61 protein-coding genes and 1 tRNA gene (1 of these 62 only partly in view) are annotated in these 56,580 nt (G+C 51.1%); 24 read left to right on the top strand and 38 right to left on the bottom strand.

Annotated elements, in window-relative coordinates:
• The 6 genes from fabG to yceD all read right to left on the bottom strand — a co-directional run.
• Positions 1–7: the 5' portion of a 3-oxoacyl-ACP reductase FabG gene (gene fabG / locus FDW97_RS19845; protein WP_006685074.1), read on the bottom strand. It extends 728 nt beyond the left edge of the window; the window shows 7 of its 735 coding nt (coding positions 1–7); the start codon lies at positions 5–7; the stop codon falls past the left edge of the window.
• A 12-nt stretch (positions 8–19) separates the two neighbouring features.
• Complete coding sequence (gene fabD / locus FDW97_RS19840; protein ID WP_137351522.1) at positions 20–949, bottom strand: ACP S-malonyltransferase; 930 nt, start codon at positions 947–949, stop codon at positions 20–22.
• A 15-nt stretch (positions 950–964) separates the two neighbouring features.
• Positions 965–1,918 carry a beta-ketoacyl-ACP synthase III gene (gene fabH / locus FDW97_RS19835; protein ID WP_137351521.1) on the bottom strand — a complete coding sequence of 318 codons (954 nt, stop codon included), beginning with the start codon at positions 1,916–1,918 and terminating at the stop codon, positions 965–967.
• A 77-nt stretch (positions 1,919–1,995) separates the two neighbouring features.
• Positions 1,996–3,075, bottom strand: coding sequence for a phosphate acyltransferase PlsX (gene plsX, locus FDW97_RS19830; RefSeq protein ID WP_074458481.1), 1,080 nt, complete (start codon positions 3,073–3,075; stop codon positions 1,996–1,998).
• 122 nt (positions 3,076–3,197) lie between these two features.
• The gene (gene rpmF, locus FDW97_RS19825) at positions 3,198–3,371 is read right to left on the bottom strand and encodes a 50S ribosomal protein L32 (RefSeq protein ID WP_003036242.1); all 174 of its coding nucleotides are present in this window, start codon (positions 3,369–3,371) and stop codon (positions 3,198–3,200) included.
• A 16-nt stretch (positions 3,372–3,387) separates the two neighbouring features.
• Entirely contained in the window at positions 3,388–3,909 is a 522-nt protein-coding gene (gene yceD / locus FDW97_RS19820; RefSeq protein WP_003036239.1) for a 23S rRNA accumulation protein YceD, read from the bottom strand.
• Between the two features lie 197 nt (positions 3,910–4,106).
• On the opposite strand from yceD, the gene FDW97_RS19815 reads away from it, so the two are divergent.
• Positions 4,107–4,691, top strand: a complete 585-nt coding sequence (locus FDW97_RS19815; protein ID WP_038639734.1) for a nucleoside triphosphate pyrophosphatase — start codon at positions 4,107–4,109, stop codon at positions 4,689–4,691.
• An 82-nt stretch (positions 4,692–4,773) separates the two neighbouring features.
• Here FDW97_RS19815 and rluC read toward each other — a convergent pair whose 3' ends face one another.
• Entirely contained in the window at positions 4,774–5,727 is a 954-nt protein-coding gene (gene rluC / locus FDW97_RS19810; protein WP_167371252.1) for a 23S rRNA pseudouridine(955/2504/2580) synthase RluC, read from the bottom strand.
• A gap of 574 nt (positions 5,728–6,301) precedes the next feature.
• Here rluC and rne point away from each other — a divergent pair.
• A complete protein-coding gene (gene rne / locus FDW97_RS19805; protein ID WP_137351520.1) occupies positions 6,302–9,517 on the top strand; it encodes a ribonuclease E in 3,216 nt (1,071 codons plus the stop codon).
• A 40-nt stretch (positions 9,518–9,557) separates the two neighbouring features.
• On the opposite strand, the gene FDW97_RS19800 is transcribed toward rne, so the two are convergent.
• Positions 9,558–10,583: a LysR family transcriptional regulator gene (locus tag FDW97_RS19800; RefSeq protein WP_121528877.1), complete on the bottom strand. Its 1,026-nt coding sequence runs from the start codon at positions 10,581–10,583 to the stop codon at positions 9,558–9,560.
• A 21-nt stretch (positions 10,584–10,604) separates the two neighbouring features.
• Here FDW97_RS19800 and FDW97_RS19795 point away from each other — a divergent pair, with 21 nt between their 5' ends.
• Positions 10,605–11,804: an MFS transporter gene (locus FDW97_RS19795; protein ID WP_137351519.1), complete on the top strand. Its 1,200-nt coding sequence runs from the start codon at positions 10,605–10,607 to the stop codon at positions 11,802–11,804.
• 76 nt (positions 11,805–11,880) lie between these two features.
• On the opposite strand, the gene flgL is transcribed toward FDW97_RS19795, so the two are convergent.
• From flgL to flgB, 11 genes are all read right to left on the bottom strand, one after another.
• A complete protein-coding gene (flgL, locus tag FDW97_RS19790) occupies positions 11,881–12,834 on the bottom strand; it encodes a flagellar hook-associated protein FlgL (RefSeq protein ID WP_110498365.1) in 954 nt (317 codons plus the stop codon).
• Between the two features lie 14 nt (positions 12,835–12,848).
• Complete coding sequence (gene flgK, locus FDW97_RS19785) at positions 12,849–14,513, bottom strand: flagellar hook-associated protein FlgK (RefSeq protein ID WP_069323316.1); 1,665 nt, start codon at positions 14,511–14,513, stop codon at positions 12,849–12,851.
• A 64-nt stretch (positions 14,514–14,577) separates the two neighbouring features.
• Positions 14,578–15,528, bottom strand: a complete 951-nt coding sequence (gene flgJ / locus FDW97_RS19780) for a flagellar assembly peptidoglycan hydrolase FlgJ (protein WP_085048529.1) — start codon at positions 15,526–15,528, stop codon at positions 14,578–14,580.
• Positions 15,528–16,604, bottom strand: a complete 1,077-nt coding sequence (locus FDW97_RS19775; RefSeq protein WP_087857787.1) for a flagellar basal body P-ring protein FlgI — start codon at positions 16,602–16,604, stop codon at positions 15,528–15,530. Before FDW97_RS19775 ends, flgJ begins: the two co-directional genes overlap by 1 nt.
• Positions 16,605–16,637: 33 nt before the next feature.
• Complete coding sequence (gene flgH / locus FDW97_RS19770) at positions 16,638–17,336, bottom strand: flagellar basal body L-ring protein FlgH (protein WP_016152630.1); 699 nt, start codon at positions 17,334–17,336, stop codon at positions 16,638–16,640.
• 57 nt (positions 17,337–17,393) lie between these two features.
• Positions 17,394–18,176 (bottom strand): flagellar basal-body rod protein FlgG, encoded by a 783-nt coding sequence (gene flgG, locus FDW97_RS19765; protein ID WP_006685087.1) that lies wholly within the window; start codon positions 18,174–18,176, stop codon positions 17,394–17,396.
• 13 nt (positions 18,177–18,189) lie between these two features.
• On the bottom strand, positions 18,190–18,945 hold the full coding sequence (locus tag FDW97_RS19760; RefSeq protein WP_038639704.1) for a flagellar basal body rod protein FlgF: 756 nt from the start codon (positions 18,943–18,945) through the stop codon (positions 18,190–18,192).
• Between the two features lie 20 nt (positions 18,946–18,965).
• Positions 18,966–20,201, bottom strand: a complete 1,236-nt coding sequence (flgE, locus tag FDW97_RS19755) for a flagellar hook protein FlgE (protein WP_137351518.1) — start codon at positions 20,199–20,201, stop codon at positions 18,966–18,968.
• 26 nt (positions 20,202–20,227) lie between these two features.
• Positions 20,228–20,926, bottom strand: coding sequence for a flagellar hook assembly protein FlgD (flgD, locus tag FDW97_RS19750; RefSeq protein WP_038639698.1), 699 nt, complete (start codon positions 20,924–20,926; stop codon positions 20,228–20,230).
• 11 nt (positions 20,927–20,937) lie between these two features.
• Positions 20,938–21,342: a flagellar basal body rod protein FlgC gene (gene flgC / locus FDW97_RS19745; protein WP_006685091.1), complete on the bottom strand. Its 405-nt coding sequence runs from the start codon at positions 21,340–21,342 to the stop codon at positions 20,938–20,940.
• Positions 21,343–21,345: 3 nt separating this feature from the next.
• A complete protein-coding gene (gene flgB, locus FDW97_RS19740; RefSeq protein WP_038639692.1) occupies positions 21,346–21,762 on the bottom strand; it encodes a flagellar basal body rod protein FlgB in 417 nt (138 codons plus the stop codon).
• A 157-nt stretch (positions 21,763–21,919) separates the two neighbouring features.
• Here flgB and flgA point away from each other — a divergent pair, with 157 nt between their 5' ends.
• The 3 genes from flgA to flgN all read left to right on the top strand — a co-directional run bounded on the left by flgA (position 21,920) and on the right by flgN (position 23,392).
• Complete coding sequence (gene flgA, locus FDW97_RS19735; RefSeq protein ID WP_038643111.1) at positions 21,920–22,579, top strand: flagellar basal body P-ring formation chaperone FlgA; 660 nt, start codon at positions 21,920–21,922, stop codon at positions 22,577–22,579.
• A 93-nt stretch (positions 22,580–22,672) separates the two neighbouring features.
• The gene (gene flgM / locus FDW97_RS19730; protein ID WP_003832153.1) at positions 22,673–22,966 is read left to right on the top strand and encodes a flagellar biosynthesis anti-sigma factor FlgM; all 294 of its coding nucleotides are present in this window, start codon (positions 22,673–22,675) and stop codon (positions 22,964–22,966) included.
• 3 nt (positions 22,967–22,969) lie between these two features.
• Entirely contained in the window at positions 22,970–23,392 is a 423-nt protein-coding gene (gene flgN / locus FDW97_RS19725) for a flagella biosynthesis chaperone FlgN (protein WP_069323314.1), read from the top strand.
• Positions 23,393–23,476: 84 nt separating this feature from the next.
• On the opposite strand, the gene murJ is transcribed toward flgN, so the two are convergent.
• The 4 genes from murJ to rimJ all read right to left on the bottom strand — a co-directional run bounded on the left by murJ (position 23,477) and on the right by rimJ (position 27,400).
• A complete protein-coding gene (murJ, locus tag FDW97_RS19720) occupies positions 23,477–25,012 on the bottom strand; it encodes a murein biosynthesis integral membrane protein MurJ (protein WP_038639684.1) in 1,536 nt (511 codons plus the stop codon).
• 198 nt (positions 25,013–25,210) lie between these two features.
• A complete protein-coding gene (locus tag FDW97_RS19715) occupies positions 25,211–26,134 on the bottom strand; it encodes a Gfo/Idh/MocA family protein (RefSeq protein WP_137351517.1) in 924 nt (307 codons plus the stop codon).
• 1 nt (position 26,135) lies between these two features.
• A complete protein-coding gene (locus FDW97_RS19710; RefSeq protein ID WP_137351516.1) occupies positions 26,136–26,783 on the bottom strand; it encodes a YceH family protein in 648 nt (215 codons plus the stop codon).
• Between the two features lie 32 nt (positions 26,784–26,815).
• Positions 26,816–27,400: a ribosomal protein S5-alanine N-acetyltransferase gene (gene rimJ / locus FDW97_RS19705; protein ID WP_137351515.1), complete on the bottom strand. Its 585-nt coding sequence runs from the start codon at positions 27,398–27,400 to the stop codon at positions 26,816–26,818.
• A 259-nt stretch (positions 27,401–27,659) separates the two neighbouring features.
• On the opposite strand from rimJ, the gene mdtH reads away from it, so the two are divergent.
• From mdtH to FDW97_RS19660, 9 genes are all read left to right on the top strand, one after another.
• Positions 27,660–28,868, top strand: a complete 1,209-nt coding sequence (gene mdtH / locus FDW97_RS19700) for a multidrug efflux MFS transporter MdtH (protein ID WP_038639676.1) — start codon at positions 27,660–27,662, stop codon at positions 28,866–28,868.
• Positions 28,869–28,982: 114 nt separating this feature from the next.
• Positions 28,983–29,543, top strand: a complete 561-nt coding sequence (locus FDW97_RS19695) for a lipoprotein (RefSeq protein WP_038639673.1) — start codon at positions 28,983–28,985, stop codon at positions 29,541–29,543.
• A gap of 104 nt (positions 29,544–29,647) precedes the next feature.
• Positions 29,648–30,694: a dihydroorotase gene (pyrC, locus tag FDW97_RS19690; RefSeq protein ID WP_110498376.1), complete on the top strand. Its 1,047-nt coding sequence runs from the start codon at positions 29,648–29,650 to the stop codon at positions 30,692–30,694.
• 65 nt (positions 30,695–30,759) lie between these two features.
• Positions 30,760–31,005 carry a DNA damage-inducible protein I gene (gene dinI / locus FDW97_RS19685; RefSeq protein WP_006685106.1) on the top strand — a complete coding sequence of 82 codons (246 nt, stop codon included), beginning with the start codon at positions 30,760–30,762 and terminating at the stop codon, positions 31,003–31,005.
• A gap of 339 nt (positions 31,006–31,344) precedes the next feature.
• Positions 31,345–31,599, top strand: coding sequence for a biofilm formation regulator BssS (gene bssS / locus FDW97_RS19680; RefSeq protein ID WP_137351544.1), 255 nt, complete (start codon positions 31,345–31,347; stop codon positions 31,597–31,599).
• Between the two features lie 114 nt (positions 31,600–31,713).
• Positions 31,714–32,832: an N-methyl-L-tryptophan oxidase gene (gene solA, locus FDW97_RS19675; RefSeq protein ID WP_137351514.1), complete on the top strand. Its 1,119-nt coding sequence runs from the start codon at positions 31,714–31,716 to the stop codon at positions 32,830–32,832.
• A 50-nt stretch (positions 32,833–32,882) separates the two neighbouring features.
• Positions 32,883–32,996 (top strand): YceO family protein, encoded by a 114-nt coding sequence (locus FDW97_RS19670; protein ID WP_003036148.1) that lies wholly within the window; start codon positions 32,883–32,885, stop codon positions 32,994–32,996.
• A 262-nt stretch (positions 32,997–33,258) separates the two neighbouring features.
• Positions 33,259–33,825 (top strand): cytochrome b, encoded by a 567-nt coding sequence (locus FDW97_RS19665; protein WP_069323308.1) that lies wholly within the window; start codon positions 33,259–33,261, stop codon positions 33,823–33,825.
• A gap of 1 nt (position 33,826) precedes the next feature.
• On the top strand, positions 33,827–34,402 hold the full coding sequence (locus FDW97_RS19660; protein ID WP_038639660.1) for a YceI family protein: 576 nt from the start codon (positions 33,827–33,829) through the stop codon (positions 34,400–34,402).
• Positions 34,403–34,450: 48 nt separating this feature from the next.
• Here FDW97_RS19660 and FDW97_RS19655 read toward each other — a convergent pair whose 3' ends face one another.
• On the bottom strand, positions 34,451–35,503 hold the full coding sequence (locus FDW97_RS19655) for a rhodanese-related sulfurtransferase (RefSeq protein WP_137351513.1): 1,053 nt from the start codon (positions 35,501–35,503) through the stop codon (positions 34,451–34,453).
• A gap of 220 nt (positions 35,504–35,723) precedes the next feature.
• Here FDW97_RS19655 and FDW97_RS19650 point away from each other — a divergent pair, with 220 nt between their 5' ends.
• A complete protein-coding gene (locus tag FDW97_RS19650) occupies positions 35,724–36,644 on the top strand; it encodes a Kdo(2)-lipid IV(A) acyltransferase (RefSeq protein ID WP_038639653.1) in 921 nt (306 codons plus the stop codon).
• A gap of 155 nt (positions 36,645–36,799) precedes the next feature.
• Positions 36,800–38,020: a multidrug efflux MFS transporter MdtG gene (gene mdtG / locus FDW97_RS19645; RefSeq protein WP_038639648.1), complete on the top strand. Its 1,221-nt coding sequence runs from the start codon at positions 36,800–36,802 to the stop codon at positions 38,018–38,020.
• 64 nt (positions 38,021–38,084) lie between these two features.
• Here mdtG and FDW97_RS19640 read toward each other — a convergent pair whose 3' ends face one another.
• On the bottom strand, positions 38,085–39,416 hold the full coding sequence (locus FDW97_RS19640; protein ID WP_137347904.1) for a sensor domain-containing diguanylate cyclase: 1,332 nt from the start codon (positions 39,414–39,416) through the stop codon (positions 38,085–38,087).
• 689 nt (positions 39,417–40,105) lie between these two features.
• Between FDW97_RS19640 and FDW97_RS19635 the strand changes: the two genes are divergently transcribed.
• Positions 40,106–40,483 carry a MysB family protein gene (locus FDW97_RS19635; RefSeq protein ID WP_038643106.1) on the top strand — a complete coding sequence of 126 codons (378 nt, stop codon included), beginning with the start codon at positions 40,106–40,108 and terminating at the stop codon, positions 40,481–40,483.
• Here the strand turns inward: FDW97_RS19635 and FDW97_RS19630 are convergent, their stop codons facing one another.
• The 3 genes from FDW97_RS19630 to mdoG all read right to left on the bottom strand — a co-directional run bounded on the left by FDW97_RS19630 (position 40,484) and on the right by mdoG (position 44,844).
• Positions 40,484–40,711, bottom strand: coding sequence for a YceK/YidQ family lipoprotein (locus FDW97_RS19630; RefSeq protein WP_137351512.1), 228 nt, complete (start codon positions 40,709–40,711; stop codon positions 40,484–40,486). It abuts the gene before it with no gap.
• Between the two features lie 76 nt (positions 40,712–40,787).
• Positions 40,788–43,316, bottom strand: coding sequence for a glucans biosynthesis glucosyltransferase MdoH (mdoH, locus tag FDW97_RS19625; protein ID WP_038639642.1), 2,529 nt, complete (start codon positions 43,314–43,316; stop codon positions 40,788–40,790).
• Complete coding sequence (gene mdoG / locus FDW97_RS19620; protein ID WP_087857802.1) at positions 43,309–44,844, bottom strand: glucans biosynthesis protein MdoG; 1,536 nt, start codon at positions 44,842–44,844, stop codon at positions 43,309–43,311. Before mdoG ends, mdoH begins: the two co-directional genes overlap by 8 nt.
• A gap of 270 nt (positions 44,845–45,114) precedes the next feature.
• Between mdoG and mdoC the strand changes: the two genes are divergently transcribed.
• Entirely contained in the window at positions 45,115–46,275 is a 1,161-nt protein-coding gene (mdoC, locus tag FDW97_RS19615) for a glucans biosynthesis protein MdoC (RefSeq protein ID WP_137351511.1), read from the top strand.
• A gap of 20 nt (positions 46,276–46,295) precedes the next feature.
• Here mdoC and FDW97_RS19610 read toward each other — a convergent pair whose 3' ends face one another.
• The 6 genes from FDW97_RS19610 to csgB all read right to left on the bottom strand — a co-directional run bounded on the left by FDW97_RS19610 (position 46,296) and on the right by csgB (position 50,171).
• On the bottom strand, positions 46,296–47,786 hold the full coding sequence (locus FDW97_RS19610; protein ID WP_371414785.1) for a phospholipase D family protein: 1,491 nt from the start codon (positions 47,784–47,786) through the stop codon (positions 46,296–46,298).
• Positions 47,719–48,261 (bottom strand): O-acetyl-ADP-ribose deacetylase, encoded by a 543-nt coding sequence (gene ymdB / locus FDW97_RS19605; RefSeq protein ID WP_137351509.1) that lies wholly within the window; start codon positions 48,259–48,261, stop codon positions 47,719–47,721. The genes FDW97_RS19610 and ymdB overlap by 68 nt, the downstream gene beginning before the upstream one ends.
• A 100-nt stretch (positions 48,262–48,361) precedes the next feature.
• Complete coding sequence (locus FDW97_RS19600; RefSeq protein WP_137351508.1) at positions 48,362–48,682, bottom strand: type 1 fimbrial protein; 321 nt, start codon at positions 48,680–48,682, stop codon at positions 48,362–48,364.
• A gap of 149 nt (positions 48,683–48,831) precedes the next feature.
• Positions 48,832–49,164, bottom strand: a complete 333-nt coding sequence (csgC, locus tag FDW97_RS19595) for a curli assembly chaperone CsgC (protein ID WP_038639625.1) — start codon at positions 49,162–49,164, stop codon at positions 48,832–48,834.
• Between the two features lie 61 nt (positions 49,165–49,225).
• Entirely contained in the window at positions 49,226–49,675 is a 450-nt protein-coding gene (gene csgA / locus FDW97_RS19590; RefSeq protein ID WP_006685125.1) for a curli major subunit CsgA, read from the bottom strand.
• Between the two features lie 40 nt (positions 49,676–49,715).
• Positions 49,716–50,171, bottom strand: a complete 456-nt coding sequence (csgB, locus tag FDW97_RS19585; RefSeq protein ID WP_032939898.1) for a curli minor subunit CsgB — start codon at positions 50,169–50,171, stop codon at positions 49,716–49,718.
• 759 nt (positions 50,172–50,930) lie between these two features.
• Between csgB and csgD the strand changes: the two genes are divergently transcribed.
• From csgD to csgG, 4 genes are read left to right on the top strand one after another with little or no spacing between them, the layout of a single operon-like run.
• Complete coding sequence (csgD, locus tag FDW97_RS19580; RefSeq protein WP_069323303.1) at positions 50,931–51,581, top strand: biofilm master transcriptional regulator CsgD; 651 nt, start codon at positions 50,931–50,933, stop codon at positions 51,579–51,581.
• Between the two features lie 4 nt (positions 51,582–51,585).
• Entirely contained in the window at positions 51,586–51,978 is a 393-nt protein-coding gene (gene csgE / locus FDW97_RS19575) for a curli production assembly/transport protein CsgE (protein ID WP_038639617.1), read from the top strand.
• Between the two features lie 25 nt (positions 51,979–52,003).
• Positions 52,004–52,417 carry a curli production assembly/transport protein CsgF gene (csgF, locus tag FDW97_RS19570; protein WP_016152599.1) on the top strand — a complete coding sequence of 138 codons (414 nt, stop codon included), beginning with the start codon at positions 52,004–52,006 and terminating at the stop codon, positions 52,415–52,417.
• 25 nt (positions 52,418–52,442) lie between these two features.
• Positions 52,443–53,276, top strand: coding sequence for a curli production assembly/transport protein CsgG (gene csgG / locus FDW97_RS19565; protein WP_003036082.1), 834 nt, complete (start codon positions 52,443–52,445; stop codon positions 53,274–53,276).
• Positions 53,277–53,322: 46 nt separating this feature from the next.
• Here the strand turns inward: csgG and FDW97_RS19560 are convergent, their stop codons facing one another.
• The 4 genes from FDW97_RS19560 to ghrA form a co-directional block, all read right to left on the bottom strand.
• Positions 53,323–53,805: a DUF1097 domain-containing protein gene (locus FDW97_RS19560; protein WP_038639615.1), complete on the bottom strand. Its 483-nt coding sequence runs from the start codon at positions 53,803–53,805 to the stop codon at positions 53,323–53,325.
• A 101-nt stretch (positions 53,806–53,906) separates the two neighbouring features.
• The gene (locus FDW97_RS19555) at positions 53,907–54,461 is read right to left on the bottom strand and encodes a molecular chaperone (RefSeq protein ID WP_038639611.1); all 555 of its coding nucleotides are present in this window, start codon (positions 54,459–54,461) and stop codon (positions 53,907–53,909) included.
• A gap of 23 nt (positions 54,462–54,484) precedes the next feature.
• Entirely contained in the window at positions 54,485–55,222 is a 738-nt protein-coding gene (locus FDW97_RS19550; RefSeq protein WP_038639608.1) for a phosphatase, read from the bottom strand.
• A gap of 86 nt (positions 55,223–55,308) precedes the next feature.
• The gene (ghrA, locus tag FDW97_RS19545) at positions 55,309–56,247 is read right to left on the bottom strand and encodes a glyoxylate/hydroxypyruvate reductase GhrA (protein WP_137351507.1); all 939 of its coding nucleotides are present in this window, start codon (positions 56,245–56,247) and stop codon (positions 55,309–55,311) included.
• 235 nt (positions 56,248–56,482) lie between these two features.
• Between ghrA and FDW97_RS19540 the strand changes: the two genes are divergently transcribed.
• Positions 56,483–56,570 (top strand) — tRNA-Ser (locus FDW97_RS19540).
• Positions 56,571–56,580: the final 10 nt, after the last annotated feature.

The following is a 56,580-nucleotide window of genomic DNA, read 5'->3' as shown; positions in this document are numbered from 1 at the left end:
AATTCATGGGCTTCCTCTTTTATTGCTCTAGCGCCGCAGACAGCGCTGCCGGCTCATTCAGTGCCGAAGCGGTCAGGGTGTCAACAATACGTTTCGTCAAACCGGTGAGAACTTTGCCTGGTCCCACTTCATACAGGTGCTCTACGCCCTGAGATGCCATAAACTCAACGGTTTTAGTCCACTGAACCGGGCTGTACAGTTGACGAACCAGCGCATCGCGAATCGCGCCTGCGGTAGTTTCACACTTCACGTCGACGTTGTTCACAACTGGAACAGTCGGCGCGTTGAAAGTGATTTTTTGCAATTCAACGGCCAGTTTCTCAGCGGCAGGCTTCATCAGCGCGCAGTGAGAAGGCACGCTGACCGGCAACGGCAGCGCACGCTTGGCGCCAGCGGCTTTACAGGCAGCACCTGCACGTTCTACGGCTTCTTTATGCCCGGCGATAACCACCTGACCCGGCGAGTTGAAGTTAACCGGAGAAACGACCTGCCCTTCAGCAGACTCTTCACACGCTTTAGCGATAGAGGCATCGTCCAGACCAATAATCGCAGACATGCCGCCAGTACCTTCCGGTACGGCTTCCTGCATGAATTTGCCGCGCAGTTCAACCAGACGGACGGCATCGGCAAAATCAATTACACCCGCACATACCAGCGCAGAATATTCGCCCAGGCTATGACCTGCCATCAGCGCAGGTGTTTTACCCCCCTGCTGCTGCCATACGCGATACAGCGCGACAGATGCAGCCAATAGCGCTGGCTGCGTCTGCCAGGTTTTATTCAGTTCTTCTGCCGGACCTTGCTGAGTCAGCGCCCACAGATCATAGCCCAGCGCAGCTGATGCTTCAGCAAAAGTTTCTTCAACAATTGGGTAGCTTGCTGCCATTTCAGACAACATCCCAACGGTCTGGGAACCCTGCCCCGGAAACACAAATGCAAATTGCGTCATGTTAAAATCCTTATACTAGAAACGAACCAGCGCGGAGCCCCAGGTGAATCCACCCCCGAAGGCTTCAAGCAATACCAACTGCCCGGCTTTGATACGCCCGTCGCGGACGGCTTCGTCCAGTGCGCACGGTACGGAAGCCGCGGACGTATTGCCATGTCTGTCCAGTGTAACGACGACATTATCCATCGACATGCCCAGCTTTTTCGCTGTCGCGATGATAATACGCAGGTTTGCCTGATGCGGCACCAGCCAGTCCAGCGCAGAACGGTCGAGATTATTGGCTTCCAGCGTTTCATCAACGATGTGGGCAAGCTCGGTCACCGCGACTTTAAATACTTCGTTACCCGCCATCGTCAGGTGGATCGGGTTATCCGGATTTACGCGATCGGCGTTAGGCAGCGTCAACAACTCACCATAACGACCATCAGCATGCAGATGCGTGGAGAGAATACCCGGCTCTTCAGATGCGCTCAGTACCACCGCGCCCGCGCCGTCACCAAAGATAATGATCGTCCCACGATCGGTTGGATCACAAGTACGAGCAAGAACATCAGATCCAACGACCAGCGCATGCTTCACTGCGCCAGACTTAACGTACTGATCGGCAACGCTCAGGGCATAGGTAAAACCGGCACAAGCGGCCGCAACGTCAAACGCCGGACAGCCTTTGATCCCCAGCATACTTTGGATCTGGCATGCCGCGCTTGGAAATGCGTGTGTGGATGATGTGGTGGCAACCACAATCAGACCAATTTCGTCTTTTTCGATGCCCGCCATTTCCAGCGCACGGTTTGCGGCGGCAAAGCCCATCGTCGCAACTGTTTCATTTGGCGCTGCAATGTGGCGTTCACGGATACCTGTACGAGTGACGATCCACTCATCAGATGTCTCGACCATTTTTTCCAAATCGGCGTTAGTACGCACTTGTTCAGGCAGATAGCTGCCGGTACCAATAATCTTCGTATACATGTACGCTCAGTCACTTTTTGGTTATATACCGCCACGAGCAAAACGCTGGTACGCTGACAGCTTTCACAAACGCGCTATTATCTGTGCGGTCGTGAGTTTGCGCTTTCGCCACCGTCCAGCAGTTCGAATCCAGCTGGGTATACAGATTCCAGGCGAGCGGCAATTCGCTGAGGAACTTGTCGCTGCACCGCCTGCACTGCCTGTTCAATCGCGACCTCAAATGCTCGCTGATTAGCCGCACCATGACTCTTAATCACCGTGCCGCGCAATCCTAACAGACAGGCGCCATTATACTGGTCGGGGTTGAGGTGACTAAATCGCCTTGTCAGGCTTTTTTGTAACCAACGTTTTAATAAAAGCAGCCACCACGACCGTTTTTTGCCCTCACCCTGAGATTTCAGCAGTGAAAGGAACATTCTGACAACACCTTCCATCGTCTTTAATGTGACATTACCTGTAAAGCCGTCACAGACCAGTACATCAGTTTTGCCAGTCAGTAACTCATTGGCTTCAAGATAGCCTATATAGTTAATGGAAGGGATTGTTTTTAGCACCGCAGAAGCATCCCGAATACTGTCGAGACCTTTAGTTTCTTCTTCGCCGATGTTGAGCAACGCAACGCGAGGATTAGCAATCCCAACGACTTCTTCTGCCAGCACGGAACCCATAACGGCAAATTGCACCAACATCGTGCTATCACAATCCACGTTGGCGCCTAAATCCAGCACCACCGTTTTGCCCTTTTGCTGATGCGGTAAAACCGTCACCAACGCAGGACGCTCAATACCCTCAAGGGGTTTGAGCAATAACTTCGCAAGTCCCATTAGCGCGCCGGTATTACCAGCACTCACACAGGCTTGCGCTCGACCTTCTTTCACGAGCTCCAGGGCAACACGCATTGAGCTTCCACGACTGGCGCGAATAGCCTGCGAGGGCCGGGCATCACTGGCAATAACTGACTGAGCAGGGACAATCTGCAGACGTGAACGTTGTTCGAAGTCAGCTTTGGCAAGTAATGGCGTGATTGTATCGGGATCCCCGACTAAAAGAAGTGTGAGTTGCGAATTAGAATTCAGTGCCTGCAATGCTGCAGGCACTGTCACGGTAGGGCCAAAATCTCCCCCCATGACATCTAACGCCAGGGTTAGATGTGTCAAGGTATCGTCGCTGCCCGGTTAGGTGTTTCCCCAGTTACCCGGGGAAAGCCTCACTAAGCTTCATCACGCGTGCGCTCTCTGTCTTTCTCACCGAAGCGGGAAATCCATTGAGTCATGCGTGATTACTTAGCGATTACCTTACGGCCACGGTAGAAACCGTCGGCAGTGATGTGGTGACGCAGGTGTTGTTCACCAGAAGTTTTGTCTACAGACAGGCTGGTGACTGCGGTCAGAGCGTCATGAGAACGACGCATGCCACGTTTGGAACGGGTTGGTTTATTCTGTTGTACGGCCATGGACCTTACTCCTCAATTACTTACGCTTTAAGCTGGCTAATACGGCAAATGGGTTTGGTTTTTGCGCTTCATCAGGCAATTCGCCAAAGACCATGTCCGCCTCGGACACTTCACAGTGTTCAGAATCATGCACCGGAACTACCGGCAAGGAGAGGATAATCTCATCTTCAACCATTGCAAGCAGATCGATTTCACCGAATTCGTTAACCTCAATCGGCTCATACGCTTCCGGGAGTGCTTCAGCCTGTTCGTCAGAACGGACAGGACTAAAACAATATGTTGTGTGAACATGAAGTGGGAACGGTTTCCCGCAACGCTGACATTCGAGCGTAACCGACACTTTCGCATCACCGGTTATCACGGCAAGGCGCTGGTTATCGATAGCGAACGACATGGAGCATTCCACATCACTGTCCACACTGACCACAGAATCGGCGACGCGCTCAACCAGATCAGAAGTATAGATACCTTCATAATCGAGGCGTTTTTGAGCCGTACGAACCGGATCAAGAGTCAGGGGTAATTTTACCTTTTGCATAGGGCGCGCATATTAACTTTGTAACGTCATATAGTCAAAGAAAAAGGCAGCCTGAGGTTGCCTTTTGCCAATAATTCGCACACATTGCGGGTCATCGACTTAAAATCGCTCAAGACAAGCCAATACAGCCAGCTTGTAGGACGAAGTCAATAGTTTAAAATGGCTCTCATCAATACGCTATATGCGAGGGGAAAAATATGCCTCAACTTATACTTGCCTCGACCTCTCCCTGGCGTCGCGCTTTACTTGAAAAACTGGCAATTCCGTTTGAATGCGCGGCTCCTGAGGTGGATGAAACGCCGTTACCCGGCGAAGCGCCACGCCATTTAGTCTCGCGACTGGCGCAACAAAAAGCGCAATCTCTCGCCCAACGTTATCCAGCGCATCTGATTATTGGCTCCGATCAAATTTGTGTTCTTGATGGTGAAATAACCGGCAAACCATTAACAGAAGAAAATGCGCGCCAACAATTACTCAAAGCCCGTGGCAATATTGTGACGTTTTACACCGGACTGGCGCTTTATAATTCAGCTACCGGACATTTACAAACTGAGGTCGAGCCGTTCGACGTTCATTTTCGGCATTTAAGCGAAACGGAAATTGATGATTACCTGCGCAAAGAACGCCCGCTACATTGTGCCGGCAGTTTTAAAAGTGAGGGGTTAGGTATTGCTCTCTTTGAGCGTCTCGAGGGTCGCGACCCCAATACGCTGATCGGCCTGCCGCTGATCGCATTGTGTCAAATGCTGCGCCGGGAAGAGATGAACCCGCTGAACGCCTAGTTAATCCACCTGATGGCGACGCGATGCGTCTTATCAGGCCTACGGCGCATAACGCGATTGCAGGCCTGATAAGCAACGCGCATCAGGCTTTGCTACGTAAAACCTCAAGGCAGCGCTTCAACTGTTTATCCATTGGCGCTTCAACACGCATCACTTCGCCCGTCCCCGGATGGGTGAATTTCAACGCCGCGGCATGAAGGAACAGCCTGTTCAGTCCGGTATCCGCGAGTTGTTTATCGAACTCACGGTCGCCATAGCGATCGTCAAAGGCTATCGGATGCCCGGCATATTGGGTATGCACACGGATCTGGTGCGTGCGCCCTGTGACCGGGCTACAGCGCACAAGCGTGGCAAACGCATAGCGCTCTTCCACCTTAAAGCGTGTTTCCGACGGTTTACCTTCCTGATTCACCCGCACGATACGCTCGCCGCTTTGCAAAATGTTCTTCAACAGCGGCGCCTGCACGGTTTTGACATGCGACTGCCACTGGCCTCTCACCAGCGCCAGGTAGTCTTTTTGCATCCCTTTTTCACGCAGCTGTTCATGCAACGAACGTAAGGCTGAGCGTTTTTTAGCAACCAGCAGCACACCGGAGGTATCGCGGTCCAGGCGATGCACCAGTTCGAGGAAACGCGCTTCCGGACGTAATGCGCGTAAACCTTCAATAACACCGAAGCTTAATCCGCTTCCGCCATGTACGGCCGTTCCTGAAGGTTTGTTAAGCACCAGAATATGATCATCTTCATATAAAATGACATCAGTCAGCGCCGCAACCTTCTGCAGATTTGGGGAAATAGTCTCTTCTTCACGTTCGGCGACACGCACAGGTGGAATACGCACGATGTCCCCATCTTCGAGTTTGTACTCGGGTTTAATGCGCTTTTTATTCACCCGCACTTCGCCTTTACGCAAAATGCGATAAATCATACTTTTCGGCACCCCCTTAAGTTGAGTGCGTAAAAAGTTGTCGATGCGTTGCCCTGCTTCGTCAGCAGTGATAGCAACTGTTTTTACGGCTGGAGTCTCTGTTTTCATGGGGGCCGATTTTAAATAGCCATCAAGATTCGCGCCACACATTTTTCTATGCTTATATTAACTGCTATACCCTATTACTTAAGTTTGACATAACCGATTTGGTGGTTATTAAACCAATCACTACGCGGAAGTGAAAAAACTGTGAGTAACCGGGTGATAAATGGCAAAAGTCATCTTGCTATAACAAGGTTAGCAGTGGAATAATGAGGTCGTCTCCGTGTTGAATCTTGTTAAAACAAGACCTTTTCCGGAATGACCCAATTTTGCCCGACCGATCATCAACGCAGCAATGGCGTAAGACGTATTGATCTTTCAGGCAGTTAGCGGGCTGCGGGTTGCAGTCCTTACCGGTAATAAGGAAGCTTTTCTGGAGAGTAACACCCAGACTGTTCCCCTGATAATTGCGCTGTGTTTCCGTATGAAATACAGGCAACCGACACTCTGCGCCTCTTTGAGCTGACGATAACCGTGAGGTTGGCGACGCGAATAGACACGAGGCCATCGGTTCACACCCGGAAAGGCATTACTCTGCCCGCAGCTTAGTCGTCAATGTAAGAATAATGAGTAAGTTACGATGAAAAGAATGTTAATTAACGCGACTCAGCAGGAAGAGTTGCGTGTCGCCCTTGTAGATGGGCAACGTCTGTACGATCTGGATATCGAAAGTCCCGGACACGAACAGAAAAAAGCCAACATCTATAAAGGGAAAATTACCCGTATTGAACCGAGTCTGGAAGCTGCTTTTGTTGATTACGGCGCTGAACGTCACGGTTTCCTTCCGTTAAAAGAAATTGCCCGCGAATACTTCCCCGCTAACTACAACTCCCATGGTCGTCCCAACATTAAAGATGTGTTGCGCGAAGGTCAGGAAGTCATTGTTCAGATCGATAAAGAAGAACGCGGCAATAAAGGCGCTGCGCTGACCACCTTTATCAGCCTGGCGGGTAGTTATCTGGTTCTGATGCCGAACAACCCGCGCGCGGGCGGCATCTCCCGTCGTATTGAAGGCGATGACCGCACCGAATTAAAAGAAGCGCTGGCAAGCCTGGAACTGCCTGATGGTATGGGGCTTATTGTGCGTACCGCAGGTGTCGGCAAATCCGCCGAAGCGCTGCAATGGGACCTGAGCTTCCGCCTGAAACACTGGGAAGCCATTCAAAAAGCCGCCGACAGCCGCCCTGCTCCGTTCCTGATTCACCAGGAAAGCAACGTCATCGTCCGCGCATTCCGTGACTATTTACGTCAGGATATTGGCGAAATCCTCATTGATAACCCGAAAGTCATGGAGATGGCGCGTCAGCACATCGCCGCGCTGGGTCGTCCGGATTTCAGCAGCAAAATCAAACTGTACACCGGTGAAATCCCGCTGTTCAGCCACTATCAAATTGAATCTCAGATTGAGTCCGCGTTCCAGCGCGAAGTGCGTCTGCCGTCCGGCGGCTCCATCGTCATCGACAGCACTGAAGCCCTTACCGCTATCGATATCAACTCCGCACGCGCGACCCGCGGCGGCGACATCGAAGAAACCGCATTCAACACCAACCTGGAAGCAGCCGATGAAATTGCGCGTCAGCTGCGTCTGCGCGACCTCGGCGGCCTGATTGTCATCGACTTTATCGATATGACGCCGGTTCGCCACCAGCGTGCGGTTGAAAACCGCCTGCGTGAAGCCGTGCGTCAGGACCGAGCGCGTATTCAGATCAGCCATATTTCTCGCTTCGGCCTGCTGGAGATGTCCCGCCAGCGTCTGAGCCCGTCGCTGGGTGAGTCCAGCCATCACGTCTGCCCGCGCTGCTCCGGCACCGGTACCGTACGTGATAATGAATCTCTGTCGCTGTCTATTCTGCGTCTGATTGAAGAAGAAGCGCTGAAAGAGAATACCCAGGAAGTTCACGCTATCGTTCCTGTGCCGATTGCCTCTTATCTGCTCAACGAAAAGCGTACTGCGGTCAACGCCATCGAGACGCGTCAGAATGGCGTGCGCTGTGTAATCGTGCCAAACGATCAGATGGAAACCCCGCACTATTCCGTGCTGCGCGTCCGCAAAGGCGAAGAAACGCCAACCCTGAGCTACTTGCTGCCGAAGCTGCACGAAGAAGCAATGGAACTGCCGTCAGAACAAGAGTATGTCGAGCGTAAACAGCCAGAGCAACCGGCACTCGCGACCTTTGCTATGCCAGACGTGCCGCCAGCACCAACCGTGCAAGAACCCGCTGTTAAAGCCGTAGCGCCTAAAGCTGCTGCTGCCACCGCAGCAACAGCCTCTCAGCCTGGTTTGATTAGCCGTTTCTTCAGCGCACTGAAGTCTATCTTCGGCGGTAACGAAGAAGCGAAGCCGGTTGAACAACCTGCACCGAAAGCTGAAGAGAAGACGGAACGTCAGCAGGACCGCCGTAAACCACGTCAAAATAATCGTCGCGATCGTAACGATCGTCGTGATAACCGCGATAACCGTGGCGATCGTGACAACCGTAACGAACGTGCGGAAAACGGCGAAAATCGCGATGACAATCGTCGTAACCGTCGTCAGGCCCAGCAGCAAAATGCGGAAGCGCGCGATAATCGCCAGCAATCCAGTGATGTCGCTGACAAAGCGAAATCAGGTGATGAGCAGCAGACCCCGCGTCGCGAGCGCAACCGCCGCCGCAACGATGACAAGCGTCAGGCGCAGCAGGAAGTTAAAGAGCTGAACCTGGCTGAACAACAAGCGCAGGATACCGAGCAGGAAGAGCGCGTACGTCAGCCTCAGACCCGTCGTAAACAGCGTCAGTTGAACCAGAAAGTGCGTTATACAGACAGCACGGCGGTTGAAGCCGAAGTGGCAACTACCGCTGCGGCAGCTGAGGTCGTTGTCGCTCAAGCCGTTGAGCAGTCCGTACCGACTCCGCGTACCGAACTGGCGAAAGTTGATCTGCCAGCCGTTGTCGCACCTGAGCAGGAAGACAACAGCGAAGCGCGTGACTCCAACGGTATGCCACGTCGTTCCCGCCGTTCCCCTCGCCATCTGCGCGTAAGTGGACAGCGTCGTCGTCGTTATCGTGACGAGCGTTATCCGGCTCAGTCGCCAATGCCGCTGACCGTCGCCTGTGCTTCTCCTGAATTGGCGTCCGGTAAAGTATGGATCAGCTACCCTGTCGTTCGTCCGCAGGATCAGCAGGTTGAAGACCAACGCGAGCAGGAAATTCACCAGGAGCAAACTGCCTCTGTCGCAGTAGAGCCTCAGGTTGCTGCGGCTGCCGTTGAGCACATTGCGGACACTCCTGCGCCGGTTGAAGCCGTGCAGCCAGAGGAAGTTGTAGCGGAACCTCAGATTGCCGTTGTTGAAACCACGCATCCGGAAGTCATTGCGACCCCGGTTGAAGAACAACCGCAAATTATCGCTGAATCTGACGCACCTGTAGCTGAAGAGATCGCCGCTGAAGCTCAACCGGTCGCTGAAACCCCGGCTGAAGAGCCTGCGGAAATCATCGTCTCCAAGCCGGAGGTGGTTGAAGAAGTTGCACAAGTCGCGCAAGCAGCACCTGTTGTGGAAGAAGTCGCTGCGCCGGTTGTAGAAGCTGAAGTCGTTAAGTCTGACGTTGTCGCAACAAGCGTTGACGCCGAGCACCTTCACAGCCATGCGACTGCGCCGATGACCCGCGCTCCGGCGCCGGAATATGTGCCAGAAGCGCCGCGTCATAGCGACTGGCAGCGCCCGGCGTTCACCTTTGAAGGTAAAGGCGCTGCGGGTGGACACAGCGCCACGCATCAAGCCACTGCGCCGGCAACACGCCCGCAGCCGGTTGAATAAGTCATAATCAACCTCAAAGCCGACCTTAGGGTCGGCTTTTTTATATCGGCTCTACGCGTTTCATCCCGGTTAATTGCGGCATCACATCCTTCATTAACGCTAAAAATTTGCGCAACCGTGTCGGATAGTAACGCGCCCAGGGATAAACCAGATGCACCGGCAACGAGGCCGCCCGCCACTCGGGCAGCAGCATAACTAAACGTCCGTTGGCGATATCTTCTTCAACCATCCAGCTAGAAACAATCGTCACTCCCAGCCCGGCCAGCGCGGCATTTCTTGCCACATAAATACTGTCAGTACTTAATCTGGGTGAAATAGTCAGCGTGACAGGTTCATTACGCGCCTGGTGTAGCAACGAAACGCTATGCTGAAAAAACGTGTTCACTGCAATCCACGGCAGCGCGGATAACTGCTCAGGGTGCGAAATTTCGCCATATTGCTCCAGCAATACAGGACTCGCCACCATGCTACGGGGAACTTCAGCCAGTAAAACCGAAACCGTGGCCGGATCGACTTCCGCGCCAACCCGAATCGCGCAATCAATATTATCGCTCAAGAAATCAACGGTTTTGTCGTTAAGCATCCACTCCACCGATAACTGTGGATAGCGCGAAAGAAACTGCAACAGCGGCTCAAGAAGCTGTTGCTGTCCAAACGCATGCGGCGCCCGTACGCGCAACGTCCCCACCGGTTCATCTTCCGTGACATTAAGTCCATCTTCCAGCGCCAGCCAGGCATCGATGATATTTTTGGCGTGCTGGTAACCGCGCTCTCCATCGTCGGTTAATTTCATCGCATGCGTGGTACGCATGATCAGTTTCACACCCAGCAGAGTTTCCAGGGATTGCAACCGTCGGCTTACCGTCGCTTGCGTTGTCCCCATCTGTTTTGCCGCTGCCGAAAGCGATCCTGCTTCAACGATGCGCACAAACGTGCGCATCAATTCCACCCTATCTATACGTTCAGTTTTTATCATTACCAGTTTCTTCATACGCCTGACGTATAACTGTTTTACCACTGCGCTCGCTACCGCACCACCCGCAGAAGGATAAAAATAGCCGCACATCCTGTGATTGAGGAATCATTTGTGAACACACACACCGCACTTTCCCGTTGGGTCATTTTCGTTCTGGCATTAGGAGCCGGATTCAGCGTTGCCGCTATCTACTATGCCCAGCCCCTTCTGCCTTTAATGGGGCAGGATCTGAACTTAAGTATTACCGGCATGGGACTGGTTCCGACGCTGACCCAGGCGGGATACGCGCTGGGTATTTTGTTTTTATTACCATTGGGCGATCGTTATGACCGCCGGACATTAATCCTGCTGAAAAGTATCTCTCTTGCCGTACTGCTTCTGGCATGCAGCTTTACCGGGCAGTTACATTCACTGCTAATAGTGAGCCTGTTGATGGGCATGGCGGCAACAATGGCGCAGGATATCGTTCCCGCGGCGGCTATTCTGGCGCCGGAAGGCAAACAGGGAAAAACGGTGGGCACGGTGATGACAGGCCTGCTGTTGGGGATTTTACTCTCGCGTACCGTTAGCGGACTGGTGGGTGAAGCGTTTGGCTGGCGTGAGATGTACCAACTTGCCGCCGCCAGTATTGCCATGATTACCGTAATTATGTGGAAGGTACTGCCTCGTTTTACGGCCCATTCTACGCTGAGCTACCCGTCATTGATGCTCTCTATGGCGCAGCTCTGGCAACGGTATCCCGCATTGCGCCGCGCGGCGCTGGCACAGGGCTTTCTGTCCATAGCCTTCAGCGCTTTCTGGTCCACGCTGGCGGTGATGTTATCTGAACATTATCACATGGGTAGCGCGATGGCGGGCGCGTTTGGTATCGCGGGAGCCGCCGGTGCGCTTGCCGCGCCGTTGGCGGGTCATCTGGCCGATAAAGTGGGCGCAGCAAAAGTGACGCAGTTAGGTGCTTTGCTGGTAACCGTCTCTTTCGCACTGATGTTCTTGTTACCCGCCCTGCCAGTACAGGGGCAGTGGCTGCTGATTGCTGTTTCGGCGGTCGGTTTTGATCTCGGATTGCAATCCAGCCTGGTTGCCCACCAGAACCTGGTTTATGGCCTGGAGCCTCAGGCCCGGGGCCGTCTGAATGCGCTGCTGTTTACTATGGTGTTCATTGGTATGGCGCTGGGTTCCGTTCTCGGGAGTCAGGTCTATGCGCTGGCAAACTGGGAAGGTGTGGTGACGCTGGCAACCATCAGCGGTGCGCTTGCGCTGGTAATAAGGCTGACGGGAAATCTGTCGCTTAGCAAAACAACGGTAGCCTAAAAAAATGCCCGCTCCTGGGTGTTAAGGGAGCGGGCAGACAAACATACCCAGTTTCAAGATATGTTCAAAAAGAGTTTTACCGATTAAGCTGGAACAACGACATTCCCTGCATATCGGTAAATGCTTTATAAGAGGCCTGAAGTGCGGCCTGTTGCATGACGTAGGACGAAATCGCCGCATTCCAGTCGACATCCACCAGGTTGCTCATCTGTTGGGTTTGGCCTAACGCACGATCGGCTCCCAGTGAATCCAGTGAGCTCAGTTCACTCAGCTGGGTACCCAATTCTGCGCGAACGGAAAGCACGTTATTCAGTGAGTTTTTCAAGCCACGATTGGTTTTATCGATAGCTGCTGCGGCCTTATCCTTTGCCACATCATCACCCGCAATAGGAATTTTTAGCTCTTCAATCGCGCTGTCCAGCATTTTGAACAGGTTCTTTTCCTGGGTGCTACCCGGTGGTTCCGGTACGGCGTTGCTGGTCAGGCTGGCGAAGATTTTGTCGCCCGTGTGACCAATGACCATGGTACGGGAAGCATCAACCTGCTGGGTCACATTTGTTGTTCCACCGCTATAGGAACCATCAGCCTGCGCAAACGGGGCCGATTCGGTTTTATATCCGCCAAAAATGTAGCGCCCATTACCGTCGGTGCTGTTCGCCAGGTTCATCAGCTGATCGCGGATACCCTGCAAATCAGTGGCCAACGATGCACGGTCATCATCACTTAATGTACCGTTACCGGCATAAACAATTTTCTCCTGCGCAGCCTGAATAGCCGTTGTTACCTGGCTCAGTACGTTCTCTTCCAGCGAGACTTTCTGCGTCGCGAAGGTGCGCGCCAGCGTGTACTGGCTGTTCTGCGCCTGAGCCTGAGAAAGCACTACGGCCTGCGACGCGGCAATCGGATCGTCAGACGGACTGATCACGCGTTTGCCGGTCGACATCTGCTCGCCGAACTTCATCCATTCAGCCTGAGAGTTAGTGATGCCACGCATATTCTGCTGGTACATCATCTGGGTGCTGATACGCATTGTGTCCCTCTCCCTTAGCGAATATTAATCAATGCATCAAACAGCGCATTCGCAGTTTGCAATACCTGTGCGTTAGCCAAGTAATACTGCTGATAACGCTGCAAATTACCGTATTCTTCGTCGAGGTTTACCCCGGAAATCGACTGCTGCTGGTTATAAAGCTGCTTGACCACATTGTTTTGCGTGGTACTGCTGGTTTTCAGCGTCGCCGTTTTGTTGCCCACGTCGCTCACCAGAGTGGCGTAAGCGTCATTAAAGGTTTTATTACCAACAGTTGCCTTGGTTTGCAGATCCAGCAGTTTCTGACCGTTACGGTTATCGCTTGCACCTGTATCTGCAGCAGGATCAGTGCTTTTCTCTGACGCCATGGCGATTTTCGACTCGTCTGTCACCATGACTTTCATATCAACAATAGCGTTGCTCACGGGTTTCAGAATAAAGCTGTCGTTATCGTTAGCGCCGGTTGGATTAGCCTTAACCGTTACCTTCAGACCATCAATATCCAGTTTACCGTTCGCATCAGGTTTAGCTTCAAACGTGGTGTTATCGGCCAGACGCGTCACCTGCCATTTGCCGCCGCTAAACACAACTTTATAGTCGGTAGCCTGCACTTTCGAACTGTCATCAACCTCAGCACTTAATTCTGCTTTACCGGTATTCTTAGCGTTACTCAGTACGGACGGGCTGCCGATAGCAAAGAAATCTTTACCCGCATCGCCGTTAGCATCAAAACCTTCTTTATGCTGGGTGTTAAACGCATCGGCAAACGCCAGCGCCAGTTGGCCCAGCGTGTTACGCGTTTGATCCAGTTCCTGCGAACGGAAGGTGAGCAGTCCACCCAATGAACCGGTATTCAGCAGTTTCTCAGGGATCTCAACCGCTCCGGCAACGCCATCCACATACGCAACGGTTGTACGCGAAGGATCGTCACTGGAAGGCACTGCCGCCAGTTGGCGCGCATTGCTGCCCTGCACCAATGAATAACCGTTCGCCATGGTTACGTTGTAAGTGCCGCCGTCCTGAACGCTGACTTCCACGCCGACAAGCTGGTTCAGTTCACTGACCAGCTGGTCGCGCTGATCGAGCAGATCGTTAGGGGATGCCCCCGCCCCAACACCGGTCAGACGAGAAATCTGGTCGTTAAGGCTGGCAATTTGTTTCGAGTAGTTGTTGATCTGATCGACGCTGGCTTTGATAGCGGTATTAACCTGCTTATCCTGATCGCGCAGATACTGATCGGTCGTTTTAAACTGATTCACCAAACCGTCAGCTTTACCGATCAGCGCCTGGCGTGCCGCCGGATCTTCGGCGTTACTGACCAGCGTTTGCAGACTGGTAAAAAAGTCCTGCATTGAGGTCGAAATCGAACTGGTTTTGCTGGACAGCAGGTTGTCGATTTTCGACATTTGCTCATAACGGGTCGTCAGACCGCTGCTCTGGTTTTGCGCTGCCCGCAGCTGATTGGTGATAAACGAGTCATACTCGCGCTGCACGCCAGAAACATAGACGCCATTGCCTACCCAGCCCCCCGCACCCAGCGTGCTGTTCGCTTGCGCCATAATTGTCGTTTGTCGGGTATATCCGGCGACGTTATAGCTGGAGATGTTATTACTGGCAGTGTTCAACGCGGCCTGCGCTGCGCTGAGTCCACTCATCGCGTTATTAATCAAGCTGGACATGGAGGTTCCTTGTAATCCTTCAATACTCGTTATTATCGGCAGCAGGTCGGTAGACTTGAGCTATTTAAAAGAGATTATCGATGTTCGTGCTGTAGGTTTTGCTCACCTTTTCACTCATCGATTTCAACTGCTGGATCATGCTGGTTAATTTCCGCGCATAGTTAGGGTCGGTAGCGTAACCGGCATTTTGCAGGGCCTGCGCGCCCTGCTCAGCGGTTGCAGCTGCGGTCACCGCCGCATAGCGCGGGTTACGGGAAATCAGCCCGACATAATCCGACAGCGCCTCAAGGTAAGAGCTATAGACGCGGAATCTGGCTTTCACCTTTTTCGCCTCGCCGTTTTCATATTCGGTGGTGGTGATTTCGGTCGTTGGTCCCTTCCAGCCTCCCGAAGCCTTCACGCCAAAAATGTTGAAGCTCGGTTCACCGTTTTCCCGGCGAATTTGCCGCTGACCCCATCCGGACTCCAGCGCCGCCTGCGCCAGAATTAGATGATGCGGAACGCCGCTTTGCTGACTCGCCAGTTTTGCCGGCAGCGACAGCTGGGCGAGGAAGTCTTTACTGTCGCCCGACAGCGGCTCATCATTACTTTCCGTCGTCCTCGGGATGGCTTTGCGCACCAGTTGCGTCAGCGCCTGGTTTTGATAGCTGGTCACCGTTTCCAGCGGAAACTTCATCGGTACCTGTGGCGCATCATCAGCAGGTTGCGCTTGTCCTTGCGTCATCTGCTTAACCATCATTTCAGCCAGTCCCAGACCTTTGCCTGCGGTCATCTGCTGCGCAATTTGTTGGTCATACATGCTGGTATACAAACGCGTTGAATCGCTGCTAAACACACCATCTTTCGGCAACGCTTCACGCATGCTTTTCAGCATCATCTGCACGAACATCCCTTCAACCTGACGGGCCACGGGGCGAATATTCGCCGCCGGATCCTGACCCGCTTTCGCTTTCAATTCGTTCAGTGCTTGCGCATCCCAGGCGGCGCTGGTCAGCAGTTTGCTGTCGCCAATCATCAGATGATTTCCAGTTTGGCGCGTAAGCAACCCGCGCTCTGCATCGATTGCAGAATGGACATCAGATCCATCGGCGTCGCCCCCAGCGCATTCAGCGCGCGCACGACGTTGTTCAGATTGGCGCTGGAACGTACGCTTTGCAGCGAGCCGCCGCTCTGGCGCAGATCGATCTGCGTTTGTGGCGTCACTACGGTCTGTCCGCCGCCAAACGGCGTATCCGGCTGGCTGACGTTTGCCTGGCGGTTTACCGTAATCGACAAGTTACCCTGCGCCACGGCACAGCTATCCAGCGTGACTTCACGGTTCATGACTACAGATCCCGTACGCGAGTTGATAATGACCTTCGCGTCCTGCGGCGTGACGTTCACCTCCATATTCTGGATGTCGGCAAGGAAGCGTACCTGTGAACTGTTGCCGCTTGGCACACGCACTTGTATGGTCCGGGCATCCAGCGCCGTCGCGCTGCCAAAGCCACGCGAGCGGTTAATGGTGTCGGTAATCTGCTGCGCCATAGTGAAATCTTCATTATTGAGCTGCAGATTAATAGTGTTGCCGCCGCCGAACTGGCTGGGCAACTCACGTTCGATGGTCGCGCCGTTGGTGATGCGTCCGCCATTGAGCTGGTTAACTTGCACGCTACTGCCACCCGCAGCCGCGCCCGCACCGCCAACCAGAATATTCCCTTGCGCCAAGGCATATACCTGGCTATCGACCCCTTTCAGCGGAGTCATCAGCAGCGTTCCGCCGCGCAGGCTTTTGGCGTTCCCCATGGAAGAGACCACCACGTCAATGGTTTGCCCCTGGCGACCAAAAGCTGGAAACTGCGCGGTAACCATCACCGCCGCCACGTTTTTCAGCTGCATATTGGTGCCGGTTGGTACGGTGATCCCCAACTGCGACAGCATATTATTGAGCGTTTGCGTCGTAAACGGCGTCTGTGTGGTCTGGTCACCGGTACCATCCAGCCCGACCACCAGCCCGTAACCTATCAACGAGTTTTCCCGCACGCCCTGCACGCTGGTCAGGTCACGAATACGGTCGGCATGCGCAAAGGCGGTTGCCAGTACCAGTACCATTCCAACAAGAGATTTAAACACCGGGTACCTCGCTTACATCGGCGACAAGTTAAGGAAGAAACGCTGCAACCAGCCCATATTTTGCGCTTCATTGATGTAGCCGTTGCCGACGTACTCAATACGCGCATCCGCAACCTGAGTTGACGGTACGGAGTTGCTGCCACTGATGGTGCGTGGGTTAACGACCCCGGAGAAGCGAATGAACTCAGTGCCCTGATTAATGGCGATCTGTTTTTCACCCACGACATGTAAATTGCCATTCACCAGGACCTGATCGACCGTTACGGTCAACGTACCGCTGAAGGTGTTGCTGGCGTTCGCGCCGCCTTTACCGTTAAAGGTGTTCCCACCGGAGGCTTCTACGTCGGCACGTTCGTTACCAAACAGCCCTTGCAGGTAGCGCGGTACGGTATCAAAACCAAAGTTGGTCTTGCCGTCGCGACTGGCGTTTGCCGAGGAGCTTTTGCTCGCGCTGACGTTTTCCTGCAATACGATGGTCAGCGTATCGCCAATATTGCGCGGACGGCGGTCTTCGAAGAGCGGCTGATAACCGTAGTTAATCGGCTGCGCCGACTGGAAGATTGAGCCATTCGCCACCGGCGTCGGGCCTGGAACCGGTTGAGCAGACGTCGCGCCCTGCACGAGCGGCGTGGCTGGGATCCAGGCGCACCCTGTCAGTGAAACCACCAGCAGAGCTAAAATTGGGTATGGGTGAAGCGCGTATTTTCGCATTGCGGTCATCTTCAAAATCAGTGTGCCGGTGAGGTTCTCACCCCACCGGACTCCACTTTAGAGTTGCGTCAGTTTTTGCAGCATCTGATCGGTGGTCGATACCGCTTTACTGTTGATTTCGTAAGCGCGCTGAACCTGGATCATGTTTACCAGTTCTTCCGCCACATTGACGTTAGAGGTTTCAACATAACCCTGGTACAGCAGACCCGCGCCGTTCAGCCCCGGCGTGCTCTCATTCGGCGCGCCAGATGACTGCGTTTCGGTGTACAGATTCTCACCAATACTTTCCAGGCCGGTGTCGTTCATAAAGGTGGTCAGGTTAAGCTGCCCGACCTGAACAGGCGCAGCCTGACCCTGCTGGGTCACACTGACAATACCGTCACGTCCAATGGTGATGCTGAGCGCGTTAGCCGGGATGGTAATGGCAGGCTGAACCTGAAAACCACCCGCCGTCACTAACTGACCGTTCTGATCCACCTGGAAAGAACCGTCACGGGTATAAGCTGACGTACCATCAGGCAGCATGACCTGGAAAAAGCCCTGACCTTTAATTGCCACGTCTTTACTGTTGTTAGTCTGCGACAGGTTACCCTGGCTGTGTAAACGCTCGGTCGCAACCGGACGCACACCGGTACCAATCTGCAAACCGGACGGCAGTGTGGTTTGTTCAGAAGACTGGGCGCCAGGCTGGCGAATCGTCTGATACAACAGATCTTCAAACACCGCACGTTGACGCTTAAATCCGTTGGTGCTGACGTTTGCCAGGTTGTTGGCAATCACATCCATGTTGGTTTGCTGCGCATCCAGGCCGGTTTTGGCGATCCATAATGAACTGATCATAAAATGTCCTGTGTTAACTCATCGACAGCAGTTGGTTAGCGCGGCCCGCGTTATCATCCACGCTACTGATAATCTTCATCTGCATTTCAAAACGGCGGGCGTTGGCAATCATGTCGCTCATCGCGGCAACCGGCTTGACGTTACTGCCTTCCAGCACGCCCGACATAACGCGGATGCTCGGATCGGCCTGTAACGTCGCGCCACGGGTAGCCTGCGCGGCCTGGGTCAGACGAAACATACCGTCGTCGCCACGTTGCACTTCATTCCCCGTCGCCTTCACCAGTTTCAGACGCCCAACGGGCGCAACCGTATTAGCCGGATCGCCTGGGTTAAGCGCCGAGATCGTCCCGTCAGCCGCAATGGTGACTTCGGAACCTTCTGGTACGGCTATCGGCCCGGCTTCACCGATTACCGGATGCCCCTGAATAGTGAGTTCACCCGTAGGGCTTACCTGAATGGCGCCATTACGGGTATACCCTTCACTACCGTCTGCGGTCTGGACAGCCAACCAGCCGTCCTGTTGCAACGCCACGTCCAGCGGGCGTGAGGTATAGTCCATCTGGCCCGGCGTCATGTCGGCCCCCGGCGTGGAGGCCACCACCAGCGTACGCGTCGGCAAAGACAAACCTTCAACGGGAACCGCACGCAGCGCATTGAGCTGCGCACGAAAGCCCGGCGTGGAGGCGTTTGCCAGGTTGCTGGCCGTCACCGCCTGTTGATTCAGCGTCTGACTGGCCGCGCCCATAGCGGTATAAATTGCGTGATCCATTAAGCCATCCCGTCAGGCGCTTAGCGCAGGTTGACCAGCGTGTTGAGGATCTGATCCTGGGTTTTGATGGTCTGCGCGTTCGACTGATAGTTACGCTGAGCGACGATCATATTCACCAGTTCTTTACTCAAATCCACGTTTGAGGCCTCCAGCGCGCCGTTGGTCAGTTTGCCGAAGTTACCTTCGCCTGCGGTACCCAGCAGCGCCACGCCGGAAGCCTGTGTAGCCGCCCAGACGTTGTCGCCCTGAGACGCCAGACCTTCATTGTTGGCAAAGTTTGCCAGCACGATCTGGCCCAGTACCTGTTGCTGTTCGTTGGAGTAATTACCGACCACGGTACCGTCATTGTTAATCTGGTAGCTCACCAGATCGCCCGGCTTGTAGCCGTTCTGATTCGTGGCGACGATGTTGTTGGCACCGGTGTTCTGCTGCATGGAGTTCAGGAAGCTCAGAGAGAAGGTGGCTTCAGTTGCGCCATTAATCTGACCGGTTGTAATTGTGATATCCGTTCCTGCTGGCGTACCAGTTGCCGTGGCGCTCATCCCTAAAAACGCACCATTGTTGTTAAACTTCATAAACCCGGCTGATTTTGCAGCTTCGCCAGTTGAAGCATCCTGTGTGTGAATTTCCCAGGTGTTGCTCTCTGCGTTTTTGACATAAAAAATGTTCATGTCATGGGCGTTACCCTGACTATCGAAAACGGTAACAGTGCCTTTTTTGTTGTAGGAGTCCGCATCGTTTGGATTAAACGGCGTTTTGCTTGGTACCTTGTCAGTGGAGTTCAGGTTGATCTGCATTGACGCGGTAGTCGTGGTTTTCGCCGCCATCAGCGTATTCGGAATAGTGATCGGTGCCGGGTTAGCACCTTGCTGTATTGTCGGCGGTGTACCGGTAGCAGGATAACCTGTCAGTTGCAGCCCCTGCATGTTAACGATATTGCGGTTTTCATCGAGCTTGAACTGACCGTTACGGCTGTAGAATACAGAGCCGTTGCTGTCTACCATACGGAAAAATCCGTTCTGGCTGATAGCCACATCCAGTCCGCGTCCGGTATTGGTGGTAGTACCATCGGTAAAGTCCTGAGTAATACCCGCAACTTTAACCCCCAGGCCCACTTTAGAACCGGCGAACATATCGGCAAAAGAAGCCGTACCAGATTTAAAACCGTAGGTAGCGGAGTTGGCGATGTTATTACCAATGACATCGAGGTTGGTCGCTGCAGCGTTCAGACCGCTGACCGCTTGAGAAAAGGCCATGACTTACTCCTGATAAGTGTGAGGGCTTAGATTATTTGCCGTACTTCGTCGAGGGTGGTGGTTCCATAGGTGCCCAGGTCCAGCGTATTACCGCCGTTACTGCGAATAACACCCTGCACCAGCGCAAACTGAAGCGGCTGTGCCACCAGTTGCGTTCCGCCATTGCTGGCAGCAATTGAGACGTTATAAGAACCGCTTGGCGCATCCGTGCCATCGGTCATGGTGCCGTCCCAGGTAAAGGTATGAACTCCTGCTTTCAAGCCGCCGATATCAATAGTGCGTATCACTTTGCCGTCTTTATCGGTAATCGTTGCAGTGACCTTATCTGCCGGCTGCTGCAGCTCAACGCCAAACGGCGTGGTGGTGGTTTTCGCGCCCTCTTCCGTACCTTTACCGGTCAGGATGGTGGTGCCGGGGATCATAACGCCGTGACCAATCAACGTACTGGCCTGCAGCGACTGACTGTTGTCGATCTGCCCGGAAATAGACCCCAGCGTGGTGTTCAGTTTCTCAATCCCACTCACGGTGCTAATTTGCGCCAGTTGGGTGGTCAGTTCGTTGTTTTGCAGCGGGTTGGTTGGGTCCTGGTTTTTCAACTGTGCGACCAGCAGCGTCAGAAAACTGCTTTGCAGGTCAGCGGCATTACTGCCCGTCAGAGAGCTATTCCCGGTAGCGGCTTTAACGCCTGCATTGCTCGGGTCATTCATGGTTACAGCAACAGACATGTGCGTCTCCTTTACTGGCCTAACGTAAGCGTTTTGAGCATCAAGCTTTTCACGGTATTGAGGACTTCGACGTTTGCCTGGTAGCTACGCGAAGCGGACATGGTGTTGACCATCTCGCCGACGACGTCCACATTCGGCATTTTTACGTAGCCGTTCGCATCGGCCAGCGGATTACCCGGCTCATACACCAGCTTATCCGGCGCCTGGCTTTCAATAACGTCAGCCACTTTTACGCCGCCTGTAGCCGCCCCTGGCGCGGCATCAACCTGAAAAACAACCTGTTTGGCGCGATACGGCTGACCGTCGGGTCCGGTGACGCTATCCGCATTCGCCATGTTGCTGGCCGCCACGTTCAGACGCTTAGACTGCGCCGTCAGCGCAGAGCCTGCGATATCAAAAATATTTAACAGCGCCACGAATTAGTTCCCTCCTTGCAGCACGTTCATCATGCCTTTGATTTGTCCGCCCAACGCGGTCAGCCCCATTTGATATTTGAGGCTGTTGTCTGCAAATTGCGTACGTTCCCGGTCCATATCTACCGTATTACCATCCAGAGACGGCTGGTCAGGAATGCGATAGAGCAATTCCGTAGCGGGAGCAGAAGCGGTTTGGGCCGGAATATGTTGTGCAGAGGTCAGCGTCAACGAGACGCCGCCGGTTTGTTCCCGTCCACGCACCATGACTTTTTTCAATTCACTGGCGAAATCCAGATCGCGCGCCTGATACCCCGGCGTGTCGGCATTGGCAATGTTGGCGGCCAATATTTCCTGGCGCTGGGCGCGCAAATTCAGCGCTTCCTGTTGAAAACGTAAGGCGGCGTCGAGCTTATCGAGCATATCTCCTCCGCAAATGACAAAATTCAGCCGACAGCTTAAATCCCATTACGCGCGCGTTATCGCCGGAATAAACGCAAAATGCGTCGCTATTTGTTGCGTTGATGACTGCGTCACACAGGTAAAATCCTGCCACTACCTGAAAAAGCGCGAGGTTTTGATGCAAACGTTTAAACGTGGAATAGTTGTGGCTGCACTGCTGTTCAGCCCTATGACGCTGGCGCAAGACCTGAATTCACAGCTGACGGCATGGTTTTCCCAACGTCTGGCCGGATTTAGCGATGAGGTGGTCGTCACTATCCGTACGTCGCCTAACCTACTGCCCAGTTGCGAGCAACCCGCATTAAGCGTGTCAGGCAACGCGAAACTGTGGGGGAATGTGAACGTGCTGGCCCGCTGCGCCAACGAGAAACGTTATTTGCAGGTGAATGTGCAGGCCACGGGAAACTACGTGGTTGCCGCTGCGCCCGTCGCCCGGGGCAGTGCGCTAACCCCGACCAGCGTGACGTTAAAGCGAGGCCGGCTGGACCAACTGCCGCCGCGCGCCGTGTTAGATTTGAATCAGGTGCAGGACGCGGTGAGTCTGCGCGATCTGGTTCCCGGTCAGCCGATACAGCTTTCAATGTTGCGCCAGGCCTGGCGGATCAAAGCTGGCCAACGCGTACTGGTTATCGCCAACGGCGATGGCTTTCGGGTGAATGCCGAAGGTAAAGCGCTGAACAATGCCGCCGTCGCACAGAATGCGCGAGTGCGGATGATTTCCGGCCAGGTGGTGAGCGGCATCGTCGATTCTGATGGGAATATTCTTATTAACCTATAATAGGTTAAAGATTTTTTAGCGTGTGCCGATAGATAAACAACCAATGATTACAGCGGGCCGCTATAGCGTAACCCCTCGATGAGGATAAACAAAATGAGCATTGATCGTACCTCACCATTGAAGCCAGTCAGTACCGTTCAGCCACGTGAAACCAGCGATGCGCCGGTACAAAAAGCGCGGAAGGAAAAAACCACCGCGACCACCAGCACCAGCGTCATGCTGAGCGACGCCCAGGCCAAACTGATGCAGCCCGGCACCAATGACATCAATATGGAACGCGTCGAAGCATTAAAAACCGCGATCCGTAACGGTGAGTTGAAAATGGATACCGGAAAAATTGCCGACTCGCTCATTCGCGAGGCACAGAGCTACTTACAGAGTAAATAAAGTATGACTCGTTTGTCAGAAATACTTGATCAGATGACAACCGTCCTCAATGACCTGAAAACGGTAATGGATGCTGAGCAGCAGCAGCTTTCCGCCGGATATATCAACGGCAGCCAGCTACAGCGTATTACAGAAGAAAAAAGCTCTTTGCTGGCAACCCTTGATTATCTGGAGCAGCAGCGCCGTCTGGAGCATGACGCCACGCGCAGCGCCAACGATGAGATTGCTGAACGCTGGCAGACGATCACTCAAAAAACGCAGCATTTGCGCGACCTCAACCAGCACAACGGATGGCTGCTGGAAGGGCAAATTGAGCGTAATCAACAAGCGATTCAAGTGCTGAAACCGCACCAGGAGCCGGCGCTGTATGGCGCAAACGGTCAAACCTCTGCTGCGCACCGCGGCGGGAAAAAATTCTCTATTTAATGCCAGCCTGATCGCTCGCAGCTTTCAGGCCAGCGCGTTCTGCAGGCCGGATCCGGCGTAACGCCGCCATCCGGCAATTATCGGTTACGCCGTCCGGCGCACAAACTCTTTCACTTTAAAGCCCAGCACAGCAAGCGCGGCGAAGTAAGCTGCAATCCCAGCCACCACGACGGCCATCAGACGCAGTAAACGCCACAACATCGTTCCCTGCGACCAGTCCGGCATGATATAGAGCATCCCGAACAGGACCGCTGACATCACCACGACGGAAATCACCAGACGCGCCAGAAACCAGGCCCAGCCCGGTTGCGGGGTAAAGATTTTCTGTTTACGCAACTGCCAGTAAAGCAGTGAAGCGTTCAGACATGCCGCCAGACCAATCGACAGCGACAGCCCGGCATGCTTCAGCGGGCCGATAAACGCCAGGTTCATCACCTGAGTCATAATCAGCGTCACAATAGCAATTTTCACCGGCGTTTTAATATCCTGGCGCGAGTAAAAGCCAGGAGCCAGAACTTTCACCACGATCAAACCAATCAAACCGACCGAGTATGCCACCAGCGCGCGCTGGGTCATGGCGGCATCAAAGGCGGTAAATTTACCGTACTGAAACAGCGAAACCGTCAGCGGTTTTGCCAGAATACCCAACGCCACAGCGCTGGGTAATGCCAGCAGAAAACACAGACGCAACCCCCAGTCCATCAGACGACAATACTCATCATGATTACCGCTGGAAAAGCTTTTTGATAGCGATGGCAACAGGATAGTCCCCAGCGCCACGCCAAGGACGCCGGACGGGAACTCCATCAAACGGTCGGCGTAATACATCCAGGAAACCGAGCCGGAGGCCAGAAACGAGGCGAAAATCGTATTGATGATCAGTGAAATCTGGCTGACGGAAACCCCGAGGATCGCCGGCCCCATTTGCTTGACGACGCGCATCGCCCCCGCATCGCGGAAGTTCACGCGCGGCAGCACCAGCATGCCAATTTTCTTCAGATGCGGCAGTTGATACACCAGTTGCAGCACGCCGCCAACGGTCACGGCCCATGCCAGCGCCAGTACCGGAGGATTAAAATAAGGCGCGGCAAACAGCGCAAAACCGATCATGCTGATATTCAAAAAGGTCGGCGCAAACGCCGGAATAGAAAAGCGGTTCCAGGTGTTAAGGATTGCGCCGACCAGCGAGGCCAGTGAAATCAGCAGGATATAAGGAAAGGTGATCCGCAGCAGTTGGGTAGTCAAGGCAAATTTGTCGGCGGTGTCGGCAAACCCTGGCGCAGTGACTAAAATCACCCACGGCGCAGCCAGCATCCCGGCAACCGTCACCACGGCCAGCGCCAGCGTCAGCAGCCCTGAAACATAGGCAACAAACACGCGGGTAGCATCCTCACCCTGCTTACTTTTGTATTCAGCCAGAATAGGCACAAACGCCTGAGAAAATGCGCCTTCAGCAAAAATTCGGCGTAGCAGGTTAGGAAGTTTGAAGGCCACAAAAAAGGCATCGGTCGCCATCCCTGCGCCAAAGATTCTGGCGACAATCGCATCACGCGCAAAACCCAGCACACGTGAAAACATCGTCATCGAGCTGACGGCTGCCAGCGACTTTAATAAATTCATCTATGTTGTATTCCAGACCCTGAGGCAAAACCCCATATAACCAACATCGCCATCCGGCAATGTCACTGTGCCTGATGGCGACGCCGCAGCGTGTTATCAGGCCTACAAGCCAGCCTATGGTTGAAAAGAGGTGTTATTTTGAGTTGGCATATAGTACCTGGATTACAATGAATTACTACCGCCAGATGTTACAGGCGGTTATTCAGCCATCGCCTCCCGCCATAGCTTTTCGACAACACGCTGGGCCAGTAGCGCCTGCTCGCCTGCCGTCTGAGGAACCGTCTGATTTTGCACACACTCCATGAAATGCCGCGTACATCCGGCAAAACCTCGCTGTTCTAAGGTCGTTTGCCAGCCTGCTATCGGCTTGTATACGACACCTTGCCCGCGTTCTTCCCGCCATTCCCGCATATCTGTGACGTCAATCAGTCCCCCATCGGTCACCGCCTGAACGCACTCCCGCTGGCTACCGGCACGCCGATGCATACTGGTTGTTATCTGTAGCTGATCGACAGAAAAATGGTGCTCGGCGTAAAGCATCGCGCCAGCGTCATTAGTCAGCAGAGTACCGCTATTTAACTGCGCCTTCCCTCCTGCCAACCACAACGCAGTATCGACCACGTGCAGATAGTCATCCAGCAGAGTGAAACGCAGGTCATGCGGCCCCACGCTGTCCGAACGATGCTTATCCATACGCACAGACGCTGCGTTGCCCAACATGGCTTTGAGATCCTGATACAGCGGTGCAAATCGGCGGTTAAAGCCGACCATCAACGTCAGTTTTTTCCGCGCGGCCAGCTCGACCAGTTGTTCAGCCTCACGCAGGTTTTCCGCCAGCGGTTTATCCACACACACATGGACCCCGGCATTCAGGAGTTCACTGACCACCGCAAAATGCGTCGCGGTGCTGGAATGGACGAAAACCGCGTCGCAGGTTTTCGCCAGATTCACCAGGGAGTCAACGTAGGGTATGCGCCAGGTCTCACAGACACGCAGCGCTTTTTCCCGCGAAGGTGAAAACGCGCCTTGCAGCGTCCAGTCTGCGGAACTGCCCAGTACGGGCAGCCAGGCTTTTTGCGCAATGCCACCCAGACCGACAACACCGATACGTAATTTATTCACGTTAGTCTCCCAGGTGCGCCAACAAAGAATCCAGCCGCTGCTTAAGTTCCGCGACTTCTGTTTCCAGGGCTTCAACGCGCGCCTGCAGATCGCCAGACGCGACCGGGAGTTCATCTGCCGCAGCGATGGGCTCATCAACATCACCGCAAAACAGGTGCATATAGCGACTTTCGCGTTTACCCGGCTCGCGCGCCAGACGGATCACATAAGGGCCATCTTCACGGGTCGCCAGTTTTTCCAGCGTCGACTCCACTTCAGCCATATCGCGGAATTCGTACATTCGCGAAGCACGGCTTCGCAGTTCGCCCGGCGTTTGCGCGCCGCGCAGCAACAGCGTGGTGACCAGCGCCACCTCGCCTGCGCTGAGTTTCAGATTGCCAAATTCAGAGTTGCAGAAACGCTGCTCATATTTCGTGACGCGATTACCAAAGCCGTTCACCGTACGCAGAAAATGCCGCTTCACCAGGTTATCAAGCTGATCCTGCACTTCCGATTCCGACAGATTCATCACCGGTTCACGATTCGTTTTTTGATTGCAGGCGGTGACGACGCCATTGACAGAAAGCGGATACTGTTCCGGCGTGGTGACTTGTTTTTCCAGTAAACAGCCAATCACGCGTGCTTCGGTGGCGGTTAATTCGTATTTCATCGTCTTCTCCATTACTCAGGCTAACCTGAAACTTAGCGGCCTGGGGTCCATTCTGATGTGGTCAACGCCGTCAGCACATGATCGCGCCACTGCCCGTCAATCAGCAGGTAATCTTTGGCATACCCTTCTTTTTCAAAACCGAGTCGCGTCAGCAAGTCACCACTACGTTTATTGTGCGGCATATAGTTCGCCATAATGCGGTGAATATGCTGCGTGCGCTGCATATAACGAATGGCCGAGGTTAAAGCTTCGTACATCAGCCCCTGCCCCTGCCACTTTTGCGCAATGGAATAACCGAGATAACAAGCGTGGAAAGATCCCCGCACCACGTTCGAGAAGTTCGCGACGCCGATAATCTCTTTTTCTTCCGGATCGAGCAGCGCAAAATAATACGCGGTGCCTTGTTTATGAAACTCAGAGATCATACTCAGACGCGCCTGCCAGCCAGAGGGATAACAGTGGCTTTCATCGCGAATAGGTTCCCAGGGTTTTAAGAAATGACGATTTTCTGCGTAATAATCTGCCAGACGCCAGGCATCACGCTCGTGCACTAAACGCACGACCAGGCGGTCCGTGGTTAAGCGCACTTTTGGCACGTTACTGCGATAGCCAAACATTCTATACCTACTCCTTCCCGTAACGTCTTCAATACGCTATTCGCGATACTATACCTGTGCAAATATGCCCTTTGAAAAGAGCAAATTGCCATTTTTTGAATTATTCACACATTTTGATGAAAACTCTCTATCAAGACGGGCTTTTGATAAAAAAATATTGTCCCGCCAAGGGTGGGAAAAGCGATGACGACACCGCAGAATAGGAGATGCTTATCTTTTAAACTCTAACCAGAGTGACGAGTTTTTCCCGGGAGGGGAAATGTCGCAAGTCTCGCAGGCAAGGAACCTGGGTAAATACTTCCTTCTCATCGATAATATGCTGGTCGTGCTGGGCTTCTTCGTCGTTTTCCCGCTGATCTCAATTCGCTTCGTCGACCAAATGGGCTGGGCTGCCGTTATGGTCGGGATCGCGTTAGGATTGCGTCAATTTATTCAGCAGGGTCTGGGTATTTTTGGCGGCGCTATTGCTGACCGTTTCGGCGCAAAACCGATGATCGTCACCGGTATGCTGATGCGCGCCGCCGGGTTCGCCACCATGGGTATTGCCCACGAGCCTTGGCTGCTGTGGTTTTCCTGTTTTCTTTCCGGGCTGGGCGGCACGCTGTTCGACCCTCCCCGTTCGGCGCTGGTGGTCAAACTGATCCGCCCGGAAAAGCGCGGGCGTTTTTTCTCTATCCTGATGATGCAGGATAGCGCAGGCGCCGTGGTTGGCGCGTTACTTGGCAGTTGGCTGTTACAGTACGATTTCCGCCTGGTCTGCGCGACAGGAGCCATTTTGTTTGTTCTGTGCGCGGCGTTTAACGCCTGGCTACTCCCGGCATGGAAATTGTCGACGGTGAAAATTCCGGTGCGTGAAGGGATGGGCCACGTGATGCATGACAAACGTTTTGTCACCTATGTGCTGACGCTGGCGGGTTATTACATGCTGGCGGTACAGGTCATGTTAATGCTGCCTATCATGGTGAACGACATCGCTGGCTCGCCTGCCGCCGTGAAATGGATGTATGCCATCGAAGCATGCCTCTCGTTAACGCTGCTCTACCCTATTGCCCGCTGGAGTGAAAAACGTTTTCGCCTGGAACATCGCCTGATGGCCGGTCTGCTGGTGATGTCTCTGAGCATGATGCCCATCGGTCTGGTCGGCAATTTACAGCAGCTATTCACGCTGATCTGCACCTTCTATATCGGCTCGATCATCGCCGAACCGGCGCGTGAAACCCTGAGCGCCTCGCTGGCCAATGCACGGGCGCGAGGAAGTTACATGGGCTTCAGCCGACTTGGGCTCGCCATCGGCGGCGCAATTGGTTATGTCGGCGGCGGCTGGCTGTTTGATATGGGCAAAGCCCTGGCGCAGCCTGAATTGCCATGGATGATGCTCGGTATTATCGGCTTCATCACCTTCCTGGCTTTGGGCTGGCAATTCAGCCACAAACGCCCGACGCGCGGCATGCTGGAACCCGATGCCTGATAGCTAATCCGGCGCACGAGCACTTTTCAGTTTTTTCTGCTGGTGCCCGGGGCGCTGGTACTCGATGATGCTTTGTGTCACGATTACGCCATATGCATCATGTTGAGGACTCCCATGAAAAAGCTTTTTTTTGCCGCTGCACTGATTGTCGGCGGCCTGTTGGTTGGTTGTAATCAACTCACGCAATATACGGTTAGCGAGCAAGAGATTAATCAGGCGCTGGCGAAGCATAATAACTTTTCAAAAGATATCGGTTTGCCCGGCGTCGCTGAAGCACACATCGTACTGAGCAATCTCGCCAGTCAGATAGGGCGTGAAGAGCCTAATAAAGTGACTCTGACGGGTGATGCCAATCTGGACATGAATTCCCTGTTTGGCAGTCAGAAAGCCACCATGAAGCTGAAACTTAAAGCGCTACCGGTCTTCAATAAAGAGAAAGGCGCGATTTACTTGCAAGAGATGGAAGTCGTGGACGCGACCGTCACACCTGAAAAAATGCAGTCGGTGCTACAAACGCTGATGCCGTATTTAAACCAGTCGCTGCGTAATTACTTTAACCAACAGCCTGCCTATGTTCTGCAGGACGACAGCAGTCAGGGTGAAGCGCTGGCGAAAAAACTGGCGAAAGGTATAGAAGTGAAACCGGGCGAAATCATCATCCCATTCACCGACTAATAAACCAGAGGGCGCTGATGCGCCCTTTTTTTCGTGCAAACGAAAACGTTTCCGCTTATCCTTTGTTTCCGGCAAAAAAGACAATCCTCAGCCGGAGCATATTGATGACTGCACCATCCCAGGTTTTAAAGATCCGCCGCCCAGACGACTGGCATCTTCACTTTCGCGATGGCGACATGTTAAAAACTGTCGTGCCCTATACCAGCGAAATTTACGGCCGCGCCATTGTCATGCCGAACCTGGCACCGCCCGTCACCACAGTTGATGCAGCTATCGCTTATCGCCAACGCATTCTTGATGCGGTACCTGCCGGACACGACTTCACGCCCTTAATGACCTGCTATTTAACGGATACATTGGATCCCAATGAGCTGGAGCGAGGTTTCAACGAAGGCGTGTTTACCGCCGCGAAACTCTACCCGGCGAATGCCACCACCAACTCAACGCATGGCGTAACCTCTATTGAGGCCATCATGCCTGTGCTGGAACGGATGGAAAAATTGGGTATGCCGCTATTGGTGCATGGTGAAGTGACACATGCGGATATCGATATTTTCGATCGCGAAGCACGCTTTATTGAGACGGTGATGGAACCGCTGCGTCAGCGGTTGACTGCGCTGAAAGTCGTGTTTGAACATATCACCACTAAAGATGCTGCCGAATATGTGCGGGATGGTAACGAGCTTCTCGCCGCCACCATTACGCCACAACATTTGATGTTTAACCGCAACCACATGCTGGTCGGCGGCATTCGTCCGCACCTGTATTGTCTGCCAATCCTTAAACGTAACGTCCACCAACAGGCACTACGTGAGTTGGTCGCCAGCGGATTTAGCCGTGCTTTCCTTGGTACCGACTCAGCGCCACATGCCCGTCATCGCAAAGAATCCAGTTGCGGCTGTGCCGGGTGTTTTAACGCCCCGACTGCGCTGGGCAGCTATGCCACCGTATTTGAAGAGATGAATGCGCTGAGCCATTTTGAAGCCTTCTGCTCACTCAATGGTCCGCAATTCTATGGTCTGCCGGTGAATGAGACTTTTATTGAGCTTGAACGCGTGGAGCACCATGTCCCGGAGAGCATTGCGCTGGCAGATGACTCGCTGGTGCCTTTCCTGGGTGGCGAAACGGTACGCTGGTCAGTAAAAAGCTAAAAAAAATGTAGCCAACTGATCTGAATAACTGTATAAATAAACAGTATATTCAACAGGGGGCTATTATGCGTATTGAAGTCACTATTGCCAAAACTTCACCTTTGCCTGCCGGTGCGATTGACGCATTGGCAGGTGAACTCTCCCGCCGTATTCATCATCATTTTCCGGATAACGAGGGTAACGTTACCGTCCGTTATGCCGGAGCTAATAATCTGTCGGTAATTGGCGCGACCAAAGAGGACAAAGAACGCATCAGCGAGATCTTGCAGGAGACCTGGGAAAGCGCGGATGACTGGTTTATCAATGAATAAATAATGATATGCAGTGATGTTTGTTTGCCGGGTCGCCCCGGCTTTTTTTTACACGCAGTTTTAAAAAAATGCAGACTCCCCCTGGCGGCCATTTAATTTAATATTAATTTCCTGGTTATCTTTTAACCAGAACAACAAAATAATTGTGCAACTTGCTAAAAAAAAATGAATGACATGTTGCTTTATTAGTCAGATAACGCTGAAAACTATAAATTTATGCGCTGCCCTCTTTAAATTTTCAATGAATACCCTTATTTATTGATATACTGAAGTTGCTTCAGAAAAAAAATGCATTGAACCTCGAAAACCGTTGTCTAGTAACACGAATTAGGGGGCATGATGGAAAAGAATAATGAAGTCATTCAGACTCATCCGCTTGTAGGATGGGACATCAGCACCGTTGATACCTACGACGCGCTGATGCTGCGTTTGCACTACCAGACCCCGAATCGACCGGACCCGGATGGGACTGAAGTTGGTCAAACGCTCTGGTTAACCACTGATGTTGCCAGGCAATTTATTTCGATATTAGAAGCAGGAATCGCCAAAATTGAATCCGGCGATTACCAGGTAAATGAGTATCAGCGCCATTAAATCTGATACATCCAACCATCAAAAGGCACCTTAACGGTGCCTTTCTTATTTCCCGGTTGAATATTCCAGGTCAGTTATTTACCCTGCTACTATCGCGATTGCAGAGAGAAGCGGATGAAATACGACTTAATCATTATTGGCAGCGGTTCCGTGGGTGCCGCAGCCGGATACTATGCCACTCGCGCCGGTCTGAACGTTCTGATGATCGATGCGCATATGCCACCGCATCAACAGGGCAGCCACCACGGCGACACACGATTAATTCGTCATGCTTATGGCGAAGGTGAGAAATACGTTCCGCTGGTGCTGCGCGCGCAGACATTGTGGGATGAACTTTCCACTCAAAATGAAGAACCGATTTTTGTACGCACCGGGGTTATCAATCTGGGCCCGGCAGATTCAACTTTCTTAGCTACCGCAGCGCAAAGCGCGAAACAGTGGCAACTCAACGTCGAACATCTTGATGCCGCCGCCATCATGGCTCGCTGGCCCGAGATTCGCGTACCTGAAAATTATATTGGTCTGTTTGAAGCTGAGTCGGGCTTTTTGCGTAGTGAGTTAGCGATTAAAACCTGGATTCGTCTGGCTGAAGAAGCTGGCTGCGCACAGCTGTTTAAATGCCCGGTCACGGCTGTTCATCATAGTGAAGATGGCGTCACGGTAGAAACCGCCGACGGTGACTACCACGCCAAAAAAGCCCTGGTCAGCGCCGGGACATGGGTGCAGGCATTAGTACCGGAACTGCCGATACAGCCAGTGCGCAAAGTGTTCGCATGGTATCAAGCCGATGGCCGCTATAGCGTTAAAAATAACTTCCCGGCCTTTACCGGCGAGTTGCCAAATGGCGATCAGTACTACGGTTTTCCGGCAGAAAACGACGAACTAAAAATTGGTAAGCACAACGGCGGACAGGTAATTCACGCAGCCGAAGAGCGCAAGCCGTTTGCCGCTGTGGCCAGCGATGGCTCCGAAGCTTTCCCATTCCTGCGTACAGTTCTGCCAGGCATTGGCTGTTGTCTGCACGGTGCATCCTGCACTTACGATAATTCGCCGGATGAAGACTTTATCATTGATACGCTACCTGAACATGACAATACCCTGATCATCACCGGACTGAGCGGACATGGCTTTAAGTTTGCCTCCGTACTGGGGGAAATAGCCGCGGACTTTGCGCAGGACAAACCGCCAGCCTTTGACCTGACGCCATTCAGGCTGAGTCGCTTTACGCGATAATGATTAATGGCCTCGTGGTGAGGCCATTTTTAATGACAGGAATAACATCGATGCGGCGCATCTTTCACTATCTGGTTAATAATATTCGTGAGCATCTTATGCTCTACATTATTTTATGGTCGCTGCTGGCAATTATGGATGTGATATATATTATGTTTTTCTGACCAGATCGCACTGACACTAATTGACAAAAACTGATATTTACTTAAATTTCATTGCAATAAACTGAATAAGAAAACCCTATCAACACCGTGTAATGATGCCCACCTTTTGCTCATTCTCTCTAATACCTTGATGATGACATCAATATTCAATCAATTTTATTGAATATGAAAATAAATATCATCATCATTGTTATTTATTAGTTGCATTAATGTCTTTTACGCGCCATTTTCATTTACTCCTGAAATATCTAACGGTGTACTTATGCAATTCACTAATAGTCCACAGCGCTATGGCGTGGTGTCTGTCGCATTACACTGGCTGATGGCGATTGCTGTATATGGCATGTTTGCGTTGGGTTTATGGATGGTCACGCTCAGTTATTACGATGGCTGGTATCACCAGGCCCCTGAACTGCATAAAAGCATCGGGATCCTGCTCATGATGGGACTGGTCATTCGCGTTGTCTGGCGGTTGTTCTCCCCTCCCCCAGTTGCGCTGACAAGCTATTCCCGCTTAACCCGCATCGCAGCGGCAATGGGTCACCTTGCGCTCTACGCCCTGCTCTTTTCGATTGTTATCAGCGGTTATCTGATCTCGACCGCAGATGGCAAAGCGATAAGCGTATTTGGTTGGTTTGATATTCCCGCCACCCTTGCCAACGCGGGCGCTCAGGCCGACCTTGCCGGCAGCCTGCACCTGTGGCTGGCATGGACCGTGGTGGTTTTATCGCTTCTTCATGGGCTTATGGCCCTGAAACATCACTTTATCGATAACGACGATACCCTGAATCGCATGTTGGGAAAATCGTCATCTGACTATGGAGCTTAAAATGAAAAAAAACCTGCTGGGATTGACACTCGCCTCTCTGTTATTCACGACCGGATCGGCTATGGCGGCAGATTACAAAATTGACAAAGAGGGACAGCATGCCTTTGTTAATTTCCGTATTCAGCATCTGGGTTACAGCTGGCTGTACGGCACCTTTAAAGATTTCGACGGTACGTTCACCTTTGATGAAAAAAATCCCGCAGCCGATAAGGTTAACGTCACCATCAACACCAACAGTGTTGACACCAACCACGCCGAACGCGACAAGCACCTGCGTAGCGCGGATTTCCTTAACGTGGCTAAATTCCCGCAGGCGACCTTTAGCTCCACCAGCGTGAAAAAAGAGGGGAATGACCTCGATATCACCGGTAACCTGACCCTGAATGGCGTCACCAAACCAGTGACGCTGGACGCGAAGTTGATCGGTCAGGGTGGCGATCCATGGGGTGGTACGCGCGCCGGTTTTGAAGCGCAAGGTAAGATTAAACTGAAAGACTTCAATATCACCACCGATCTCGGCCCTGCTTCACAGGAAGTCGATTTAATCATCTCAGTGGAAGGTGTGCAGCAGAAGTAACGCATAAATGTTGCCGGATGAGGCGATAGCCATCATCCGGCAACATTTTTATTGCGCGGGATCCGGAATCCCCAGTTTGGTATTCAGACGACCGCGGGATTTATTAAAGATTTTGTTGCCATTTTCACGCCCGGCGCGACGACGTCGTTGCTCTTCTTCCGGCAACTCACTCTCTTCGCAACACAGCTCACTACAGCAGCCTTTAAACTTCTGCGCGCAAGCCGGGCACTGAATAAACAGCAGATGGCAGCCATCATTTTTACAATTAGTGTGGCTGTCGCATGCGGTTCCGCACTGATGACAATGCGCGATAACATCTTCAGAGATCCTTTCGCCCATACGCTCATCAAAAACGAAATTTTTGCCGATGAAACGTACCGGAAGCCCCTGTTCACGCGCCTTGCGGGCATATTCAATAATCCCCCCCTCAATGTGCCAGACTTTGCTAAATCCGTTATGTTTCATCCAGGCGCTGGCCTTCTCACAGCGGATCCCGCCCGTGCAGTACATAACTATTTTTTTATCTTTATGCGCCTGCATCATTTCAACCGCTTTCGGCAACTGGTCACGGAACGTGTCTGCGGGGATCTCCAGCGCATTCTCGAAGTGCCCCACCTCATATTCATAGTGGTTGCGCATATCAATGAATACCGCGTCAGGATCGTCCAACATGGCGTTCACTTCTGCCGCTTTCAGGTAATCACCCACGTCGCTGGCGTTAAAGTCAGGATCATCAATGCCATCCGCCACAATACGTTCGCGAACTTTCATGCGTAGCACCCAGAATGATTTCCCGTCATCGTCCAGGGCGATATTAAGACGTAATCCATCCAGTGCGGGATTGAACGCATACAGCTGTTGGCGGAATGCATCCACGTTGCTTTGCGGCACGCTGATTTGCGCGTTAATGCCTTCATGGGCAAGATATACACGCCCGAACACATTCAGCGCAGTGAACAGTTGGTACAACGCATCACGCGTATGTTGCGGGTCATCGATGGTGAAATATTTATAAAACGAGATCGTCGTGCGCGGCTCAGTCTCGGCCAGCATTTTGGCTTTGAGCGCGTCGTTCGAAATGCGGTTGTGTAACACTGGCATGGTGTACGTATCCTGCAAATAGGGAGTAAATGAAAATCGGCGGCATCATAAAGCAAACATCGCCAATTTACATCCACACATTTTACGCTACATTTCTTACTTCACGATAAAAACGCAACAACAATTGCCGATTTAATCACCGTTCTCCCGTCACAAATTTTTGATACGCGCGAAAAAATGCGACAATACAGGGAATTGGTCGTTTGAAGACAGGATAGACATGACGAATTTACCCAAGTTTTCGGCTGCGCTACTGCATCCACGTTATTGGTTAACCTGGCTGGGTATTGGCATCCTTTGGTTAATCGTACAGTTGCCCTACCCGGTACTTTATAAGTTGGGCTGTGCATTAGGTCGTCTGGCGTTACGTTTGATGAAACGCCGGGCAAAAATCGTTTCACGTAATCTGGAGCTGTGCTTCCCGCAGATGAGTGAGCAGGAACGCCAGCAGATGGTCGTCAGGAACTTCGAGTCCGTCGGCATGGGCGTAATGGAAACCGGGATGGCCTGGTTTTGGTCCGATAAGCGCATTTCACGCTGGACAGAAGTGATCGGGATGGAACATATCCGTGACGTTCAGGCGCAAAAGCGGGGGATCCTGTTAGTCGGTCTGCACTTTCTGACCCTGGAACTGGGTGCGCGTCAGTTTGGTCTGCAGGAGCCTGGTATCGGTGTGTATCGTCCTAATGACAATCCGCTGCTCGACTGGTTACAGACCTGGGGACGCATGCGCTCTAATAAATCAATGCTTGATCGTAAAGACCTGAAAGGAATGATTAAAGCGTTGAAAAAAGGCGAAGTGGTCTGGTACGCGCCGGATCATGACTACGGTCCTCGCGCCAGCGTGTTTGTGCCGCTGTTTGCCGTTGAACAGGCCGCCACGACCTCCGGGACCTGGATGCTTTCACGCATGTCGAATGCGTGCCTGGTGCCATTTGTTCCTCGTCGTAAGCCCGACGGGAAAGGGTATCAATTGATTATGCTGCCGCCAGAATGTTCACCGCCATTAGACGACGCGGAGACCACAGCTGCATGGATGAATAAGATCGTTGAGCAATGCATCATGATGGCCCCAGAACAATATATGTGGCTGCATCGTCGCTTCAAGACCCGTCCTGAAGGCGCCCCTTCCCTGTACTAAAACCCGGTTGCAGTCCAGTGGGCTGCAACCCTCTCCTGACTCGCTTTAGGTTTAACTGCTATCCGCATTGCAGCAACTATCAACCAGGCGCATAATTAGTCTGCTTACTTATATTCAATCGATAGCGCATACAGCGCATCACACTGTGGATCGTTATGTCACCCTCAGATGCCCCCATAAACTGGAAACGCAACCTCACCGTTGCCTGGATAGGTTGTTTTTTAACCGGCGCAGCATTTAGCCTGGTCATGCCCTTTTTACCCTTGTACGTCGAGAGTCTCGGCGTCACGGGGCATAGCGCCCTGAACATGTGGTCAGGTCTGGTCTTCAGCATCACCTTTTTGTTTTCAGCCATCGCCTCCCCTTTTTGGGGTGGCCTTGCCGACCGCAAAGGGCGAAAAATCATGCTGCTGCGTTCCGCGTTGGGTATGGCTATTGTGATGCTACTGATGGGCCTGGCGCAAAATATCTGGCAGTTCCTGGTTCTGCGCGCGCTGCTCGGTCTGCTCGGCGGTTTCATTCCCAACGCCAATGCGTTGATCGCCACCCAGGTTCCACGCAATAAAAGCGGCTGGGCGCTGGGAACGCTCTCTACCGGCGGTGTCAGCGGCGCACTGCTAGGGCCGCTGGCAGGTGGACTACTCGCGGACCATTATGGATTGCGTCCCGTGTTCTTCATTACCGCCAGCGTACTGCTGGTCTGTTTTATCCTGACGCTATTTTTTATCCGCGAGCGTTTTCAGCCGGTAAGCAAGAAAGAGATGCTGCACATACGCGAAGTCGTGGCCTCGTTAAAAAACCCCAAACTGGTGCTGAGCCTGTTTGTCACTACCTTAATCATTCAGGTGGCGACCGGTTCTATTGCGCCAATCCTGACGTTATACGTGCGGGAGTTAGCCGGGAACGTCAGTAATATCGCGTTCATTAGTGGGATGATTGCCTCCGTACCCGGCGTAGCAGCGTTAATCAGTGCCCCAAGGCTTGGCAAACTCGGTGACCGGATTGGCCCGGAGAAGATTCTAATCGTCGCGCTGATTATTTCCGTGCTACTGCTGATCCCGATGTCATTTGTACAAACTCCCTGGCAATTGGGCGTTCTGCGTTTTTTATTGGGTGCTGCCGACGGCGCTCTGCTCCCGGCGGTGCAAACGCTGCTGGTTTATAACTCAACCAACCAAATAGCTGGGCGTATTTTCAGTTATAACCAGTCATTTCGCGACATCGGCAACGTAACGGGACCATTAATGGGGGCGGCAATATCCGCCAACTACGGCTTTCGCGCGGTCTTCTGCGTGACCGCGGGGGTTGTACTGTTTAACGCGATCTACTCGTGGAATAGTCTGCGCCGTCGCCGGAGTGCCGAGCTCGCTGGATAATTTGTCTATATTGCCTGAACCCGAAGAGTAAACTTTGCGTTTTCAGGCAGTATTCATTTTAGTTTTAATGATAGTAGTAACACACCTTATTTCTGCCAGAGTTTTTGGCGTCATACAGCGCAGCATCCGCATAAGAAACAACTTTATCCGCTGAGTCATCATCAACTTTAGTACAATATACACCGATGCTGATCGTCATCTTTTCTTTTAAATCATAGGCATTGGGTATAGTCGTTCCATGCTCAACATTTCTTCTGATTCGTTCTGCAACGACAATAGCTTCATCTTTATCCTTGCACTTAAGAAGAATCGCAAACTCCTCGCCGCCGATGCGCGCAAAGATATCCGAATCTCTAACTGACTTGTTGATTATATCAACAATACTAATGATTACCCGATCCCCCTCCTGATGCCCATAGGTATCGTTAATGCGTTTAAATTTGTCGATATCCAAAACCATTACGCAAACCACGCCTTTCGCTAGCGATGCTTTTAACGATCTATAGAACAGTTTCCGGTTGTATATTTTGGTCATGGCATCTTTGATAGCCGAATCCGTTTCTTTTTTTAGAATGATAAAAGTGTTATACATTAAGATCGATATTATACAAAGGGTACTGATCACCTCAATCCCTCTGCTGATATACCAAATATACATACTATATTCATCTAAACTTAATAGCAGCACATTGGTTAATATTCCTGAGCAACACAGTAAGCCGATACTTTTCCATAAGATGTTATGCGTTTTGGTTTTAATGACCAAATAGAGTAGAACCAATCCCCAGGCAACAATCAGAGAGTAAATGTAGCCAATATGCCAGTGTACGGTTATGTTGTCGGGTTTCAAGCTCGTAATCTCAAGGGTCATGCCCGGGTTATAACTGGCCAGGCTATGTGCCAGGACAGCGATAGCCAACATGATCAAAAATGCTACCGCTATATAGCATGGTTCTCTTTCTTTGGTTTCAAGGATTGTCGAAGATGCTTTATAAGATTTCAAGGATACAAATAATAAAGCAATAAAACTCAGCTGGCGAAAATAATAGAATATAGCGATATCGTTAGTTCTTTTTTCTATCGAAGTGTGATCATTGATTAAATCCTGAACGATATAGATAGTTTCCACAAAGAAAATATTATTGCTAAGAAATGCCATACCTAAGACTATGAGACATGTTAGATCTTTTCTGCATAAATACTGAAACAACATAAACAGGAAAATAATTCCATATAAAAAGAATAAACCTACTATGATAATCAAATATATTGTTTGCGGAACACTTTGTATTGTTAATTTAAACTGCGTAAGACATAACCCACCAAGAATATAGCTGATTAAGCAAGTTATATAGAACGCCATCAACTTCCTGTTATTTGAATTACTGTTTTCCATAACATCCTTAGGAGTATTCTTGAGTTGGCATTTTATATAATAAAGCATAAGCATTTGCAATCTATATAGCCGTACAACTTCAGTGATATTTATTCATTTATTATTTAATGATTTTTTATCCATTTATAACACCTGGTATTAATCATCTATTATTATGTGTCCTTTTTTAAAACGCCTCACGCCATTAACAGATGTTGCACATGGCGGATACTTAGTCATTACTTTTACGCCTCTTGAGTTCAGTATCTCTCAATAATTACCTCTGTGATTTCTTCACATTAATAAATATTTTTTCCTTTGTTTTAATAAGGTTAGAGATCCTCTCATCAGAACAATGGGCATTACTGCAAGCAAAAACACGAGTAAATACGTATTAAATCTGAAGATTCATTTATATAACAGTATCGTTTATTTATTTGATTTTCATTACGCCACTGCTAACCACACACATTACCTTTTTTTCTCAAATTCGCGCTCGTCCATTACGCCAACTTCAGTATCTCGCATTGTAAATTTTTCCATACCAATCGAAGACGTCATCATAAAACCCTGTCGTCGCTACCAACGGCTGGCATTCATTTAGGTTAGCTCTGCAGTCAATGGGTTTGACGCTCCGCGGATCGAGGTCTATAGATTGAATCATCACCATTTATTGTTCACCTTAGGAGAAGATTATGGCAAAGAATGACATGTATTTTTATGCCACGCTGGAAGAGGCTATTGATGCTGCTCGTGAAGTGTTTCTGGCAGATAACCCAGGTCTGGAGGCTGACGATGCCAGTGTTCAGCAGCTAAGCGTACAAAAATACGTGCTACAGGATGGCGACATTATGTGGCAAGCAGAATTCTTTGCCGATGAGGATGATGTCGATGGTGAATGTCTGCCAATGCTAAGCGGTGAAGCGGCGCAAAGCGTTTTTGATGGTGATTATGATGAGATTGAAATTCGTCAGGAGTGGCAGGAAGAAAACACGCTTCACGAATGGGACGAAGGTGAATTTCAGCTGGAGCCTCCCCTTGATACCGAAGAGGGTCAGACCGCAGCTGATGAATGGGATGAACGATAACTACTCGTAAGGCCCATGGTGAATGTCGAGCGGTAACAACAGCGTATCAAACACCAGCGAAAACGGCAGGTCGAGGATGGTGACGTAGCGCCATGCGGAATCCCGGACATCCCACTGTACGCCCGGATAGTATTGGTTGCCATGCCCTTGTCCTGGGATGGTCCGGCTAATGATGCTGCCGCATCCGCTCAGCAACAAGACCATTATCGCCACTGCCACTATTCGCATCTGGTACCCCATGACTCTTTTTATTCAGTATAAAAAAATACCGGCACCAGGCCGGTATTTTCACATTACAGAACGCTTATTTTTTCCTGAGCGCTAACGGATTCAGGGTCAGGCCCTGATAGTAATTCACCCACGAAGAATACTTATCAGGTGAATTCCAGACGCGATAATGCAAACGCGCCATGGTCACCGGATCGCTTAACAGCACAAGGCGACGATCGCGATTCAGTTTCTCCGGCGTTTCGTTCAGCGCCTGCTCCACATGACGGTCGCGTGCAATCTCAAGTACGTTACTCACACGGTGGCGAGCAGTCGCCATTGCCGTAGCCAGCGCGTTAAACGACGGGTTAAACACCGCATGCATAAAACCGTCGTCCAGCGTACGATTACGGTTCATTACCAGATAGGTATCTGTATCCACCAGCACCTGCGGCGGAGAGTACTCTTCCGGGATCAGGAACAGCTTCCAGCGTTTGGTTCGTAACCCAACCGTAGAACGACTGGAAATTACGGAAACAAACGGCGAGAGGATCAGCGAGAAGACAATCGGCGCCAGCCAGAACAGAAAACGCAGATCCAGCCAGGCCATACCCACAGCCCATACCAGCCCCAGCAAGAGCTGAGAACCGTGACGCATAAATGCTTCCCCCCATGGGGTGGAATCGTCATCACGCTGCGGCGAATTCCACACCACTTCCCAACCGAGGAATGCGCTCACCACGAAAACGGTATGAAACAGCATACGCACCGGCGCCAGCAGCACGGAGAACAGAACCTCCAGCAGCAACGACAGCGTGACGCGAATAAATCCGCCGTACTCTTTCGTCCCTTTACACCAGATAAGCAAAATACTCAGCAGCTTCGGCAGGAACAGCAGCACCATGGTGGAAGCAAACAGCGCGATCGCCAGTTCAGGACGCCACTGCGGCCAGACCGGGAATAGCTGCCGCGGTTGCAGGAAGTACTGCGGTTCCGTCAACGCATGGACTACCTGCAATGCGGTAGACAACGCGAGGAACATGAACCACAACGGCGCTGACAGATAGGACATAACGCCGGTAAGGAACACCGCGCGGTGAACCGGATGCATCCCCTTAACCAGGAACAGACGGAAGTTCATCAGGTTGCCATGACACCAGCGACGGTCACGCTTGAGCTCATCCAACAGGTTTGGCGGCAGCTCTTCATAAGAACCCGGCAGATCGTAAGCGATCCATACGCCCCAGCCGGCACGACGCATTAATGCCGCTTCCACGAAGTCATGGGAGAGGATCGAGCCTGCAAATGAGCCTTCGCCAGGTAACGGCGCAAGCGCACAGTGCTCAATAAACGGCTTCACGCGAATGATGGCGTTATGACCCCAGTAGTGCGATTCACCCAACTGCCAGAAGTGAAGCCCGGCGGTAAACAACGGGCCATAAACACGGGTCGCGAACTGCTGGCAACGCGCATACAGCGTATCCATACCGGAAGCCTTCGGTGAAGACTGGATAATCCCGGCGTTAGGATTCGCTTCCATCAGACGAACCAGACCGCTCAGACAGTCGCCGCTCATCACGGAGTCAGCATCCAGCACCACCATATAGCTGTACTGATTCCCCCAGCGGCGGCAGAAGTCATCGATGTTGCCGCTTTTGCGCTTCACACGACGACGACGACGACGGTAGAAAATCTGCCCTTCGCCCTGCACTTCGGCAATCAGTTCCATCCACGCTTTTTGTTCTGCTACGCAGATATCAGGATTGTAGCTGTCGCTCAGGATGTAAACATCAAAATGCTCGGCGTTGCCCGTGGCTTTAACTGACTCCCACGTGGCGCGCAGCCCCGCGAATACGCGGTCAACGTCCTCGTTACAGATAGGCATAATCAGTGCGGTACGGTGTTCAGGATTCAGTGGTTCGTCCCCGACCGTTGAGGCGGAGATACTGTACTTATCTCGCCCAATCAGCAGTTGCAGGAAGCCCATCAGCGCAGTCCAGAACCCTGCAGAGACCCAACAGAAAAGCACGGCAAACAAAATCAGGATCCCGGTCTGTAGCATATAGGGCAGCAATTGCATAAAGGAGACCCACAGGTCCTGCCCCATCATGTCGACCGGATTTATGAATGCCCAACCCTGATACGGAAGAATCGTCTTCATATACCAGGTTGCTACCACCGTTTGCGCCAGCGTTAAGATCAACAGCGTATAGCGGCGGATTGTGCCAACGGTACGCCACTTTTGCTCGCTCTCTTGTTCTTCTTTCGTCAGACGCGAAAGATAACGCGGAGTCACATCACGTCCACGCAGACGGTCCCAAAAACGACCAACCGGGTTGGTACGCCAGGGATCGGGGAACATCGAGGTACGCGTTGCTTTAGGCATTGCCTGAAGCTGATCGCGTCCTTCATCGTCTTTAACCAACTGTTCTTTCGCCAGAGAATCTGGCCATGCTTGCTCAAGACGAGCTTTCACAGAACCCTGCGGTGAATCATCTTCGCGCGAGTAAGTACGATGCTCGGCATCCAGCGCCTGATGAACGGCGCGGATGTCAGTTTTCGGCAGAGCCGCTTTTTCGATATCCGAAAGCGGCATTGCGTCAATATACTCAGTAGTCTTATTCATTGGCAGGTAACTGGTAGCTCCAGGTTTCACTCAACGTCTGATCGGCATTGACCAGGGCTGCTCGCATTTCAGTGGTTTTCTTCACGTCTTTCACCTTCACGCGCAGCATCAAACGCCAACCTTTAGTGACCGGGTTGTAACGCACGGTGTTTTCAACGATCTCGCCGTTGTCGCCAATGCTGGTTTGTGCGGTAACCGGGGTATCCTGTGGCAGCTTTTTCATGTCTGCGCCGGTAAAATCCACCACAAACGCGATAGTACCGTCTGGCTGACGAATCAGATTGGATTGTTTAACATCACCCGTAGAACGACGAGTCTGTTGTACCCAGGCATTTTCCGGCGCATGAAGCTTGTCTTCATCACGCGTGAACGTCAGGGAGTACTTGAAGTTCATCTCTTTGCCCGCTTCAGGCAGTTGATCCGGCGTCCAGTACGCAACGATGTTATCGTTCGTTTCATCGTTAGTCGGAATTTCAACTAACTCAATTTTACCTTTGCCCCAGTCACCTTTTGGCGTGATCCAGGCGCTTGGACGCAGGTCGTAACGATCGTCAATATCTTCAAAACGCGAGAACTGACGGCCACGCTGCAACAGACCGAAACCTTGCGGGTTTTCCATGGCAAAGCTGCTCACCGCGAGATGTTTCGGGTTGTTCAGCGGCCGCCAAATCCATTCGCCGTTGCCTGCGTGGATAGACAAACCATTAGAGTCATGCAGTTCCGGACGATAATTCGTTGCCGGAGAAGGCTGATTTGGGCCGAACAGGAACATACTGGTTAACGGCGCCACGCCCAGCTTGCCCACTTTGTCGCGCAGGTAAACTTTGGACTGAACATCAACAACCGTGTCGCGACCCGGAATAATGACAAAGCGATACGCTCCGGTTGCGCGCGGAGAGTCCAGCAAGGCGTATATGGTTAAACGTTTGTCAGTCGGTTTCGGACGTTCGATCCAAAACTCACGGAAGCGGGGAAATTCTTCACCAGAAGGGAGAGCGGTATCGATCGCGAGACCGCGCGCAGACAGACCGTAGACCTGACCTGCGCCGAGAACGCGGAAATAGCTGGCCCCGAGCATGCTGACGATTTCATCGTTTTTATCTTTGCTGTTGATCGGATACAGCACTTTGAACCCGGCGAAACCGAGATCTTTTACCGTGTCTTTATCATGCTGAACATCGCCAAAATTAAAGTAATCCGGGCTATATTTGATTCTTTTCACCGCAGTGGCGGTAACTTCGTTGATTTTGACCGGCGTGTCGAAGTACATACCCTGGTGGTAGAATTCGAGCTTAAATGGGGTCTTGAGATTGCTCCAGTAGGCTTTATCGCGATTAAACTGGATCTGCTGATAATCCGCATATTTCATGTCGCGGAAAACGGAGGGCAAGTTACTTTTTGGCGCCTCATAGCCTTTACCGGCTAAGGATTGAGCTTGTTTTGCAACATCATCAATGCTGAACGCCCAGCTCGATGATGTGTACAGCGTTAACATGACTGCTGCACCCAACCAACGCATTTTCATCATTTGTAGTTTATGTTTCATAATTAGTAAGCACTTCCCCCTTTGTGTGCTTATATTGATCCGATCCATTTTAATGGATAATCGGGTATTCCGACAACTGAATCCCTGTATTGTTCGCGCGCTGGCTCATGCTTTAAGCAGCTTTGTCTGCTGTTTTCACTTTGCGTGCTTATCCTGGAGACAGGTTGTTGGACTTCGTGTAGGGTTGGCCTCGAATGTAACCATTATTCGTCTTAGGGATAAGACGAAAAGTCTGAGAATACGTAACTGTCTATGAGCTCTGTATCACCACCACGTGAATATTTTCTTGACTCCATCCGTGCCTGGCTAATGTTGTTAGGGATCCCCTTCCATATTTCTTTGATCTACTCCACTCATACCTGGCATGTGAACAGCGCAGAGCCGTCATGGTGGTTGACCCTTTTTAACGATTTTATCCATGCATTTCGCATGCAGGTCTTCTTTGTTATTTCGGGTTACTTTTCGTACATGTTATTTTTGCGCTATCCGCTAAAGCGGTGGTGGAAGGTGCGTGTCGAACGCGTGGGAATCCCGATGCTGACGGCGATTCCATTGCTTACGCTGCCGCAATTTATCATGCTGCAATACGTGAAGGGCAAAGCAGACAGCTGGCATACTCTCAGCGGGTACGAAAAGTACAACACGCTGGCATGGGAGCTTATTTCCCATCTGTGGTTTTTACTGGTTCTGGTGGTTTTAACGACCGTAAGCATGTGGGTATTTACCCAGATGAAAAATAAGACGATGCGTAGCGAAGGTGCTAACCCCTCTGCGGTGTCGATGACCAAATTAACGCTGATTTTTATTTTATTGGGTGTCGGTTATGCCGCCGTCAGAAGAACGATTTTCATCCTCTACCCTTCAATTCTCAGCGATGGCATGTTTAATTTTATTGTTATGCAAACGCTGTTCTATATACCTTTCTTTATGCTCGGCGCGCTGGCGTTTATCAACCCTAATCTGAAAGCGCTGTTTACCAGGTCATCGCGTGGCTGCACGATAGGCGCCGCATTGGCGTTTGTCGCCTACCTGCTCAATCAACGTTATGGCAATGGCGATGCCTGGATGTATGAAACCGAATATGTCATCACCATGGTCATGGGACTGTGGATGGTGAACGTCGTCTTTTCGCTTGGCCACCGTTTGCTGAATTTCCAGTCGGCCCGCGTGACCTATTTTGTCAACGCGTCACTGTTTATCTATTTAGTGCACCACCCTTTGACGCTGTTTTTTGGCGCGTATATCACACCGCATATCTCATCGAATCTACTGGGCTTTTTGTGCGGCCTGCTGTTTGTGGTGGGGATTGCGGTGATACTGTACGAAATCCATTTGCGCATACCGGTGCTGAAGTTTCTCTTCTCGGGTAAACCGGCCGTTAAGCAAGATAAAAATAAAGCTGTCGCCGGTTAATTTTTCTCTCATTGCGTGGTTCAGAGCAGCCACTCAATGGGTAACACCGATGCAAGCTTCACCAGAACCCGCTTCCAGAATCCTGTGGCGGGTTCTTTTTTTAGTACCTGTTCGCTGCCGGAAACGCGATCCACCCAATTAATTCTGCCCCAGCGGTCGAGGCGCAGTTGCCAGGCCATGTCACGCTGGCTCTGCATAAAACGTTTATGGATCACTTCAGCCAGCACTTCACTCTCAATCACAAACCCCATTTCCGTATTAAGCAGCGTTGAACGGGGATCAAAATTAAGCGAGCCGATAAATACTTTTCGACCGTCAATACTGAAGGTTTTAGCATGCAGGCTGGAACCTGAATTACCGGTTAATCCGCGATCGTGGACCACCGAAACGCGTTCGCGGGTAGGTTTAAGTTCGTATAATTCTACCCCGTAGCGCAGCAGTTTTTTTCGCCATCGCGCATAGCCCGCATGAACGATAGCCACATCATTTGCCGCCAGCGAATTGGTTAAAATCGCAATCTTGACGCCTTTCCTTACCATTCTCAGCAGCTGCGCCACCCCAGCCCGAGTCGGCACAAAGTAGGCGGAAATAATATCAATGCGTTCGCCCGGCGACCCCATCACATCAAACAAACGCTGCGGTAATAACGAATGGCGCGGCGCTTTCCCTTCACCTTTGACAGGATCATCACTCAGCAAACGCGTTTTCGCCCAAATCAGCGGCAGCGACTGCTGATCGAGGCTGGTCATAAACTGGCTGGTTTCCAGCTTATGCAGATAGCGACGAGTAATATCATCGTTATACCAGGATTCAGGCAGCTCGATACGCTGCGAAGAATCTGACTCCGACATCTCAAGTACGTTTTGTAACGTTGAAACAGAGCGGCAGTGCCAGTAACGCTCAAAATCATCCGCAACATCTTTGACAACGGGACCAATAGCCATGACGTCCAGATCGGAAAACAACGGTTGCTCACCCGCCCCAAAATAGGCATCACCAATATTACGCCCACCCACGATGGTCACCACGCCGTCAGCGGTATAACTTTTATTGTGCATTCGCCGATTTAGCCGGGCAAAATCGGTCAAATAGCCCAGGGCGCGCAGGATGCGAAAGGAAAAGGGATTAAACAGACGAATTTCTATATTAGGATGGCTATCCAGCAGCCGCAGCGTGTCATCAAGACCCGGCGTGTTGTTGTCATCCAACAGCAAGCGAACCTTCACTCCACGTTTCGCCGCCGCCAACAGAACTGAAAACAGCAACAGACCGGACATGTCGTTCTCCCAGATGTAGTACTGCACATCCAGTGTACGTTCCGCCATTTCTGTTAGCCGATAGCGAGCAGCAAAGGCATCCAGGCTGTCATCCAACGTAAGAATGCCACAATCTCCAGGATGGTTAGCACAAAGTGGCGTGCTGGCCCGCTCAAGTCGTGTCATATCAGTCCGTGTTCTTGTCACCTTGCCGGGAAAGTAGTCTCTTGTAGAGTTGAGCGTTTTCTTCGTCAAAACAAACAAAGTATATTTGATCGGGAAGCGTACGACGGGTAATAAATTTTAACACCGTATTTACCGCTATTTCTGCCGCTGCGGCGGGGGGATACCCGTAGACTCCGGTACTGATCGCCGGAAAAGCAATGGATTGATACCCATTGGCCAAGGCCAATTGCAGCGAATTCAGATAGGCGTCTTCAAGACGTTCAGCCTCATGATGCCCTCCACCTTGCCAGACAGGCCCTACGGTATGAATGACCGCTTTTGCCGGAAGCGCCCCCGCCAGCGTGATAACGGCATGCCCGGTCGGGCATTCTCCCTGTTGCTGGACAACCTGTTTGCAGGCCTCCAGCAATGCGGGTCCGGCGGCGCGATGGATTGCGCCATCAACACCACCACCTCCCAGTAGCGATGAATTCGCCGCGTTGACGATCACATCAACAGCGATCGTCGTAATATCGCCATGTAACACATGCACGCGTGAATGCATAAATTCCCCCTGACAAAACACGATTCATCAAGTGTACAGCAGGGATTTCCTTGAAATCTCACTTTTTAACCACAAGTTTGCATGTCTAAGCCAGAATGGTTCATTTATATTCAATGTTAAGGATCGCCATGTTTTTCTGTTCATTGAGGTAATGCATTTTCACAGTAGCAATTTGCTGCACATTCTGAGGGGCAGCCGTGACCTGTTGATGATTATAGAGATTATTACGGGTGGTGCCATTGCGCATACAAGACAATTCGACCTGTTGTTGTTGGGTGTTAACGTCGCAGGGTGCTTCAACTATTGCGCCGCGAAAATGGATAACGCCGCCGGGCGAGATCTGTTGCGCCATTATGGGAAAAGTGAAAAGAGATAACGTACATAAACTGGCGCTAAAAATACGTTTAAAAAATGTGCACATAAGGGTTCCTCAATGATTAGTCATCCTTGAGGGATCTGAATGATCCTTCACCACTGCGAGTTACGATCAAATAAAAACGCTGTACGTTTCTATATTCATAGAACAGCGCCGCATTCCCAGCCACACCCTTAATGCAAATACAGCAAAAATTATGGCTGACTGGTTGAGTCAGGCCATTGTTGTGACAAATGCAGAGACTGCCCGTCCGAAACGGTAACGATAATTTTGACCGAATCCCCCGGTGAAATATTAAAGCTCAGTTTGGTTAGTTCAATCGGCCGATTAGCGGGGACCGAAAGGCTTGTTTTCTGCTGCGATTGGCTTTGTCCTCCCTCCCCCTTACGAACGGCAAGGACCTGGACCTCACAAACGCAGGGTTGGGCTAACGTCACCTGAGGAATAATGGTGTACATATCGCCTTGTTGGGTCGTATTGAATGTTATTTGATTTGTCAGCGCGGCAATGAGTAATAATGTATGCATCATATTCTCCCGAAAAAAAAACAGGGCTCACGCCCTGTTTATTATCAGTCAGAAAACTGAATTAGTGTTGGTTAGCTGTTGCATTGTTGCCAAAACCAACTTGCTGAATCAGCACATTGGAGTCAGAAGCAGTCTGATTAACCAGCGCGCCGTTGCGGCCACCGAACTGGGTCACGCTAATATCAGCATTTTTTGCATTCCACTGATCGATGGTGGCATTGTTCTGGAAGCCAGTCTGTTTCAGGCTAATAGTACTGTCATCAGCCCCCTGGCCTACGACCGCGCCATTACCACGCCCATGTTGGGTGATGGTGACATCTGATTTACGCGCATCGCTTTGCAGAGCATTCGCAGCGTTGTTTGAACCATATTGGTAGATACTCAACGAAGAGTCTGGGCCATAGTTGCTACCGCCGCCATGATGATTACCGCCCCATTGCGGAACAACACCAGCCAGAGCACTGCCAGAAACGACGATTGCTGCGAATGCTGCCACTTTTAAAAGTTTCATGGTAAACCCCCATCGGATTGATTTAAACGTCGATAATGGATTAGCGTTGAGTTACGCGAATTGCCATTTGCGACTGTCTCTGCACCACAACTGCTGTTTTTTGTGTACCATACTGGGTAATATTCGCTTTATTACCAGAGCCTTTCTGGATAATTACAGCTGTATTACCATAAGAACCTTGTTTAATACTCGCGTCATTGGAACTACCCACCTGATCAATATATGCAAAGTTATATGATCCCGTCTGGTCCGTTTTCGCCCGGTTACCAGAACCTTCTTGCGAAATGACCGACAATAGCTTCGAGCCCCCCTGACGAGTATTTGCACTGTTCGCAGTGCCAACCTGACCAATAATGGCTGCCTGATTAAATGAAGACTTACTTAATTCATTTACCGCAAAGTTATATTCTGAATTAGCTAAATCATAACTTGTTGCGGATGCAATCCCAGGCACACCCAGTATTGTAAACATCATAAATAACAACTTGTTTTTCATGTTGTCACCCTGGACCTGGTCGTACATGAAGTTAAATTAGTTACCACTCAAATTGTTGTTAACATGACTTACATTTGTTAACGTCACGTTACGATGAAGAGTATGTCCGTTGAAACATTTTAAATAACTCACCCGCCAGTGGTATTTTTATATCCTGATTCACACCAAAGTATTAATTAACAGTAAAAAACACGGTTGCGACAACAGGTTCTATTTATTTTTTAACCCTGCAAGTGAATTTCTATGCAGTAACAAAAAAGTGCATTTTCCGCGATTTCCGGGCCTCCCAGCTTAGTGCTGCGATAGGCATAGGTACAAGTCGTGACAAGCATCATTTTTTTCTATCTAAAATTGTCCAACTTAAATCCAGGCGAAACAATCCGAATTCATTAGGAATGTAAAACTAACAAACCATAAATTTATTTGTTTAATATCAATGCTATAGCATAATTTGTATGATTTTTTAAATCTATGCAATAATGCTGAAATGTACAACTTTACTATCAAATCTAAACTCAATTAAAACCCAAAAATCACATTTTAATATATAAATTTACATTATGTAACATGTTTAACACTTGCTTTAAGATTTGTAATAGCTAGATTGAAAACAGTTGAAGTCCATTTGTTTTAATATTTTCACCCCGTTGGGTCGATATTTTATTTCTACACAGCAGTGCAACATCTGTCAGTACTTCTGGTGCCTCTATTTTAGTAGCGGCAGCTGTCAGGTGTGCGACTAAAAAGTGGAGTTTCATCATGTTTAATGAAGTCCATAGTATTCATGGTCATACATTATTGTTGATCACTAAACCTTCTCTGCAGGCAACTGCGTTATTACAACATTTAAAGCAATCACTGGCGTTAACCGGAAAACTACATAATATTCAACGTTCTCTGGATGATATTTCCTCCGGCTGTATTGTTTTAATGGATATGATGGAGGCAGATAAAAAACTGATCCATTACTGGCAAGATAATTTAAGCAGAAAAAACAACAATATAAAGACTTTATTGTTGAATACCCCTGATGATTATCCCTATCGGGATATTGAAAACTGGCCGCATATCAATGGTGTATTTTACGCAACCGAAGATGAACAACGTGTAGTCAGCGGCTTGCAAGGTGTGTTGCGCGGTGAATGCTACTTTTCGCAAAAGCTCGCCAGCTACCTGATCACGCATTCCGGAAATTACCGTTATAACAGCACGGAGTCGGCACTACTCACTCACCGTGAAAAAGAGATCCTTAATAAACTGCGTATCGGTGCCTCAAATATTGAAATCGCGCGTTCGCTGTTTATCAGTGAAAATACCGTGAAAACGCATCTTTATAATCTTTTCAAAAAGATAGCTGTCAAAAATCGTACGCAGGCGGTCTCGTGGGCCAATGATAACCTCAGGCGATAAAGCCATGAAACGCTATTTGAACTGGATTGTGGCAGCAAATTTGTTCTTTGCTGCCGGGAATCTACACGCGGCTGTAGAGGTGGAGGTTCCCGGACTGTTAACTGACCACACTGTCTCTTCCATTGGTCATGATTTTTATCGCGCCTTTAGTGACAAGTGGGAAAGCAAGTACACAGGAAACTTAACCATTAATGAAAGGCCCAGTGCACGTTGGGGAAGTTGGATTACGATAACGGTTAATCAGGACGTTATCTTCCAGACCTTTTTATTCCCGACGAAAAGAGACTTCGACAAAATAGTGGTCTTCGCATTGGCAGAAACTGAGGAAGCATTAAATCGCCGGCAAATAGATCAAACACTATTAAGCACAAGCGATTTAGCGCGTGATGAATTCTAAAACATGATTTTGTCCGGAGGCTTTCATGCGTGTCAAACATGCAGTGGTTTTGCTCATGCTAATTTCGCCATTAAGTTGGGCCGGAAACATGACGTTCCAGTTCCGCAACCCTAACTTTGGTGGTAATCCAAACAACGGCTCTTTTTTGTTAAATAGCGCTCAGGCGCAAAACTCATATAAAGATCCGAGCGCTGGCGACTACGGGATCGAAACCCCAACAGCACTGGATAACTTTACCCAGGCAATTCAGTCGCAAATACTCGGCGGCTTACTCACCAATATCAATACAGGTAAGCCGGGGAGGATGGTAACCAGTGACTTTATCGTTGATATCGCCAACCGGGATGGGCAACTGCAATTGAATGTCACTGACAGGAAAACGGGAAGAACTTCGACTATTGAAGTGTCAGGTTTACAAAACCAGTCAACCGATTTCTAAATGAGAGCCACGAAAGGAAAATATCATGCAGCGCTTACTTATCATGGTGGCAGTAATTTTACTCAGCGGATGCTTAACCGCCCCGCCTCAAGAGGCCGCTAAGCCGACATTAATGCCCCGAGCCCAAAGCTATAAAGATTTGACGCATCTGCCCATGCCTACAGGTAAGATATTTGTGTCGGTATACAACATTCAGGATGAGACTGGCCAGTTTAAGCCTTACCCGGCAAGTAACTTCTCTACCGCCGTCCCGCAAAGCGCCACGGCTATGCTCGTCACCGCATTGAAGGATTCTCGTTGGTTCGTCCCGCTGGAACGTCAGGGGTTACAGAACTTACTTAACGAACGAAAAATCATTCGTGCGGCTCAGGAAAACGGTACGGTTGCCATTAACAACCGGATCCCGCTCCAGTCTCTGACCGCCGCAAACGTCATGGTGGAAGGGTCCATTATTGGTTATGAAAGCAACGTAAAATCAGGTGGTGTCGGCGCACGCTATTTCGGTATAGGCGCCGATACGCAATACCAGCTTGACCAGATAGCGGTAAACCTGCGTGTGGTTAACGTCAGTACCGGTGAGATCCTCTCATCGGTGAATACCAGCAAAACCATTCTGTCTTATGAAGTGCAGGCAGGGGTGTTCCGCTTCATTGACTACCAGCGTCTGTTGGAGGGTGAAATTGGTTATACCTCTAACGAACCGGTTATGCTTTGTCTGATGTCAGCAATTGAAACCGGCGTTATCTTCCTGATTAATGACGGAATAGATCGCGGGTTGTGGGATTTGCAGGATAAGAAACAAGTTGATAATGACATCCTGGTTAAATACCGCCATATGTCGGTACCGCCAGAATCCTGATGGGTCGTTACAGCATAAAAAGCGTGAGGGAAGCCTCACGCTTGTTTTATTTACTGGTCGGGGTTGGCGATATCCTGTTTTCACGGCGTGACGCCAGCCACAAGCCGCTATTTTTCATCGCATAGCCAAATACCAGACCCAGCGCCAAAGATGGCACGACCAGTCGCCAGTCCCCCTGCCCTGCAAACGTTGCACAAGCCCCAATAAACGTGCCCGGCACGAATGAAAGCAACCATTGCTTTGCCTGAATACACATCAAAAACGCGACAATTCCCGTCATGACATAGCCGACAATATCCATATGCGGGGCAAGCGCACTGCCGTTAATAATCACCAACGCCCACACCACACCGCTTAGCAGCGTACACGCCGAGATCCACAGCCCTTTCAGCCCACCTTGCGGACAGGCAAAGTAGGCAGTGCAGCCCAGAAACCCAGCCCAACTGAGTAAACCGAGAGAAACGGCCACCCATCCCCAGATCCCGGAGAGAATGCCCGTTGTGATTGCAATTGAGAGAAGTATGTTCATGCCGCGCATCTTAGCAGAAAAACGGCATTGGAATGAGATCGCGCACACAAATTATGCAAGTTGATAAATTGCGTTGCAGTTTAGCGTGATTTAAATCACATTTATTCGTCTGTCTCTTCCTGTAATTCGTCCCACATCGCACCAATCGCATCACGTGTCAGGGGCGCAATAGTACGCCAGAATGGCGTATTCGCATGCGCTTCAACTTTGCCCAGAAACGTGCCGCACCAGGGTAACAAGTAGTCCACAAACAAGGTTTCAAGCGCTTCGCTTTCATCTTCCGCAGACTGGTCTTCAAGCCATGAAGCCGCCAGCAACAGCGTGCCAATATGATCTGCCGGCGTATCTGCCAGCGGCATTCCCCGGGCAGAAAGGAATGCACGCACATCCGATTCTTTAGCCCCTTCTACCCAGGCGCTGCGATAAGGCGGCACCGCGCAATCGTCTCCCACAAATAACGCGTTGTAATCCGCAGCCAACTGAGGCATATCGCAGCTCTTCTGCAGACGAGCCAGCAGTTCGTCCTGTTCCAGCGGCCAGTTGGCGGAGAGTTTACCTTCGCTAATCAGGGTAAACAGAGGAACCAGTAAAGGGTCCTGCGGTTGGCGGTAAAACAGCGAGCCCAGTACACGACACAGGATAGAAAACTCGTTCATTAATATATTCCAGTTAGTAACAATTACAGTTCAGCAAATTCCGCGATCGGCTCCATGCCTCGCGATTCCAGAAACGTCAGCAAGCGCTTTGGCGTAACGTTTAAAATTCGGTCTTCCGGGAAATTCACATCATCCAGTATTTTACGACATTCACCGAAATCTCCTAAGGTGAAAGCGGTATGTGAATCTGACCCTAACGCGACCCAGCCGCCGGCATCACGCACAGCCGCAGCAACAGCGCGGCAATTGTCCTCACTGCCCTTACGCGAATGCAAAAACGAAGAGTTGTTGATTTCCAACGCAACCTGGTATTTTGCCGCTGCCTGAGCAATCGCAGTGATATCGACGGGATATTTGGGGTTACCCGGGTGGCTGATGATATGGACGTTGCCACTGGCCATAGTGGCTATCATCGCCTGCGTATTCGTCTCTTTATCGTGTGGCGCAAAAACCGGCTCATGAAAGCCTGCGATAATCAGATCCAGGGAAGTGAACATCGGACCTGAACAGTCAATTTCGCCTTCAATATTTTTAATATTCGCTTCAATTCCGCGCAGGATCCCTATGCCGTCCACGACACGAGGCCAAATGCGCATATTAATAAAGTGCCAGTGGTGAGGCGCATCCGCCATGTCCGGTCCATGATCGGTAATGGCAAACAGCTTGATGCCTTTGCGACGAGCTTCAGCGATGTAATCACTTAAGGTGCTGTAGGCGTGGGTGCTGGCGACGGTATGCATATGCAGGTCAACGGGATACATAACTCTCTCCTGTAGTCATTTTCCGTCAAGGATAGCAGGTATCGCCGCCATTTATTAGCGGAAACCCGGCACTTGCCGGGTTAGCATTAGTATCCCCGTACGCGATCGACCTGACCCGTAACGGCTTTGCCACTTTCCAGATTGAAAATTGTACGGGAGATATAATCCACCGCTTCCGCCGGACGGGTAACGGCGGCGATATGCGGCGTCATGGCCACCCGTGGATGTTTCCAAAGCGGGCTGGTTTCCGGCAGCGGTTCACGGCTATAGACATCCAGCATGGCGCCTTTCACCTTGCCGCTGTCCAGCGATACCAGAAGATCGTCTTCATTGAGATGAACGCCACGCGCCAGGTTCAGCACATAAGCGCCATCCTGTAACTGGCTAAGTAAACCAGCGTTAATGATGCCCACGGTTTCTGCCGTATTGGGTAGAAGATTGATAAGCACGCGAGTTTGACTCAAAAACGCACCCAGCTCTTCGGTACCGGCAAAGCTTTCCACGCCAGGCCAGGATTTACGCGTACGACTCCAGCAGCGCAGCGGGAACCCCCATGACTGCAAACTCTCGGCAACTTTCGCACCCAGGACCCCGGCCCCCATGATCCCGATGGTGAACTCATCGCGGGTATACTCTGGCAATGGTTGCCATTTCGCCTGATTTTTTAACGCCTGGTAATCATCAAAGCGACGAAACCAGTGCAACACCTGACTTACCGCATATTCCTGCATTTGCAGGCCCATACCCGTATCTTCCAGACGGAAAAGCGGGATCGAGGTATCCAACATTTCCGGGTGAGCGTTTAGCTTACTGAGAATGGAATCGACGCCAGCACCCAGCGCAAATACGGCTTTTAATTTTCGTCCCGCGAGCATTTCAACCGGCGGATGCCAAACCAGCGCATAGTCAGCATGCGCATTATCACCCGCTTTCCACTCACGGACGTTCGCGCCTGGTATTGCTTTTGCCAGCGCATTAATCCACCAGGTTGTTTCGAATGTTGGGTGATAAAAAATTATATCCATTTTGTCTCCTGAGCATTGCTATGCGGAACTTTCTCGCACTTATTATCATCATTTTTCGAGGGATCCTCAGAGTAGCAAATTTTAGGATGCTGGCAAAAAAAACAATTCCCGCTTATTTAAGCTCCAGATTGTTTGAAGTTTGTGTAAATGCACGTTTTTTTCAAAAAGTTGATTGACGCCGGGACGGTATTTCCCTAAATTAGCGCCCGTTCCGGTAGCACAGGAACAACAATATGGTGAGGTGTCCGAGTGGCTGAAGGAGCACGCCTGGAAAGTGTGTATACGGCAACGTATCGGGGGTTCGAATCCCCCCCTCACCGCCATATTTTAAGA

It is taken from the genome of Citrobacter sp. wls708 (assembly GCF_005281255.1).
GTDB classification, from domain to species: domain Bacteria; phylum Pseudomonadota; class Gammaproteobacteria; order Enterobacterales; family Enterobacteriaceae; genus Citrobacter; species Citrobacter werkmanii.
This window is presented reverse-complemented; position numbering and strand designations above follow the sequence as displayed.

Bases quoted from the DNA above. Each gene is read 5' to 3' on its own strand.
- FDW97_RS19560 (WP_038639615.1), bottom strand. From the start codon at position 53,805: ATGAACATACTTCTCTCAATTGCAATCACAACGGGCATTCTCTCCGGG.
- fabD (WP_137351522.1), bottom strand. From the start codon at position 949: ATGACGCAATTTGCATTTGTGTTTCCGGGGCAGGGTTCCCAGACCGTT.
- csgA (WP_006685125.1), bottom strand. From the start codon at position 49,675: ATGAAACTTTTAAAAGTGGCAGCATTCGCAGCAATCGTCGTTTCTGGC.
- FDW97_RS19600 (WP_137351508.1), bottom strand. From the start codon at position 48,682: ATGTGCACATTTTTTAAACGTATTTTTAGCGCCAGTTTATGTACGTTA.
- flgL (WP_110498365.1), bottom strand. From the start codon at position 12,834: ATGCGTATCAGCACCCAGATGATGTACCAGCAGAATATGCGTGGCATC.
- ghrA (WP_137351507.1), bottom strand. From the start codon at position 56,247: ATGGATATAATTTTTTATCACCCAACATTCGAAACAACCTGGTGGATT.
- dinI (WP_006685106.1), top strand. From the start codon at position 30,760: ATGCGTATTGAAGTCACTATTGCCAAAACTTCACCTTTGCCTGCCGGT.
- yceD (WP_003036239.1), bottom strand. From the start codon at position 3,909: ATGCAAAAGGTAAAATTACCCCTGACTCTTGATCCGGTTCGTACGGCT.
- FDW97_RS19550 (WP_038639608.1), bottom strand. From the start codon at position 55,222: ATGTATCCCGTTGACCTGCATATGCATACCGTCGCCAGCACCCACGCC.
- FDW97_RS19760 (WP_038639704.1), bottom strand. From the start codon at position 18,945: ATGGATCACGCAATTTATACCGCTATGGGCGCGGCCAGTCAGACGCTG.
- csgD (WP_069323303.1), top strand. From the start codon at position 50,931: ATGTTTAATGAAGTCCATAGTATTCATGGTCATACATTATTGTTGATC.
- csgE (WP_038639617.1), top strand. From the start codon at position 51,586: ATGAAACGCTATTTGAACTGGATTGTGGCAGCAAATTTGTTCTTTGCT.
- mdoG (WP_087857802.1), bottom strand. From the start codon at position 44,844: ATGATGAAAATGCGTTGGTTGGGTGCAGCAGTCATGTTAACGCTGTAC.
- FDW97_RS19775 (WP_087857787.1), bottom strand. From the start codon at position 16,604: ATGGTACTGGTACTGGCAACCGCCTTTGCGCATGCCGACCGTATTCGT.
- rne (WP_137351520.1), top strand. From the start codon at position 6,302: ATGAAAAGAATGTTAATTAACGCGACTCAGCAGGAAGAGTTGCGTGTC.
- fabH (WP_137351521.1), bottom strand. From the start codon at position 1,918: ATGTATACGAAGATTATTGGTACCGGCAGCTATCTGCCTGAACAAGTG.
- mdtH (WP_038639676.1), top strand. From the start codon at position 27,660: ATGTCGCAAGTCTCGCAGGCAAGGAACCTGGGTAAATACTTCCTTCTC.
- FDW97_RS19650 (WP_038639653.1), top strand. From the start codon at position 35,724: ATGACGAATTTACCCAAGTTTTCGGCTGCGCTACTGCATCCACGTTAT.
- bssS (WP_137351544.1), top strand. From the start codon at position 31,345: ATGGAAAAGAATAATGAAGTCATTCAGACTCATCCGCTTGTAGGATGG.
- mdtG (WP_038639648.1), top strand. From the start codon at position 36,800: ATGTCACCCTCAGATGCCCCCATAAACTGGAAACGCAACCTCACCGTT.
- flgN (WP_069323314.1), top strand. From the start codon at position 22,970: ATGACTCGTTTGTCAGAAATACTTGATCAGATGACAACCGTCCTCAAT.
- pyrC (WP_110498376.1), top strand. From the start codon at position 29,648: ATGACTGCACCATCCCAGGTTTTAAAGATCCGCCGCCCAGACGACTGG.
- FDW97_RS19815 (WP_038639734.1), top strand. From the start codon at position 4,107: ATGCCTCAACTTATACTTGCCTCGACCTCTCCCTGGCGTCGCGCTTTA.
- FDW97_RS19640 (WP_137347904.1), bottom strand. From the start codon at position 39,416: ATGGAAAACAGTAATTCAAATAACAGGAAGTTGATGGCGTTCTATATA.
- csgC (WP_038639625.1), bottom strand. From the start codon at position 49,164: ATGCATACATTATTACTCATTGCCGCGCTGACAAATCAAATAACATTC.
- flgJ (WP_085048529.1), bottom strand. From the start codon at position 15,528: ATGATTGGCGACAGCAAACTGCTGACCAGCGCCGCCTGGGATGCGCAA.
- flgE (WP_137351518.1), bottom strand. From the start codon at position 20,201: ATGGCCTTTTCTCAAGCGGTCAGCGGTCTGAACGCTGCAGCGACCAAC.
- mdoC (WP_137351511.1), top strand. From the start codon at position 45,115: ATGAGCTCTGTATCACCACCACGTGAATATTTTCTTGACTCCATCCGT.
- flgB (WP_038639692.1), bottom strand. From the start codon at position 21,762: ATGCTCGATAAGCTCGACGCCGCCTTACGTTTTCAACAGGAAGCGCTG.
- rimJ (WP_137351515.1), bottom strand. From the start codon at position 27,400: ATGTTTGGCTATCGCAGTAACGTGCCAAAAGTGCGCTTAACCACGGAC.
- flgH (WP_016152630.1), bottom strand. From the start codon at position 17,336: ATGCGAAAATACGCGCTTCACCCATACCCAATTTTAGCTCTGCTGGTG.
- FDW97_RS19660 (WP_038639660.1), top strand. From the start codon at position 33,827: ATGAAAAAAAACCTGCTGGGATTGACACTCGCCTCTCTGTTATTCACG.
- ymdB (WP_137351509.1), bottom strand. From the start codon at position 48,261: ATGCATTCACGCGTGCATGTGTTACATGGCGATATTACGACGATCGCT.
- FDW97_RS19670 (WP_003036148.1), top strand. From the start codon at position 32,883: ATGCGGCGCATCTTTCACTATCTGGTTAATAATATTCGTGAGCATCTT.
- flgM (WP_003832153.1), top strand. From the start codon at position 22,673: ATGAGCATTGATCGTACCTCACCATTGAAGCCAGTCAGTACCGTTCAG.
- solA (WP_137351514.1), top strand. From the start codon at position 31,714: ATGAAATACGACTTAATCATTATTGGCAGCGGTTCCGTGGGTGCCGCA.
- flgG (WP_006685087.1), bottom strand. From the start codon at position 18,176: ATGATCAGTTCATTATGGATCGCCAAAACCGGCCTGGATGCGCAGCAA.
- FDW97_RS19665 (WP_069323308.1), top strand. From the start codon at position 33,259: ATGCAATTCACTAATAGTCCACAGCGCTATGGCGTGGTGTCTGTCGCA.
- flgD (WP_038639698.1), bottom strand. From the start codon at position 20,926: ATGTCTGTTGCTGTAACCATGAATGACCCGAGCAATGCAGGCGTTAAA.
- murJ (WP_038639684.1), bottom strand. From the start codon at position 25,012: ATGAATTTATTAAAGTCGCTGGCAGCCGTCAGCTCGATGACGATGTTT.
- FDW97_RS19710 (WP_137351516.1), bottom strand. From the start codon at position 26,783: ATGAAATACGAATTAACCGCCACCGAAGCACGCGTGATTGGCTGTTTA.
- csgG (WP_003036082.1), top strand. From the start codon at position 52,443: ATGCAGCGCTTACTTATCATGGTGGCAGTAATTTTACTCAGCGGATGC.
- flgA (WP_038643111.1), top strand. From the start codon at position 21,920: ATGCAAACGTTTAAACGTGGAATAGTTGTGGCTGCACTGCTGTTCAGC.
- mdoH (WP_038639642.1), bottom strand. From the start codon at position 43,316: ATGAATAAGACTACTGAGTATATTGACGCAATGCCGCTTTCGGATATC.
- FDW97_RS19555 (WP_038639611.1), bottom strand. From the start codon at position 54,461: ATGAACGAGTTTTCTATCCTGTGTCGTGTACTGGGCTCGCTGTTTTAC.
- FDW97_RS19630 (WP_137351512.1), bottom strand. From the start codon at position 40,711: ATGCGAATAGTGGCAGTGGCGATAATGGTCTTGTTGCTGAGCGGATGC.
- rluC (WP_167371252.1), bottom strand. From the start codon at position 5,727: ATGAAAACAGAGACTCCAGCCGTAAAAACAGTTGCTATCACTGCTGAC.
- FDW97_RS19655 (WP_137351513.1), bottom strand. From the start codon at position 35,503: ATGCCAGTGTTACACAACCGCATTTCGAACGACGCGCTCAAAGCCAAA.
- FDW97_RS19800 (WP_121528877.1), bottom strand. From the start codon at position 10,583: ATGTGCGGCTATTTTTATCCTTCTGCGGGTGGTGCGGTAGCGAGCGCA.
- flgK (WP_069323316.1), bottom strand. From the start codon at position 14,513: ATGTCCAGCTTGATTAATAACGCGATGAGTGGACTCAGCGCAGCGCAG.
- FDW97_RS19635 (WP_038643106.1), top strand. From the start codon at position 40,106: ATGTATTTTTATGCCACGCTGGAAGAGGCTATTGATGCTGCTCGTGAA.
- rpmF (WP_003036242.1), bottom strand. From the start codon at position 3,371: ATGGCCGTACAACAGAATAAACCAACCCGTTCCAAACGTGGCATGCGT.
- csgF (WP_016152599.1), top strand. From the start codon at position 52,004: ATGCGTGTCAAACATGCAGTGGTTTTGCTCATGCTAATTTCGCCATTA.
- csgB (WP_032939898.1), bottom strand. From the start codon at position 50,171: ATGAAAAACAAGTTGTTATTTATGATGTTTACAATACTGGGTGTGCCT.
- FDW97_RS19695 (WP_038639673.1), top strand. From the start codon at position 28,983: ATGAAAAAGCTTTTTTTTGCCGCTGCACTGATTGTCGGCGGCCTGTTG.